49 protein-coding genes (1 of these 49 running past the window's edge) are annotated in these 57671 nt (G+C 67.7%); 27 read left to right on the forward strand and 22 right to left on the reverse strand.

Annotated features, from left to right (window positions below):
• Positions 1-508: 508 nt before the first annotated feature.
• The gene (tyrS, locus tag OC534_RS09495; RefSeq protein ID WP_166472516.1) at positions 509-1720 is read right to left on the reverse strand and encodes a tyrosine--tRNA ligase; all 1212 of its coding nucleotides are present in this window, start codon (positions 1718-1720) and stop codon (positions 509-511) included.
• A 168-nt stretch (positions 1721-1888) separates the two neighbouring features.
• Between tyrS and OC534_RS09500 the strand changes: the two genes are divergently transcribed.
• A complete protein-coding gene (locus OC534_RS09500; RefSeq protein WP_262071705.1) occupies positions 1889-3352 on the forward strand; it encodes a peptidoglycan DD-metalloendopeptidase family protein in 1464 nt (487 codons plus the stop codon).
• 96 nt (positions 3353-3448) lie between these two features.
• Positions 3449-4573 (forward strand): anhydro-N-acetylmuramic acid kinase, encoded by a 1125-nt coding sequence (locus OC534_RS09505; RefSeq protein WP_136006815.1) that lies wholly within the window; start codon positions 3449-3451, stop codon positions 4571-4573.
• Between the two features lie 127 nt (positions 4574-4700).
• Here OC534_RS09505 and OC534_RS09510 read toward each other — a convergent pair whose 3' ends face one another.
• The 3 genes from OC534_RS09510 to OC534_RS09520 form a co-directional block, all read right to left on the reverse strand.
• Complete coding sequence (locus OC534_RS09510) at positions 4701-4925, reverse strand: hypothetical protein (RefSeq protein ID WP_017355713.1); 225 nt, start codon at positions 4923-4925, stop codon at positions 4701-4703.
• 102 nt (positions 4926-5027) lie between these two features.
• The gene (locus OC534_RS09515) at positions 5028-6560 is read right to left on the reverse strand and encodes an MFS transporter (RefSeq protein ID WP_017355712.1); all 1533 of its coding nucleotides are present in this window, start codon (positions 6558-6560) and stop codon (positions 5028-5030) included.
• Positions 6557-7357, reverse strand: coding sequence for an exodeoxyribonuclease III (locus OC534_RS09520; protein WP_017355711.1), 801 nt, complete (start codon positions 7355-7357; stop codon positions 6557-6559). The genes OC534_RS09515 and OC534_RS09520 overlap by 4 nt, the downstream gene beginning before the upstream one ends.
• A 162-nt stretch (positions 7358-7519) precedes the next feature.
• On the opposite strand from OC534_RS09520, the gene pyrE reads away from it, so the two are divergent.
• The 8 genes from pyrE (at position 7520) to OC534_RS09560 (ending at position 17088) form a co-directional block, all read left to right on the forward strand.
• Complete coding sequence (pyrE, locus tag OC534_RS09525) at positions 7520-8179, forward strand: orotate phosphoribosyltransferase (RefSeq protein WP_017355710.1); 660 nt, start codon at positions 7520-7522, stop codon at positions 8177-8179.
• 19 nt (positions 8180-8198) lie between these two features.
• On the forward strand, positions 8199-8867 hold the full coding sequence (locus OC534_RS09530; RefSeq protein ID WP_017355709.1) for a hypothetical protein: 669 nt from the start codon (positions 8199-8201) through the stop codon (positions 8865-8867).
• Between the two features lie 289 nt (positions 8868-9156).
• On the forward strand, positions 9157-9249 hold the full coding sequence (locus OC534_RS09535) for a potassium-transporting ATPase subunit F (protein WP_017355708.1): 93 nt from the start codon (positions 9157-9159) through the stop codon (positions 9247-9249).
• A 12-nt stretch (positions 9250-9261) separates the two neighbouring features.
• Positions 9262-10980, forward strand: a complete 1719-nt coding sequence (kdpA, locus tag OC534_RS09540; RefSeq protein ID WP_017355707.1) for a potassium-transporting ATPase subunit KdpA — start codon at positions 9262-9264, stop codon at positions 10978-10980.
• A gap of 11 nt (positions 10981-10991) precedes the next feature.
• The gene (gene kdpB / locus OC534_RS09545; RefSeq protein WP_017355706.1) at positions 10992-13043 is read left to right on the forward strand and encodes a potassium-transporting ATPase subunit KdpB; all 2052 of its coding nucleotides are present in this window, start codon (positions 10992-10994) and stop codon (positions 13041-13043) included.
• Positions 13040-13690 (forward strand): potassium-transporting ATPase subunit KdpC, encoded by a 651-nt coding sequence (gene kdpC / locus OC534_RS09550; protein WP_017355705.1) that lies wholly within the window; start codon positions 13040-13042, stop codon positions 13688-13690. The genes kdpB and kdpC overlap by 4 nt, the downstream gene beginning before the upstream one ends.
• A gap of 37 nt (positions 13691-13727) precedes the next feature.
• Entirely contained in the window at positions 13728-16388 is a 2661-nt protein-coding gene (locus tag OC534_RS09555; RefSeq protein ID WP_136006808.1) for a sensor histidine kinase KdpD, read from the forward strand.
• Positions 16369-17088, forward strand: coding sequence for a response regulator transcription factor (locus tag OC534_RS09560; protein ID WP_262071706.1), 720 nt, complete (start codon positions 16369-16371; stop codon positions 17086-17088). The genes OC534_RS09555 and OC534_RS09560 overlap by 20 nt, the downstream gene beginning before the upstream one ends.
• A gap of 58 nt (positions 17089-17146) precedes the next feature.
• Here OC534_RS09560 and OC534_RS09565 read toward each other — a convergent pair whose 3' ends face one another.
• Genes OC534_RS09565 through coaBC form a run of 3 tightly spaced genes read right to left on the reverse strand, consistent with a single transcriptional unit; the run spans position 17147 to position 21231 of the window.
• Positions 17147-19489, reverse strand: a complete 2343-nt coding sequence (locus OC534_RS09565) for a phosphomannomutase/phosphoglucomutase (protein WP_153165409.1) — start codon at positions 19487-19489, stop codon at positions 17147-17149.
• Between the two features lie 15 nt (positions 19490-19504).
• Positions 19505-19978 (reverse strand): dUTP diphosphatase, encoded by a 474-nt coding sequence (gene dut / locus OC534_RS09570; protein WP_017357444.1) that lies wholly within the window; start codon positions 19976-19978, stop codon positions 19505-19507.
• Positions 19975-21231: a bifunctional phosphopantothenoylcysteine decarboxylase/phosphopantothenate--cysteine ligase CoaBC gene (gene coaBC / locus OC534_RS09575; protein ID WP_017357445.1), complete on the reverse strand. Its 1257-nt coding sequence runs from the start codon at positions 21229-21231 to the stop codon at positions 19975-19977. Before coaBC ends, dut begins: the two co-directional genes overlap by 4 nt.
• 342 nt (positions 21232-21573) lie before the next feature.
• Between coaBC and radC the strand changes: the two genes are divergently transcribed.
• From radC to OC534_RS09600, 5 genes are all read left to right on the forward strand, one after another.
• Positions 21574-22272 carry a DNA repair protein RadC gene (gene radC, locus OC534_RS09580; RefSeq protein WP_037591786.1) on the forward strand — a complete coding sequence of 233 codons (699 nt, stop codon included), beginning with the start codon at positions 21574-21576 and terminating at the stop codon, positions 22270-22272.
• 147 nt (positions 22273-22419) lie between these two features.
• A complete protein-coding gene (argS, locus tag OC534_RS09585; RefSeq protein WP_017357447.1) occupies positions 22420-24108 on the forward strand; it encodes an arginine--tRNA ligase in 1689 nt (562 codons plus the stop codon).
• Positions 24109-24126: 18 nt separating this feature from the next.
• Positions 24127-25008 carry an SPOR domain-containing protein gene (locus tag OC534_RS09590; RefSeq protein ID WP_262071707.1) on the forward strand — a complete coding sequence of 294 codons (882 nt, stop codon included), beginning with the start codon at positions 24127-24129 and terminating at the stop codon, positions 25006-25008.
• A 109-nt stretch (positions 25009-25117) separates the two neighbouring features.
• The gene (locus OC534_RS09595; protein WP_262071708.1) at positions 25118-25900 is read left to right on the forward strand and encodes a helix-turn-helix domain-containing protein; all 783 of its coding nucleotides are present in this window, start codon (positions 25118-25120) and stop codon (positions 25898-25900) included.
• 71 nt (positions 25901-25971) lie between these two features.
• Positions 25972-26328: a VOC family protein gene (locus OC534_RS09600; RefSeq protein WP_017357045.1), complete on the forward strand. Its 357-nt coding sequence runs from the start codon at positions 25972-25974 to the stop codon at positions 26326-26328.
• A gap of 72 nt (positions 26329-26400) precedes the next feature.
• Here the strand turns inward: OC534_RS09600 and OC534_RS09605 are convergent, their stop codons facing one another.
• Together OC534_RS09605 and OC534_RS09610 are read right to left on the reverse strand one after the other, a co-directional pair.
• The gene (locus tag OC534_RS09605) at positions 26401-27150 is read right to left on the reverse strand and encodes an SDR family NAD(P)-dependent oxidoreductase (RefSeq protein WP_017357044.1); all 750 of its coding nucleotides are present in this window, start codon (positions 27148-27150) and stop codon (positions 26401-26403) included.
• A 39-nt stretch (positions 27151-27189) separates the two neighbouring features.
• Positions 27190-27729 (reverse strand): hypothetical protein, encoded by a 540-nt coding sequence (locus OC534_RS09610; protein ID WP_243746307.1) that lies wholly within the window; start codon positions 27727-27729, stop codon positions 27190-27192.
• Between the two features lie 102 nt (positions 27730-27831).
• Here OC534_RS09610 and OC534_RS09615 point away from each other — a divergent pair, with 102 nt between their 5' ends.
• Positions 27832-28302 carry a DUF1456 family protein gene (locus OC534_RS09615; protein ID WP_017357042.1) on the forward strand — a complete coding sequence of 157 codons (471 nt, stop codon included), beginning with the start codon at positions 27832-27834 and terminating at the stop codon, positions 28300-28302.
• On the opposite strand, the gene OC534_RS09620 is transcribed toward OC534_RS09615, so the two are convergent.
• Positions 28268-29203, reverse strand: a complete 936-nt coding sequence (locus OC534_RS09620) for a LysR family transcriptional regulator (RefSeq protein ID WP_136006796.1) — start codon at positions 29201-29203, stop codon at positions 28268-28270. The genes OC534_RS09615 and OC534_RS09620 overlap by 35 nt on opposite strands.
• A gap of 112 nt (positions 29204-29315) precedes the next feature.
• On the opposite strand from OC534_RS09620, the gene OC534_RS09625 reads away from it, so the two are divergent.
• Positions 29316-30491 carry an MFS transporter gene (locus OC534_RS09625; RefSeq protein WP_017357040.1) on the forward strand — a complete coding sequence of 392 codons (1176 nt, stop codon included), beginning with the start codon at positions 29316-29318 and terminating at the stop codon, positions 30489-30491.
• A 46-nt stretch (positions 30492-30537) separates the two neighbouring features.
• Here OC534_RS09625 and OC534_RS09630 read toward each other — a convergent pair whose 3' ends face one another.
• Positions 30538-31212 (reverse strand): TorF family putative porin, encoded by a 675-nt coding sequence (locus OC534_RS09630; RefSeq protein WP_262071745.1) that lies wholly within the window; start codon positions 31210-31212, stop codon positions 30538-30540.
• Between the two features lie 204 nt (positions 31213-31416).
• Between OC534_RS09630 and OC534_RS09635 the strand changes: the two genes are divergently transcribed.
• Positions 31417-31806 carry a DUF6165 family protein gene (locus OC534_RS09635; protein WP_262071709.1) on the forward strand — a complete coding sequence of 130 codons (390 nt, stop codon included), beginning with the start codon at positions 31417-31419 and terminating at the stop codon, positions 31804-31806.
• Positions 31807-31827: 21 nt separating this feature from the next.
• On the opposite strand, the gene OC534_RS09640 is transcribed toward OC534_RS09635, so the two are convergent.
• Both OC534_RS09640 and OC534_RS09645 read right to left on the reverse strand, forming a co-directional pair.
• Positions 31828-32571 (reverse strand): FadR/GntR family transcriptional regulator, encoded by a 744-nt coding sequence (locus OC534_RS09640; RefSeq protein ID WP_136006792.1) that lies wholly within the window; start codon positions 32569-32571, stop codon positions 31828-31830.
• A 90-nt stretch (positions 32572-32661) separates the two neighbouring features.
• Entirely contained in the window at positions 32662-35553 is a 2892-nt protein-coding gene (locus OC534_RS09645; protein WP_262071710.1) for a TonB-dependent receptor, read from the reverse strand.
• 281 nt (positions 35554-35834) lie between these two features.
• Between OC534_RS09645 and OC534_RS09650 the strand changes: the two genes are divergently transcribed.
• Genes OC534_RS09650 through OC534_RS09675 form a run of 6 tightly spaced genes read left to right on the forward strand, consistent with a single transcriptional unit; the run spans position 35835 to position 44704 of the window.
• Positions 35835-38060: a polysaccharide lyase 6 family protein gene (locus tag OC534_RS09650; protein WP_262071711.1), complete on the forward strand. Its 2226-nt coding sequence runs from the start codon at positions 35835-35837 to the stop codon at positions 38058-38060.
• A complete protein-coding gene (locus tag OC534_RS09655; protein ID WP_262071712.1) occupies positions 38057-40297 on the forward strand; it encodes an oligoalginate lyase in 2241 nt (746 codons plus the stop codon). The genes OC534_RS09650 and OC534_RS09655 overlap by 4 nt, the downstream gene beginning before the upstream one ends.
• A complete protein-coding gene (locus tag OC534_RS09660; protein ID WP_017356892.1) occupies positions 40294-41586 on the forward strand; it encodes an MFS transporter in 1293 nt (430 codons plus the stop codon). The genes OC534_RS09655 and OC534_RS09660 overlap by 4 nt, the downstream gene beginning before the upstream one ends.
• A gap of 45 nt (positions 41587-41631) precedes the next feature.
• Complete coding sequence (locus tag OC534_RS09665; RefSeq protein WP_017356893.1) at positions 41632-42387, forward strand: glucose 1-dehydrogenase; 756 nt, start codon at positions 41632-41634, stop codon at positions 42385-42387.
• A gap of 35 nt (positions 42388-42422) precedes the next feature.
• Entirely contained in the window at positions 42423-43604 is a 1182-nt protein-coding gene (locus OC534_RS09670) for a GDSL-type esterase/lipase family protein (protein ID WP_262071713.1), read from the forward strand.
• Positions 43601-44704: a sugar kinase gene (locus OC534_RS09675; RefSeq protein WP_262071714.1), complete on the forward strand. Its 1104-nt coding sequence runs from the start codon at positions 43601-43603 to the stop codon at positions 44702-44704. Before OC534_RS09670 ends, OC534_RS09675 begins: the two co-directional genes overlap by 4 nt.
• 15 nt (positions 44705-44719) lie before the next feature.
• Here OC534_RS09675 and OC534_RS09680 read toward each other — a convergent pair whose 3' ends face one another.
• A complete protein-coding gene (locus tag OC534_RS09680; protein WP_136006780.1) occupies positions 44720-45316 on the reverse strand; it encodes a TetR/AcrR family transcriptional regulator in 597 nt (198 codons plus the stop codon).
• A 112-nt stretch (positions 45317-45428) separates the two neighbouring features.
• On the opposite strand from OC534_RS09680, the gene OC534_RS09685 reads away from it, so the two are divergent.
• The 3 genes from OC534_RS09685 to OC534_RS09695 are packed head-to-tail and all read left to right on the forward strand — an operon-like array spanning position 45429 to position 48306.
• Positions 45429-46484, forward strand: coding sequence for a sugar phosphate isomerase/epimerase family protein (locus tag OC534_RS09685; protein ID WP_017355196.1), 1056 nt, complete (start codon positions 45429-45431; stop codon positions 46482-46484).
• Positions 46484-47377 carry an alpha/beta hydrolase gene (locus OC534_RS09690; RefSeq protein WP_262071715.1) on the forward strand — a complete coding sequence of 298 codons (894 nt, stop codon included), beginning with the start codon at positions 46484-46486 and terminating at the stop codon, positions 47375-47377. Before OC534_RS09685 ends, OC534_RS09690 begins: the two co-directional genes overlap by 1 nt.
• Positions 47374-48306, forward strand: coding sequence for an alpha/beta hydrolase (locus OC534_RS09695; RefSeq protein ID WP_262071716.1), 933 nt, complete (start codon positions 47374-47376; stop codon positions 48304-48306). Before OC534_RS09690 ends, OC534_RS09695 begins: the two co-directional genes overlap by 4 nt.
• Positions 48307-48420: 114 nt before the next feature.
• On the opposite strand, the gene OC534_RS09700 is transcribed toward OC534_RS09695, so the two are convergent.
• From OC534_RS09700 to OC534_RS09735, 8 genes are all read right to left on the reverse strand, one after another.
• Positions 48421-48993 (reverse strand): Ax21 family protein, encoded by a 573-nt coding sequence (locus tag OC534_RS09700; RefSeq protein WP_262071717.1) that lies wholly within the window; start codon positions 48991-48993, stop codon positions 48421-48423.
• A 175-nt stretch (positions 48994-49168) separates the two neighbouring features.
• Positions 49169-49393 (reverse strand): hypothetical protein, encoded by a 225-nt coding sequence (locus OC534_RS09705; protein ID WP_262071718.1) that lies wholly within the window; start codon positions 49391-49393, stop codon positions 49169-49171.
• Between the two features lie 242 nt (positions 49394-49635).
• Positions 49636-50085 carry an SMI1/KNR4 family protein gene (locus OC534_RS09710; protein ID WP_168355662.1) on the reverse strand — a complete coding sequence of 150 codons (450 nt, stop codon included), beginning with the start codon at positions 50083-50085 and terminating at the stop codon, positions 49636-49638.
• Between the two features lie 363 nt (positions 50086-50448).
• Positions 50449-50889: an SMI1/KNR4 family protein gene (locus OC534_RS09715; RefSeq protein WP_262071719.1), complete on the reverse strand. Its 441-nt coding sequence runs from the start codon at positions 50887-50889 to the stop codon at positions 50449-50451.
• 366 nt (positions 50890-51255) lie between these two features.
• A complete protein-coding gene (locus tag OC534_RS09720) occupies positions 51256-51801 on the reverse strand; it encodes a DUF4303 domain-containing protein (protein ID WP_165699842.1) in 546 nt (181 codons plus the stop codon).
• A gap of 25 nt (positions 51802-51826) precedes the next feature.
• On the reverse strand, positions 51827-56512 hold the full coding sequence (locus OC534_RS09725; RefSeq protein ID WP_262071720.1) for an RHS repeat-associated core domain-containing protein: 4686 nt from the start codon (positions 56510-56512) through the stop codon (positions 51827-51829).
• An 18-nt stretch (positions 56513-56530) separates the two neighbouring features.
• Positions 56531-56659: a hypothetical protein gene (locus OC534_RS09730; RefSeq protein WP_017355205.1), complete on the reverse strand. Its 129-nt coding sequence runs from the start codon at positions 56657-56659 to the stop codon at positions 56531-56533.
• Positions 56656-57671 carry the 3' portion of a hypothetical protein gene (locus OC534_RS09735; protein ID WP_037590900.1) on the reverse strand. Its footprint extends 607 nt past the window's final position, so the window shows 1016 of its 1623 coding nt (coding positions 608-1623); its start codon lies beyond the right edge, outside the window — the gene reads right to left on this strand; its stop codon occupies positions 56656-56658. Before OC534_RS09735 ends, OC534_RS09730 begins: the two co-directional genes overlap by 4 nt.

Raw genomic sequence — 57671 nt, forward strand, 5'->3', positions numbered from 1 at the left:
CTTTAAAACAATTGATATGTTGCTTGATCAAACGTCTGCAAGATGGACAAATCATCCTTCCTGCAGGCGCCTTCACAAGATACCTGCGCATACTGTCAAAGAACCTTGGAGTCGGCCTCAGCGCCTTCCTCCGTGTGCCCCGACGTTTCCGTCGTTGCGAGCCGCCCATTATAGCCGGCTTTTCCGCCTCGTCAACACCTTTTTTCAAGGCCGCCTCACCGAAGTGGACGTTGTTGCCGATGCTGCTTCGCCGTGCGACCCGGAGGTCTTTTCGTCGAAGCGAGCCGCCTATTATGTCAGGCTTTTCGTTTCCGTCAACACCTTCTTTCGAAGTGGTTGCCGTCCTGTTCCGGTGCGGTTGCCGCCTTGCGGTGGCCCCTGCGTCGGGGGAGGGAAAGTATGTCCCTATCGGCGGCATTTGTGAAGGGGGATCGTCACTTTTTTTGACGTCTTCTTCTTCCGATTCAGGTCCGGCCGCGTCACCGCGGCCGGAAACGCCTTGTGACGCTTAGGCCGCGACGAGCAGAACGCGCGCGAACGTGCGCTTGCCGACCTGCAGCAGGCCTTCAAAACCGGGCGCGAACAGCGTCTGGGCGTCGTCCACGACCTCGCCATCCACCTTCACCGCCCGCTCCTTGAGCTTGCGGGACGCCTCGGAGTTGCTCGGGGTGAGCCCGGCGGCGGTCAGCAGTGCACCGATCCGCAGGCCTTCGGCCGGAATCGTCACTTCCTGCAGCGGCAGCAGGGTCACATCGCCCTGCCCGGTCACGGCCGCGTTCCAGCCGGCGATGGCCTGGTCGGCAGCGGCCGCGTCATGGAAGCGGGTGGTCAGCTCCCGGGCGAGACGCAGCTTCACCTCGCGCGGGTTCAAACCGCCCGCCTCGACCTGCGCACGCAGGTTCCTGGCCTCGGCTTCGCTGATATCGAAGGAGAGCAGCTCGATCCAGCGCCACATGAGGTCGTCACCGATCTTCATGGTCTTGGTGACGATGTCGATGGCCGGTTCACTGATACCAATGTAGTTGTTGAGCGACTTGGACATCTTGGCCACGCCGTCCAGGCCTTCCAGCAGCGGCATGGTCAAGACGATCTGCGGCTTCTGGCCGTAGTGCTCCTGCAGGCCCCGGCCCATCAGCAGGTTGAACTTCTGGTCGGTGCCGCCCAGTTCGACGTCGGCCTCCAGGGCCACCGAGTCGTAGCCCTGCACCAGCGGGTACAGGAATTCATGCAGGGCGATCGACTGCTGGGCGGCGTAGCGCTTGGCGAAGTCGTCGCGCTCGAGCATGCGGGCCACGGTGTGCTGGCCGGCCAGGCGGATCATGTCCGCCGCGCCCATCTTGCCGAACCACTCCGAGTTGAAGCGGACTTCGGTCCTGTCGCGGTCCAGTACCTTGAAGACCTGGTCCTCATAGGTACGTGCATTGGCCAGCACGTCGTCCTTGCTGAGCGGCTTGCGCGTGACGTTCTTGCCGGAGGGGTCGCCGATCATGCCGGTGAAGTCGCCGATCAGGAAGATGACCTGGTGGCCAAGGTCCTGGAACTGGCGCAGCTTGTTCAACAGCACGGTGTGGCCCAGGTGCAGATCCGGCGCGGTGGGGTCGAAGCCGGCCTTGATCCGCAGGGGACGGCCGCTTTCCAGACGCTGACGCAGCTCCTCGGACTTGAGGATCTCATCGGCGCCGCGACCGATCAGGGCAATGGCTTCTTCAATCGAGGACACGTGACAACTCCCGGCAATGCCTTATTTACATGAATGACGTTAATTACAAGTTAACCGCAAGCGCTTCACAAAAGCCAATAGGCACAAGGGTTTGACGCACTATTTATACCTGTCTATGTTACCGACGTTTGGGCCCGCGCTCCCGGGCCAGCCAGGAACAGACCCACGATGCTGAACTCCGATCAAGGCCGCGCGCGCAAGCAGCGCTTCAAGGAACGCCTTCACGTCCTTCACGACACCGCCCTCCATCGGAAGCTCAAGCAGCATCTGCCCGCAGCCTTCAACCAGCGCTGGACCCGCCGCCACTGGATGCATGCCAGTCTGTTCGCCACCATTGGCGCGCTGGTGGCCACCATCGTCCCCGGCTTCTCGCACACCATCGAATCCCCCTACTCCGAGGGCCATGCCACGCTGGCCCTGCCGTTGCCGCCGCTCTCGCAGGAACGCCGCCTGCAGACGCCGGGCGACAGCTGGCAGGTGCTGCGCGTGCAGCGCGGCCAGACCCTCAGCAACCTGTTCGACGAGGCCGGCATCCCGGCCACGGTGATGCACCAGGTGCTGGAGCATCCTGGCGCGCGGCAGGCCCTGACCAAGCTGCGTCCCGGCGCGGAGATCGCCTTCGACCTGCCCCTGTCCGGCGACCTGCGCACGATCCGCTTCGACCGCGATGCCGACAACCGCGTCGAACTGTCATTGAAGGACAACCAGATCACCGAGAAGGTGATCAAGCGCGAGTCCTCGACCCGGCGCGTGGTCGCCAGCGGGGAAATCACCAGTTCGCTGTACGCCGCGGCGCGCAAGGCCGGGCTGTCGCCGTCGGCGATCGCCACGATGACCGACGAGATCTTCAAGTACGACATCGACTTCTCCAAGGACCTGCAGCCGGGCGACCGCTTCAGCGTGGTGCTGGATGAGACCTGGCGCGAGGGCGAGAAGGTGGACACCAGCAAGATCCTGGCGGCGACCTTCACCTCGGGTGGCAAGACCTACAGCGGGTTCCGCTTCGACCGCAACGGCAAGTCCGAGTATTTCGATGCCAGCGGCCGGCCGCTGAAGAAGAGCTTCATCCGCATGCCGATCCCGTTCGCGCGGCTGAGCTCCAGTTTTGGCGCGCGCAAGCACCCGGTGCTGGGCAAGATGCGCATGCACAAGGGCGTGGACTACGCCGCGCGCACCGGCACGCCGATCATGGCCGCCGGCGATGCCCGCGTGCAGTTCGCCGGCACGCAGCGCGGCTACGGCAATGTGGTGATCCTGGACCACGGCCGCGGCCACACCACGCTGTACGGGCACATGTCGCGCTTCGGTGCGATCAAGACCGGCCAGCGCGTGGCGCAGGGCACGGTGATCGGCTATGTCGGCTCGACCGGCCGGGCCACCGGCCCGCACCTGCACTACGAATTCCGCGTCAACGGCGTGCATCGCAATCCGCTGTCGGTGACGATGCCGCCGCCGGAGCCGCTGCAGGGCAGCGAGTTGGCCGCGTTCCGCGCGCAGACCGCGCCGGCGCTGGCCCGCATCCAGGGCATGGAGAAGCTGATCTACGCCGACGCGTCGCCGGCACCGGTGGCGGACAAGGCCGCGACGGCCACCGCCAGCGCGGCCAAACCAGCCAAGCCCAGCCGCGGTTGACCGTCGCGCCGCCGGTTCGATGCGCGCGACCACGCGCGCATTGACGACGGCCGCTGCTTGCGCGGAAGCTGGCCGCACTCCGTTCAAGCGCCTGCCATGACTGCTGTCGATCCGCATACTCCGCTTTACCTGGGCCTGATGTCCGGCACCAGCGCCGATGGCATCGATGCCGCGCTGGTGCAGTTTCCCGCCGAGGGCGGCTGCCGCTTTGTGCACGGGCATACCCATCCCTGGGACCCGACGCTGCGTGCCGACCTGATCGCGTTGGGCGAAGGCGGCGACATCACCTCGCTGGATGCGCTGGGGCGGATCGACGCCGAGGTCGGCATCCAGTTCGCCGCCGCCGCCAATGCCCTGCTGCTCGCCAGCGGGGTACAGCGCGCGCAGGTCCGTGCGATCGGCTCGCACGGCCAGACGGTGCGCCACCGCCCGCTGGGCGATCCCGCCTTCACCTGGCAGCTGGGCGATGCCAACCGCATCGCCGAGCTGACCGGGATCACCACGGTGGCCGATTTCCGCCGCCGCGACGTGGCCGCCGGCGGGCATGGCGCGCCGCTGATGCCGGCGTTCCACCTGGCGATGCTCGGCACCACCGGCGAAGACCGGGCGATCCTCAACCTGGGTGGCATCGCCAACCTGACCCTGATTCCCCGTGAGGGCGTTCCGCGCGGCTTCGATACCGGGCCCGCCAACGCGCTGATGGATGCGTGGTGCCAGCGCCATCGCGGGGTGCCGTTCGATGCCGATGGTGCGTTCGCGGCCAGCGGGCAGGTGGACGAACCCTTGCTGGCGCACTGGCGGGCCGATCCCTGGTTCGCGCTGCCGCCGCCGAAGAGCACCGGACGCGAGCAGTTCCACCTGGCCTGGGCCGAGGCGGCGATGGACGGGGAGGCCCGGTCACCGGCCGATGTACAGGCCACGCTGCTGGAGCTGACCGCCGCCACCGTGGCCGACGCGCTGCTGGCCCACCTGCCGGGCGCGGCGCGGCTGCTGGTGTGCGGGGGCGGCGTGCGCAATCCGGCGCTGCTGCGGCGACTGGGGGCGCGCCTGCCGGGCGTGGTCATCGAATCCAGCGCGGTGCATGGGCTGGACCCGGATTACCTGGAGGCGATGGGGTTTGCGTGGCTGGCGCAGCGGACGCTGGACGGCCTGCCGGGCAATCTGCCGAGCGTAAGCGGCGCACGCGGGCCGCGGATACTGGGTGCGATCCATCCGGCGTAGTGCCGGGTTTCGGGTTGGCAGGTGGGTATTGCGCCTGGAGCAGCCGGGCAGAGCCCGGCTCTACGGGGGCGTGGTGCGGAGAACAGCCGGCGGCATGGCGCGGCGCGCAGCCGGGCAGAGCCCGGCTCTACGGGGGGGCGTCGGGGAGGGCCTGGAGGGCGGCGATGGCGTCTGCGAGGGCATTCACTTCGGGGTCGTGGAAGCCGCTGCGGACGTCCAGTTCGCTGGTGAACAGGCCCTGTTCGAGCAGCACCATGCAGGTGTGTTCACGGGTCCAGCCGCGCGCCACGGCGACGCGCCGGATACGCTCGTTCAACAGCGGGTCCAGATCCCGCAGCAGCAGATCGACCATTGTTCTCCCCGTCGGCAAGCACCGCCCCCACGGCACAACAGTCCCCATCATCCAACAGCACACTGCGGGTGGCAAACCGGGGCGGCCGGCCCCCGCCGGCGGTCAGCCGGTGGCGGCGGTCTGGGTGGTGGCATCCACTTCCCGGCGCAGCCACCAGGCCATCAGCAGGCCGGGAACGCCGACCAGCACCGAGACCAGGAAGAAGGTCTGCCAGCCATAGGCATCGGCCAGCACGCCAGCGAACGGCCCCACGAACACCCGCCCCAGCGTGGCGAACGCCGACAGCAGCGCGTAGTGGGTGGCCGAGAAGCGCGTGCCGCACAACCCGCTGAGCAGGGCCACGAAGGCTGCCGTGCCCATGCCGCCCGCGAAGTTGTCCAGGCTGAGGGCAAACAGCAGCAGGCTGTCCATCAGCGTGGCGTGCTCAAGGTGCACGATCAGCAGGTTGAAGGCCGGGACGGTGACCGAGCCCCATGCCCCGGCACCTTCGCGGGCCAGCGCGTAGAAGCCCAGGTTGGACACCAGCTGCAGTACGCCAAAGCCCAGCAGGGCCTGCGACAAGCGCAGGCGCAACAGGAAGAAGCCGCCCACGATGGCGCCCACGATGGTCATCAACAGACCGATGGTCTTGTTGGCCAGGCCCACTTCGGCCTGGCTGAAGCCCATGCCCTTCAGCAGGAACGGCGTGGACAGGCTGAGGGCGAATGCATCACCGATCTTGTACAGCACCACCAGCGCGAGGAACGCACCGGCCCCGCGCATGCCGAAATAGCTGCGCAGCGAGGCGTTGAGGGTCTGGAAGGGAATCCAGCGGGTCACGCCGAGGCCGACGGTCATTGCGCCGGCGATCTGGCTGACCACGAAGGTGAGCCGGGTCCAGCGGTCGCTGCTGTCCGGGTCCAGGCCGACCAGCACCAGCAGGTAGTGCACCACCCACGCGCCGACCGCGACACCGGCCACCAGGGCCACGAACCCGCGCAGCTCGCCACCGGCACGGGACACCGGCGCGGTGAAGCGCGCGGGCAGGCGCGGCATCAGCAGCAGGGCCAGCACCCCTACCCCGACCGCCAGCCCCGCCATCACCCGGTACACCTGCGGCCAACTCTGCCACTGCTCGGCCCAGATCAGGGTGATGCCACCGGACAGGACCATCGCCAGGCGGTAGCCCAGCACGGTGAACGAGCCGCCCAGGCCGCGTTCGGCCGGTTCCAGCAGGTCGGTGCGGTAGGCGTCGATCACCACGTCCAGGGTGGCCGACAGGCAGGCCACCAGTACCGCGACCCCGGCGAACAGGGGCAGGTTGCGCGACGGCGACAGACTGCTCATCAACACCAGAGCGGCGGCCAGCGCGAACAGCAGCAGGACGATCCAGCCGCGGCGACGGCCCAGCAGCGGGATGTCGAAACGGTCGATCAGCGGCGCCCACAGGAACTTGAAGGTGTACGGGATGCCGATCAGGGACAGGAAACCGAGCGTGACCAGGTCCAGCCCGTCCACGGTCAGCCAGGCCTGCATGGCCCCGCCGGTCAGCGCCAGCGGCAAGCCGGAGGCGAAGCCCAGCAGCAGGATCACGAACAGGCGTCGTGCCCGCTGCAGGGGGGTATGCGGCACCGACACCGCCGCCGCTTCATTCATGGGGCGTAGTCCACCGTGAACGGGGCATGGTCGGAGAAGCGCTCATCGCGGTAGATCGAGCAGCTGCGCAGGCGCTCGCGCAGGCCGGGGCTGACGAACTGGTAGTCGATACGCCAACCCACGTTGTTGGCGCGGGCCGCGCCGCGGTTGCTCCACCAGGTGTAGTCCTCGCCGTCGGGGTGGAGCAGGCGGTAGGCATCGGTCCAGCCCTGGCCGGCGGCGATGTCCAGCGCCTGGCCGGCGTCCACGCACTGGCCGTTGAGCCAGTCGCGCTCGGGCGGCAGGCAGCCGGAGTTCTTCTGGTTGGACTTCCAGTTCTTGATGTCCAGCGCCGAGCGCACGATGTTCCAGTCGCCGCACAGGACGTAGTCGCGGCCGCTGGCCAGCCATTCGGCCAGGATCGGGCGCAGCCACTCCATCACCTCGAACTTGAAGCCTTGGCGCAGGTCGCCCGAGCTGCCGGAGGGGATATAGAACGAGACCACGCTGAGGTTGCCATAGCGGGCCTCGATGTAGCGGCCTTCATCGTCAAACGGCGCCCAGCCCAGCGAGGTGATCACCTGGTCGGGCTCGCGCCTGCTGTAGATGGCCACGCCGCTGTAGCCCTTCTTGGTGATGGCGTCGCGGTAGAAACAGTGGTGGCCGTCCGGGCGGAACATCGGGTCGGTCAGCTGGTCTTCCTGGGCCTTGGTCTCCTGGATGCACAGCACGTCGGCGTCCTGGGCGCGGAACCAGTCGAGGAAGCCCTTGGTGGCAGCGGAACGGATGCCGTTGGCGTTGAAGCTGATGATGCGCATGCTGACCCGGGTCTGGAGCGGTAACCGGCAAAGCATACCGGGTTGACCCCCGGCCCGGCTGGCCGGATCCGGCCGCTGCAGGCCCCGCGACCGTCTGCCGCGAGCCTGAATTGCCGCCCATGCATTAGGATTTGCGCTCCAAATGAATTGAATAGAGTCTAGATGAGCGACCATCGCCACCGTTTTCTGCAACTTGCCCTGACCGCCGATGCCCTGCGCTTCGGCCAGTTCACCCTGAAGTCCGGCCGCCTGAGCCCCTACTTCTTCAACGCCGGCCGTTTCGATTCCGGCGCCCGCATGGTCCAGCTGGCGGCCTGCTATGCCGACGCGGTGGAAGCCACCGGGCTGAAATTCGACGTGGTCTTCGGGCCGGCCTACAAGGGCATCCCGCTGGCCACCGCGACCGCCTGCGAGTTCGCCCAGCGCGGGCGCGACCTCCCGCTGAGCTTCAACCGCAAGGAAGCCAAGGCCCACGGCGAGGGCGGCAACCTGATCGGCGCGGACATGAACGGCAAGCGCGTGCTGATCGTCGATGACGTGATCACTGCCGGTACCGCGATCCGCGAGGCCCTGGCCATCATCAAGGGCGCCGGCGGCACCCCGGCCGGGATCGTGGTGGCGCTGGACCGCCAGGAGATCGCGTCGGAGACCGACCAGCGATCGGCCGCCCAGGCCGTGGCCGAGGAAGCCGGCATTCCGGTAGTGGCCGTGGCCACGCTGGCAGACCTGCTTGATTTTGCCTCCGGAAATCCGGAACTTGTCGGCTACAGGCAGCCGCTGGAGGACTATCGGTCCCGCTACGGCAGCCGTCCTACGCGCTGACAGCAGGGGGCTGTCCACCATGTCCAGGGTTTCCGCCATTGTCGTGACCGGCCTGCTGCTGGCATTGCCAGCGTCGTGGGCGCAGGCCCAGAAGGCGCGCAGCGATGTGTCCGTCAAGCCGAAGAAGCTGTTCTGCTGGAACCAGGGCAACGAGCGGATCTGCAGCGATGCGCTGCCCCAGGACGCGGTGAACGCCGCACGCGAGGAGTTCAGCGTCAACAGCGGCCTGCGTCGCGGTGAGGTGCAGCGCGCGATGACCGAAGAGGAACGCGCCGGCGCCGCGGTGGAGGCCGCCCAGCGCCGGCTGGACCTGGCCGCCGAGCAGACCCGCCAGCGCACCGAGCAGGCGATGCTGTCCACGTATGAGAACGAGGCGGACCTGCGCCGGGTGTTCGTCGAACGCACCGGCATCCTGGACAACAACATCCAGACCGCCCACTACAACGTGGCCAGCCTGCGCGATGCGCTGGTGACGCTGCTGTCGACGGCGGGCAACCGCGAGCTGGCCGGATCGCCGGTGGCCGACAAGCAGGCCGCGGAGATCCGCCAGCGCCACACCGAACTGCTGGCGCAGAAGCGAATGCAGGCCTCGTTCGAACAGCAGCGCATCGCGCTGGATGCGGAGATCGAGGAAACGCTGCAGCGGTACCGGTTGTTGAAGGGTGCGGCGAGCGATCCTCGCGGGTAGGCGACCGGGTCGCGCCCGGCGCTGAGGCCAGGACAAAAGGGGCGGATGCGACGGCATCCGCCCTTTTTTTATGCACTCTTTACGCGCTGCCCGCCTGGGGGGCGTGGAGCGTTTACGCCTTGGAGGACCACCATGCTCGCCTGACGTGGAGTGGTTCCACCTGGACGTCCCATGAGCCTGTATCCGATTGTATTCCCCGCCGCGAGCGCCGACCGGCGCCGATCGCGTGCGCGTGCTGCCGGTGCACCCCGCACCGCGCCCTCCCTTTCCCCCCTCTGAGGCCACGACCATGCCTGCCTGGCTTTCCCTGGTGTGCGGCGTGCTGGTGCTCGTCGCCGCCGCCTACCTGCTGTATGTCGTGCTTCGGCCCGAAGCGTTCTGACCGGAGCCGATCATGACCGAGATCCTGTTGATCCTGCTGGCCAGCATCGCGCTGGCCTTCCCGCTCGGGCTGTACCTGGCCCGGGTGATGCGTGGCGCGCCGATGCGCGGCGACGCCGTATTCGCGTGGGTGGAGAAACCGCTGTACCGGCTGCTCGGGGTGAACCCCGCGCGCGGCATGTCCTGGCGCGGGTACGTGGGCGCGTTCCTGCTGAGCAACGTGGTCATCGCCGCGCTGGTGCAGACCGTGTTCATGACCCAGGCCTGGCTGCCGTTCAATCCCGACCAGATTCCCAACATGCGCTGGGACACGGCGCTGCACACGATGGTGTCGTTCCTGACCAACACCAACCAGCAGCACTATTCGGGCCAGGCGCAGCTGTCCTACTTCGCGCAGATGACCGCGATCACCGGCCTGCAGGTAGTGACCCCGATGATGGGGCTGGCCCTGGCGGTGGCCACCCTGCGTGCGCTGTTCGGCGCCCGCCCGGACGAGGTGGATGCGCAACAGGCGGCCCAGCTCAGTGGCGACCGCCGCGTGGACGTGGGCAACTACTACGCCGACGTGGTGCGTGCATGCGTGCGCTTCATGCTGCCGCTGTGCCTGCTTTGGGCGGTGCTGCTGACCAGCCAGGGCGTACCGTCCACGCTGGCCGGCGGCCCACAGGCCACGCCGATCGATGCAGCGTCGGGCATGGACTCGCAGAAGCTGCCGCTGGGCCCGGTCGCGGCGATGGTTGCGGCCAAACAGCTCGGTGCCAATGGCGGTGGCTGGTATGGTCCCAACAGCAGCATGCCGTATGAAAACCCGACCCCGCTGTCCAATGCGCTCGAACTGATCGGCATCCTGCTGATCCCGATCAGCGTGATTTTCATGCTGGGCGCGTTCACCGGGCGCCGGCGCCTGGCCGGGCTGGTGTTCGGTTGCATGCTGGCGATGTCCAGCCTGTCGGTGGCGGCCACGGTGTGGCTGGAAGGCCATTCGGCGACCGCCGCCAGCCCGCTGCTGATGGAAGGCAAAGAAGTGCGCTTCGGCGCTGATGGAACCGCCTTGTGGGCCGCAGTGACCACCCAGGTCTCCAACGGCTCGGTCAACGGCATGCACGACTCGCTCAGCCCGCTGGCCGGCGCCGTGCCGATGGTCAACATGCTGATCAGCGCCATCTGGGGCGGCATCGGCTGCGGCCTGCAGCAGTTCCTGGTGTACCTGCTGCTGGGCGTGTTCCTGGCCGGCCTGATGACCGGGCGCACCCCGGAACTGTTCGGACGCAAGCTGGAAACGCCGCAGATCCGCCTGCTCGCCCTGCTGGTGCTGCTGCAGCCGATCACGCTGCTGACCCTGACCGCGGTGACGCTGGCGATCCCTTCGATCACCGGCACCTCCAATCCAGGCTTCCACGGCATCAGCCAGGTGTTCTATGAGTACACCTCGGCATATGCCAACAACGGTTCGGGCTTCGAGGGGCTGGGCGATGCGACGGTGTGGTGGAACCTGAGCTGCACGCTGGTGCTGCTGCTGGGCCGCTACCCGGTGCTGGTGATTCCGCTGATCGTGGCCGCGCAGCTGGCCGCCAAGCGCCGTGCTCCCGAATCGGCCGGCACGTTGCAGATCGAAACCCCGACGTTCGCGCTGACCCTGATCGCGCTGATCGCCATCCTGACCGTACTGCAGTTCATGCCGGCGCTGGTCCTTGGCCCGGTGGCCGACCACCTGTCGCTGACGCTGCACTGAGACATGACCCCATGAGTACCTATCCGTTGAATGCTTCCACCCACCGCCACCCGCGCCTGCTCGACGGCGCCGGCTGGCGGCGCGCCCTGCGCGATGCGGTCATCAAGCTCTCGCCCCGGCACCTGCTGCACAGCCCGGTGATGGCCGTGGTGATGGTCGGCACCGTGGTCAGCCTGCTGGTGACCCTGACCGGCAACGCGCCGCTGGGCTTCGGCCTGGCGGTCACCGGCATCCTGCTGCTGACCGTGCTGTTCGGCAACTTCGCCGAGGCCGTCGCCGAGGCGCGCGGCCGTGGCCAGGCCGCATCGCTGCGCCGTGCCCGCCAGGACCTGACCGCGCGGCGCCTGGCCGCCGCGCATGCCGGTGCGGCCGAAACGCATGTGCCGGCCGCCGAGCTGCGTCCCGGCGACCATGTGATCGTCAGCTCTGGTGAACTGGTGCCGGCCGATGGCGAGATCGTGCAGGGGCTGGCCACCATCAACGAAGCGGCCGTGACCGGCGAATCGGCGCCGGTGCTGCGCGAGGCCGGCACCGACCGCAGCGGCGTGATCGGCGGCACCAAGGTGCTGTCCGACCAGATCGTGGTGCGCATCACCGCCGAGCCCGGCCACAGCTTCCTGGACCGCATGATCGCGCTGGTCGAAGGCGCCAACCGCCAGAAGACCCCCAACGAGATCGCGCTGACCCTGCTGCTGGCGGCGATGACGCTGACGTTCCTGGTGGTGGTGGCGACCCTGCCGGCGATCGGTGCGTTCGTTGGCGTGAAGGTCGACCCGCTGCTGCTGATCGCGCTGCTGGTGTGCCTGATCCCCACCACCATCGGCGGGCTGCTGCCGGCCATCGGCATCGCCGGCATGAACCGTGCGCTGGCGGCCAATGTGCTGGCCAAGTCGGGCAAGGCGGTCGAAGTGGCCGGTGACGTGGACGTGCTGCTGCTGGACAAGACCGGCACCATCACCCACGGCGACCGCCAGGCCACCCACTTCCATGCGCTGGCCGGCATCGATGCGCCCCAACTGCGCGAGGCCGCGTTGCTGTCCTCGCTGGCCGACCCGACCCCGGAAGGCAAATCGGTCGTGCGCCTGGCACGCGAACAGGGCTGCACCACGGCCGAGCCGGCCCAGGCGCAGTACCTGGCCTTCACCGCGCAGACCCGCATGTCCGGCGTGGACCTGGACGGCGGCCGGCGTATCCGCAAGGGCGCTGCCGATGCGATCACCGCCTACGTGCGCGAGCTTGGCGGCACGGTGCCGGCTGAACTGCCCGGACGCGTGGAACAGGTGGCGCGCAACGGCGCCACCCCGCTGGTGGTGTGCGAAGGGCGGCACGTGCTGGGCGTGATCGAGCTGTCGGACGTGGTCAAGCACGGCATGCGCGAAAAATTCGCCCAACTGCGTGCGATGGGCATCCGCACGGTGATGATCACCGGTGACAACCCGCTCACCGCCGCAGCGATTGCGGCCGAAGCCGGCGTCGACGACTACATCGCCGAGGCCCGCCCCGAGGACAAGCTGGCGCGCATCCGTGCCGAGCAGGCCGGCGGACGGCTGGTGGCGATGGTCGGCGATGGCACCAACGACGCCCCCGCGCTGGCCCAGGCCGACATCGGCCTGGCGATGAACTCGGGCACGCAGGCCGCCAAAGAGGCCGGCAACATGGTCGACCTGGATTCGGACCCGGCCAAGCTGCTGGCGGTGGTGGAAGTGGGCAAGCAGCAGCTGATCACGCGCGGCGCGCTGACCACCTTCTCGCTGGCCAACGATGTGTCCAAGTACTTCGCGATCCTGCCGGCGCTGTTCGCCGCAACGCTGCCGGCAATGGCCACGTTGAACGTGATGCACCTGTCCAGCCCGCGCAACGCGGTGCTGGCGGCGCTGATCTTCAACGCGCTGGTGATCCCCGCGCTGATTCCGCTGGCCCTGCGCGGCGTGCGCTTCCGCCCGGCCACGGCGACCACGCTGCTGCGCCGGAACATGCTGGTGTATGGGCTGGGCGGCGTGCTGCTGCCGTTCGCGGCCATCAAGTTGATCGACCTCCTCCTCGTCTCGGTATTCGGCGTATGAACCGCTCGCTCGCTTCGTCCCTCTCTCCCGCGTCGCCGTCCCGCGCGACCGCCACCTCCACCCTGCAGCAGGACGGCGCGTGGCGTCCGGCGATCGTGCTGGGCCTGGGCAGCCTGCTGCTGCTCGGGCTGGCCTACGCGGTGGCCGCCACCAGCGCCAGCCGGCTGCTGTTCCCGGCGCAGGCCGATGGCAGCCTGCTGCTTCGCGATGGCCAGGTGCGCGGCTCGCAGCTGATCGCCCAGCCGTTCGTGGGCGACGGCTACTTCCAGGCGCGCCCCTCGGCAGCCAATTACGACCCGATGGCCGCCGCGGGCAGCAACCTGGCGCGCAGCAACCCGGCCCTGGAGGAACGCGTGCACGAGGCGACCCAGGCGGTCGCCCTGCGCGAAGGCATCACCGTGGCCCAGGTGCCAGGCGATCTGGTGACCCAGTCCGGCGCGGGCATGGACCCGGAGCTGTCGCCGGCGGCTGCCGCCGTACAGGTGGCACGCGTGGCACGCAGCCGCGGCCTGCCCCTCGACCAGGTGCAGGCGCTGGTGAAGGCCCATACCCAAGGCCCGCAGTGGGGCGTGTTCGGGCAGCCGCGGGTCAACGTGATGACCTTGAACGCAGCGCTGGATGCGCAGCCGCCGCGCGGCACGCCTTGATGCGCTGCGTACCGTTGCAGGCGCACAATCGCCACCCATGAGCGACTCCCGTACCCGCCAGGCCGATGCCCTGGTCGAAGGCCTGCAACGCGAAGCCGGCGGCAAACTCACCGTGTTCCTGGGTGCCGCGCCCGGCGTGGGCAAGACGTTCAGCATGCTCAGCCGCGCGCACGAACAGTTGCGTCGCGGCGTGGACGTGGTGATCGGGCTGGTGGAAACCCACGGGCGCGCCGAGACCTCGGCGCTGCTGGACGGGCTGCCGCAGGTGCCGCTGAGGCAGTGCGAATACCAGCACGTCGCGCTGCTGGAGATGGACCTGGATGCGATCCTCGCGCGCCGTCCGGCGCTGGTGCTGGTGGACGAGCTTGCCCACCGCAACGCGCCGGGCAGCCGCCACGAACGGCGCTGGCAGGACGTGATGGAACTGCTGGAAGCGGGCATCGACGTCTGGACCACGGTCAACATCCAGCATCTGGAAAGCCTCAACGACGTGGTCATGCGCATCACCGGCGTGCGGGTCGGCGAGACCGTTCCCGATGCGGTGCTGGACCGCCTGCATGACATCGTGCTGGTGGACCTGCCGCCGCGCGAGCTGATCGAGCGCCTGCAGCAGGGCAAGGTGTACGTGCCCGAACAGGCGGCGCAGGCACTGCAGGCTTTCTTCTCTCCGGCCAACCTGACCGCATTGCGCGAGCTGGCCATGCAGGAGGCGGCCGACCGGGTCGACAGCAGCCTGCGCGAGACCCGCGCCGCGCGCGGCGAAGGCAACCTGCCGCTGCGTCGCCGCGTGCTGGTGGCAATCGATGGCGGCGGCCAGAGCGAGTACCTGGTGCGGGTCGGGCGACGCATCGCCGAGCGCCGCGATGCGCCCTGGACGGTGGTGACCGTACAGGGCCGCCGCCAGGATGAGGAGACGCGGCGCGAAATCGATGCCGCGTTCGCGCTCGCGCGCCGGCTGGGAGGCGAGGCCGAGCTGCTGCACGGCAACAGCATTGCCGATGCGCTGCTCGACCATGCCGCGCACAACAGCGTGTCCACTCTGGTGCTGGGCCGCACCCGCGAGCGGCCGGTGGCACGGATGCTCAACCGCACCCTCACCCAGCAGTTGATCCAGCGCGGCGCGCATTACGAGATCACCATCATCGGCACGCCGCAGGCCCGTGCCCGCGCACGCCGCTCCGGGCTGGCCATCGCCAACCGCAGCGCCGGCCAGGACATGCTGCTGGCGGTGGGCGCCACCACGCTGGCGTGCCTGGTGGCGCTGTTCGCCGAGCGCTGGGTGGGCCTGTATGACCTGTCGATGGTGTTCATCGTGGCGGTGGTGATGGTGGCCGCGCGCAGCCGCACCAGTGCAGCAGTGATCGCCGCGGCGCTGTGTTTCCTGGCGTACAACTTCTTCTTCATCGCCCCGCGCTTCACGTTCGCCATCAGCGCGCGACAGGGCGTGATCACCGTCTTCCTGTTCCTTGCCGCCGCGCTGGTCGCCGGCCGCCTGGCCTCGCGCCTGCGCATGCAGGTCGTGGCGTTGCGCGCGGCCAACCGGCATGCCCATGCGCGGCAGGCGCTGGGACGCGAGCTGACCCGCGCACCGAGCAACGAGCAGGTTGCCCAGGCCGGCCGGGAAGCGCTGGAGCAGGCCCTGGATGCGCCGGCGTGGCTGCGCATCGGCCAGGACACCAGCACCAGTGGCAGCGCCGCGCCCGGTGACACCGACCTGGCCGCCGCGGACTGGGCTTTCCGCCACGGACAGCCCAGCGGCCGCTTCACCAATACCCTGGCCGGCGCGGAGTGGTGGTTCCTGCCGCTGCTGGATGGCGAGGACCGCGCGATTGGCGTGGCCGGCATGCGCTTTCCGCGCACCACCGCGCGGCTGGCGCCCGAGCAACGCCAACTGGCGGCGGCGATGGTGGACGACATCGCCCAGGCCGCGCTGCGCACGCAGCTGGTGGCCGACCTGGAAACCGCGCATGTCAGCAACGAGACCGAGCGCCTGCGCTCGGCGCTGCTGTCGTCGGTATCCCACGACCTGCGCTCGCCACTGGCCGCGATGATCGGCTCGGCCGACAGTCTCTCCAGCTATGCCGACGCGATGGACGCCACCGACCGCCGCGCGCTGCTGGACACCATCCTGATCGAAGGCGAGCGGCTGGACCGGTACATCCAGAACCTGCTGGACATGACCCGGCTCGGCCACGATGGCCTGAAGATCAATCGCGACTGGATCGGCGTGGATGAACTGGTCGGCTCGGCCGCACGCCGCCTGCAGCGCTACCAGCCCGAGGTGCAGCTGAAACTGGACATTCCCGCCACGCTCGCGCCGATCTGGGTACATCCGGCGCTGGTTGAGCAGGCGGTGTTCAACGTGATGGAAAACGCGGCCAAGTTCTCCCCGCCCGGTGCGGCGGTGGAGGTGCAGGCACGGCTGGTGGAGGGCGAGCTGCGCATCGATGTGCTCGATGCCGGCCCGGGCATTCCCGACGAGGAACGCGCGCGCATCTTCGACATGTTCTACAGCGTGGAACGCGGCGACCGGGGGCGCCACGGCACCGGGCTGGGCCTGACCATCTGCCAGGGCATGATCGGCGCGCATGGTGGGAGCGTGCAGGCGCTGCCGGGGCGCGATGGACGCGGTACCCTGATCCGCATCACGCTGCCGCTGCTGCAACCTCACCCTGCCGATGACAACGACGACTCCTGACCCCTCTTCCGGCGTGCCGCCCGCACGTGTGCTGGTGATCGACGACGAAGCGCAGATCCGCCGCTTCCTCGACATCAGCCTGCGCGCTCAAGGGTATGTGGTCCAGCAGGCCGCGACCGGCCAGGATGGGCTGGCGTTGCTGGCCACCGGCGGCAGCGACCTGGTGATCCTGGACATCGGCCTGCCGGACATGGAAGGCCACGAGGTGCTGGCCGAGCTGCGCCAGTGGAGCCAGGTGCCGGTGATCATGCTGACCGTGCGCGCCGGTGAGGCGGAGAAGGTGCGGGCGCTGGACAACGGCGCCAATGACTACGTGACCAAGCCGTTCGGCACCCAGGAGCTGATGGCCCGCGTGCGGGCACTGCTGCGTTCGCGCACGGTATCCGGCGACGGCGCCCTCCCGCATTTCGACGACGGGCACCTGCACATCGACCTGGCGCGCCGGGAGGTGCACCTGGACCGCGTGCCGGTGGCGCTGACGCGCAAGGAATACGCGCTGCTGTCGCTGCTGCTGCGCAATGCCGGACGCGTGGTGACCCAGCCCCAGATCCTGGCGGAGATCTGGGGACCCACCCACCAGCACGACACGCACTACCTGCGCATTCTGGTCGGCAAGCTGCGCCACAAGCTGGGCGATTCCGCACTGGACTCGCGCTATCTGTTTACCGAACCGGGCGTGGGTCTGCGGTTCAAAGGGTGATGGCCAACCACAGGTCGGGCATCACCCGGCAGGTACCGACCGCTGGCCGGTACACCGTCTAGAAACCCAGCTCCACACCCGGCAGCAGCGGCTGCAGCTGGGCGCGGAACAAGGCCTTGATCCGCTCCAGCGCCGCCTCGTCGTCGGCCTCGAAACGCAGCACCAGCACCGGCGTGGTGTTGGATGCGCGCACCAGGCCCCACCCGTCCGGGAAGTCTGCGCGCAGGCCATCGATGGTGGACAGGCGCGCACCGATGAACGGCGACTCCTCCCCCTGCGCGGCCGATACGAACAGCGACACCAGCGCATGCGGCGTGCCCGATTCGACCGGCACCTTCAGTTCCGGCGTGGACACGCTGTCGGGCAGTTCCTCGAATACCTCCGACGGCGACTCATCGCGCTGGGCCAGGATTTCCAGCAGACGCGCGGCCGCATACAGGCCGTCATCGAAGCCGAACCAGCGTTCCTTGAAGAAGAAGTGCCCGCTCATCTCGCCGGCCAGTTCGGCGTCGGTCTCGCGCATCTTGGCCTTCATCAGCGAATGGCCGGTCTTCCACATCAGCGGGCTGCCGCCATTGCGCAGCACGTAGTCGGACAGCTTGCCGCTGCACTTCACGTCGTAGATCACCAGCGCACCCGGGTTGCGCATCAGCACATCGGCGGCGAACAGCATCAGCAGGCGATCTGCGTAGATGATCTTTCCTTCACGGGTGACCACGCCCAGGCGGTCGCCATCGCCATCGAAGGCCAGGCCGATGTCCGCGTCAAACCGCTTCACGGTCTGGATCAGGTCATCCAGATTGCGCGGGTCGCTCGGATCAGGGTGATGATTCGGGAAGGTGCCATCCACATCGCAGTACAGGGGAATGACGTCGGCACCGATCGCCTCCAGCAGCGGCTGGGCCAGCTCACCGGCCACACCGTTGCCGGCATCGGCCACGACTTTGAGCGGGCGGTCCAGCTGCACATCGTCGGCGATGCGCTGGATATAGTCGGCATTGACCTCGCGGGTCTGGAAACTGCCCGGCTCGGCGGCAACATGCAGCTGGCCCTCGCGGATGCGCTGGTACAGCTCGGTGATCGCATCGCCGGACAGCGTTTCGCCGCCCACCACGATCTTGAACCCGTTGTAGTCCGGCGGGTTGTGGCTGCCGGTAACCGCCACGCAGCTGCCGGCGCGCAGGTGGTAGCTGGCGAAATACACCACCGGCGTGGGCGCCAGGCCGATGTCGATGACATCGCAACCGGCGCGGCGCAGGCCTTCGATCAGCCCGGCGGTCAGATCCGGTCCGGACAGACGGCCATCGCGGCCGACCACGATCTCGCGCAGCCCCTGTACCTGCAGCACCGAGCCGATCGCCTGGCCGATCAGCGCCGCCACCTTCGGTGTCAGGTCGCGGCCGACCACGCCACGGATGTCGTAGGCGCGGAAGATCTCCGCGGCAATGTCCTCGGCCGGTACCTGCGGCACCGGCGGCGGCGGCGTTCCGCTGCCGGCAGCCGGGACGAGCGGCGCCTGTTCCAGGCTCTCGCGCAGCGTGGGGCCCTCGCCCTGCTCATCGGTGCCGGCAACGCGGCGTCGCGGCAGCTGCACCTTGCCCTTGCCGAGCAGCAGCAGGCCGGCCATCGCCAGCAACAGCAGCGCCACCACCCCGCTCGGGATCGGGCCCAGGCCCATCGGGCCCGGCTCCACATCCGGCACGGCGGCGGCCAGGCGGAACCCGCTTGCGCCGATCGGCCGTGCCAACGCTTCGGCACCGCCCGCCATCTCGCTGGCGCCCTGCTCGATCACGTTGAAGGTGCCCTGGCGCAGCGCCAGGTAGCCGGCCGACGGCACCTGCACGGCATCGAAGGCGCTGGTCAGGCGCAGCAGCGGCTGGCGCACGTACACCACCGCCGGCGTCTGCTGGCCCAGCGTGACCCTGCTGGCCAGGCCCAGCCGCTGGCCGCCGGCATCGCGCACCACGCGCAGCACGGTCTTGCCATCATCGTCGGCAAGGGCCGCTTCAAGCAGCGCCAGGCGCGAGTAGCCAAAGGCCTTCGGGTCGGCGTAGGCCGCATCCAGGCCGGCGTCCAGCACCTGCACCTCTTCCACGCCCGGCCAGCCTTCGCGGATGGCCACGGCGCTGGCCTCGGCATCGCCGCTGGCCAGGGCCGCACCCACGCGCTCGCTCTTGAGCACCTTCTGCAGCTGCGCCGCCTGCGAGGTCAGTGCTGCCTGCAGGCCCTGCACCACGGCATCGCGCGATGCCTCCAGCGTCTGGCCCACCGAGGCCTGCCGCCACTGCCGCACACCGCTGTAGCCGAACCAGATCGCCAGCAGCACCAGCGCACCGGCCAGCAACGGTGCCGAGCGTCCGATCGCCAACGGTGACTGTCCTTCCGCCTTCGCCTTGCTCATGGATGCTTTCCCCTGTCAGCGCACCCCGGTATGGCCGAATCCACCCGTTCCCCTGGCGCTGTCGCTGAAAGTATCCACTACCTGCAGGCCCACGCGTGCAATCGGCAGCACCACCAGCTGCGCGATGCGATCGCCCGGCTGCAGGGTGAAGGGTTCGCGCCCCCGGTTCCAGGCGCTGATCAGCAGCGGGCCCTGGTAATCGGCATCGATCAGCCCGGTACCGTTGCCCAGCACGATGCCGTGGCGATGGCCCAGCCCGGAGCGCGGCAGCACCACGGCGGCCAGGTTCGGATCGGCGATGTGGATGGCGATGCCGCTGGGAATCAGCGCCGTGTCGCCCGGTTGCAGGGTCAGCTCGGTTTCCAGCGCCGCACGCAGATCCAGGCCGGCGCTGTGTTCGGTGGCGTAGGCCGGCAGCGGCCAGGTATCGCCGAAGCGCGGGTCGAGCAACTTCACCTGCAGCGGCTGCAGGGTGGAATCGATGGTCATGCGTGCAACCTCTGGGCAATCAGGGACAACAGTTGTTCGGCCAGCCGGGCCTTGGAGGTACCGGGGAACGCCTGCTCCCCACCCTGCCAGTACGCGGTGGCGGCGTTTTCATCGCTTTCAAAGCCACCGTTGCTGATGCCCACCTGGTTGGCGATCACCAGGTCCAGGCGCTTGTCCACGAGCTTGCCGCGCGCGTACTTCTCCACGTCGTGGGTTTCGGCGGCAAAGCCGACCACCAGCTTGAGTGCATTGGTCTGCGCGGCCACCTCGGCCAGGATGTCCGGCGTGCGCACCAGCTCCAGCGTCAACGTCTGGGTACCGGCGGTCTTCTTCAGTTTCTGCGGGGCCACCTGGCGCGGGGTGTAATCGGACACCGCCGCCGCACCGATATAGATGTCGGCCGGCAGCGCGCCCAGCACGGCCTCGCGCATCTGCGCGGCCGAGCGTACGTCCACGCGCTGCACGCCCGGCGGCGTGGCCAGGTGCACCGGGCCGCTGACCAGCACCACCTGCGCGCCGAGGCGCGCGGCGGCGGCGGCAAGCGCATAGCCCATCTTGCCGCTGCTGCGGTTGCCCACGTAGCGCACCGGGTCCAGATCTTCATAGGTCGGGCCGGCGCTGATCAGCACACGCAGGCCCTTCAATCCGGCGGTTTCCGGATCGGCGGCGGCAGGCGCCTGCACCTGCGCCAACGCGGCCACAATGGCGTGCGCTTCGCTCAGCCGTCCCGGGCCGGATTCGCCTTCCGCCAGCGGGCCGTCTTCCGGGCCGATCACCTGGGCGCCGCGCTCGCGCAGCAGGCCGATGTTGGCCTGGGTGGCCGGGTGCTGCCACATCCGGTGGTTCATCGCCGGGCACACCGTCAGTGGCGCGGTGGTGGCCAGGCACAGCGTGGTGACCAGATCGTCGGCATGGCCGTGCGCCAGGCGTGCCAGCAGGTCGGCGGTGGCCGGGGCGACCACGACGCGATCGGCCCAGCGGGCCAGCTCGATGTGGCCCATCGCCTGCTCGGCCGCGCTGTCCCACAGCGTGGTGCGGGTGGGTTGGCCGGACAGCGCCTGGAAGCTCAGCGGCGTCACGAACTGCTGGGCACCGGCGGTCATTGCCACCTGCACCAGGGCACCGGCATCGCGCAGGCGTCTCACCAGCTCAAGCGACTTGTAGGCAGCGATGCCGCCACCCACGCACAACAACAGCTTCTGGCCTTGCAGCGGGCGCGCGGACGCCGGAGAAGCCTGGGGGGAGTCAGCCACCTGCGGATTTCCTGTCGAACTGAGGCGTTTAGCTTACCCGATGGGGTGTGGGGGGCTCATGCCCCAGGGGCATGAGAGGGGTGTTTATGGTCATGAGGGAAGGACGTTGACGTGGTGGTCAGCTGGCTGGCCTTCCTTGGCTGGGGGCGCGTGGCCAAGGCGCACGGTGATGAAGGACGCCATGCGCGGGATGCGCGCCTGCGGATGGAACAGACCGGGGCCCAAGCGGGCGAGTACACGGGCAGTGACGCAGTGCTGCGGCAGCGGATTGCCGGCATTTCCTACGCGAGCGCGGGGCCGCCGCTTATGGGCTCCCGCCGTGTTCGGGCGGACACTGCCCACATGGCAATCAAAGATTGGCTCGAACAGGATCGGCCCCGTGAAAAGCTGCTGACGCGTGGCCCGGCGGCGCTGTCGGATTCGGAGCTCCTGGCACTGTTCATCGGCAAGGGCCCGAAGGGCTCGAACGCGGTCGAGAGCGCCCGTCTGCTGCTGGACGTACACGGCCCCTTGCGGCGCCTGATGGACCTGGATGCCAACACGCTCAAGAAGCTGCCGGCCCTCGGCCCCGCCAGCGCCTGCAGACTGATCGCCGCGCTTGAGCTGGCGAGCCGCCATCTTCTTGCCCAGCTCGAGCGGGGCGACAGTCTGTGCGACCCGGCGTCGGCGGGGCGCTACTTTCAGCACCGGCTGCGCTCACGTCCGCACGAAGTGTTCGCCGTCCTGTTCCTGGACACGCGCAACCGGACGGTGGCGTACGAAGAGCTGTTCTCCGGCACCATCGATGCAGCAGCCGTCTACCCCCGTGAAGTGGTCCGCCGTGCCCTGCTTCACAACGCCGCGGCCGTGATCGTGGCGCACAACCACCCGTCCGGGCATGCCGAGCCCTCCTCGGCCGACCAGCTCATCACTGCCGAACTGCAGCAGGCATTGGGCGTGGTGGGGGTGCGGCTGCTGGACCATGTGGTGGTGGGGGACGGGCCGCCGGTGTCGATGGCCGAGCGCGGCTGGATCACGTCGGGCCGGCGCCGGGGGAGCTGAACGGACCGCTGCGCGGGGCCGCCCTGCCAAGCGGTCGAACCGGTTGCGTGGGACGTTCCCCGCCCTGCTCTGTCCCCGTTCAATGGATCGGGGCGGCTTCTGGGCTAAAATTACCGATTCCGCCGCTCCAGTCTCAAAGCAGGCCTTGTGAAAAATCTCCTCCGCGCCCTGATCAGCCAAGGCATCGAAGCCTTGCGCGCCAACGGCACTCTGCCGGCCGATACCCTGACCCCGGAATTCGTGGTGGAACGCCCGAAGACCCGTGAGCACGGCGATTTCGCCACCAATGCCGCGATGCTGCTGGCCAAGCCGGCGCGCAGCAACCCGCGCGCCCTGGCCCAGGCGCTGCTCGATGCGCTGCCCCAGAGCGCCGATGTGCTGCGCGTTGAGATCGCCGGCCCGGGCTTCATCAATTTCCACCTCGCCCCCAGCGCCTACCAGCGCGAAGCGGCCAGCGTGCTGAAGGAAGGGGCCGATTACGGCCACAACCTGAGCGGCAACGGCCGCACCGTGGGCGTGGAATACGTCTCGGCCAACCCGACCGGCCCGCTGCATGTGGGCCACGGCCGCGCGGCGGCGATCGGCGACTGCCTGGCCCGCCTGCTGGAAGTGAACGGCTGGAACGCCAAGCGCGAGTTCTACTACAACGACGCCGGTGTGCAGATCGAGAACCTGGCGCTGTCGACCCAGGCCCGCGCCAAGGGGCTGAAGCCCGATGACGCCGGCTGGCCGGAAGCGGGCTACCGCGGCGACTACATCGAAGACGTGGCCAAGGCCTATCTGGCCGGCGCCACGGTGGAGCTGGAAGGCCATTCGGTGGTGGGCGAGCGCGACCCGGACAACCTGGACGCGATCCGCCGCTTCGCGGTGGCCTACCTGCGCAACGAGCAGAACCAGGACCTGGCCGCGTTCGGGGTGGATTTCGACATCTACTTCCTGGAAAGCTCGCTGTACAAGGATGGCAAGGTCGAAGAGACCGTGGCCCGGCTCAATGCCGCCGGACACACGTATGAGGAAGGCGGCGCGCTGTGGCTTCGCTCCACCGACTTCGGTGACGACAAGGACCGCGTGATGCGCAAGTCCGACGGCACCTACACCTACTTCCTGCCGGACGTGGCCTACCACCTGAGCAAGTGGCAGCGCGGCTACGAGCGCGCGATCACCGAGCTGGGCGCAGACCACCACGGTTCGCTGGCGCGCGTGCGCGCGGGCCTGCAGGCGCTGGACGTGGGCATTCCCAAGGGCTGGCCGGAGTACGTGCTGCACCAGATGGTGACGGTGATGCGCGGCGGCGAGGAAGTGAAACTGTCCAAGCGTGCCGGCAGCTACCTGACCCTGCGCGACCTGATCGAGGAAGCCGGGCGCGACGCGACCCGCTGGTTCCTGATCGCGCGCAAGCCCGATTCGCAGCTGACCTTCGATATCGACCTGGCGCGCCAGCAGAGCAACGACAACCCGGTGTTCTATGTGCAGTACGCGCATGCCCGCGTCTGCAGCCTGCTGCGCCAGGCGCAGGAAAAGGGTCTGGCCTACACGGCGAGCGAGGGACTGGCCGGGCTGACCACGCTCAACGACGACGCGTCGCTGTGGCTGATGATCGAAATGTCGCGCTTCGCGGAAGTGGTGGAAGCGGCCGGTCTGGCACTGGAACCGCACTTGATCGCGCAGTATCTGCGTGAATTGGCGCACGCGTTCCACACGTGGTATCACGGCACGCAGGTATTGGTAGCCGACGATGCCGAGCGCAATGCCAAGCTGACGCTGGCCTGCGCCGCGCGCCAGGTCCTGGCCAATGGCCTGAACATCCTGGGCGTTTCCGCCCCGGAAAAAATGTAAGCAGTGGAGAAGCAGTAAATGGCAGCACGACGCGGCAAGAGCCAGGCACGACGCAACAGCAATCAGGGCACGCCGGGATGGGTGTGGCTGGTCGCCGGTGTGGCGATTGCGGCCGTGGTGTTCCTGGCGGCACCGAACCTGTTCAAGAGCGACGGCGACGGCTTCCTGCGGGTGGGCCCGCAGCCCAACCCGGCGGCGCAGCCGGCGCCGGTGAGCGATGCCGAGACCGACGTGGGCAGCGAACTGCCCAAGCCGGGTGCGGCCAAGCCTGCGGAACCGGCCAAGCCGCCGGCCACGCAGTACGACTTCTACACCCTGCTGCCCGGCAAGGAAGTGGAAATGTCCGATGCGGAGCTGGCTGCCAGCGCGCGCGCCGAAGACCAGCGCCGCGCGAAGGCTGAAGCGCAGCGCGCACAGGCGGCGCTGGAAGGCCGTCCGGTGCCAGCTGCGCCGGCGACCACGACGGCGTCTCCTGCAGCGGCTGCCGTGGCCACCACCGCACCGGCCACGACCAGCCCGGCCCCGCTGCCGGCGCCGGTCAGCGAGCGTCCAGCGGCCAGCACCGCGCCGGCCACCGCGCCCGCACCAGTGGCAAGCACGACCCCGGCCGCACCGAAACCGACGACCACCGCCCCGGCGACGGCCGCCGCCGAACCGGCCAACAGCAACGTGCGCTACATCCTGCAGGCGGGCGCGTTCGGGGCCTCCGGCGATGCCGAGGCGACGAAGGCCAAGCTGGCGATGATCGGATTGGCGGCACGCGTGGAATCGGCGCAGATCAACGGCAAAACCGTCTATCGCGTGCGCATGGGGCCGTATGGCAGCGCCGGCGAGTTGGCCGAGGCCAAGCAGAAGCTGGATGGCACCGGGCTGCAGGCGATGGCGATCAAGGCGCAGTAACCGCGCGCGGGTGTTCCCACGAGCATTCGAAACGCCGGCCGCAGGTCGGCGTTTCTTTTTGTGCGAGGCGAACGATGGCCCGCACGCGCCGCTGCGCTATCGTCGGCACATGCCATTTACTTCTGACCCTGCTGACCCTCCCGGCATTGCCGGCGCCACTGGCCGCTACCGTGAATGGACGCCGCCGGCCGGGCTGCAGGGCGACTTCGGCCAACTGTGGCGCAGCGATCTGCCGGTGGATCACGGCGGTGACGTGGCGGTGCTGCCCGACGGCTGCGTGGACGTGCTGTGGCGCGATGGCCGGCTGTACGTGGTGGGGCCGGATGTGGTGGCCGCCCACCCGCAGCTGCCGCCCGGTGCGCAGGTGCTGGGCGCACGCTTCCGGCCGGGCGCCGCATGTGCCTGGCTGGGGCTGCCGTTGTCGGAGATCGTGGGAACGGCGGTGGAACTGGATGCCGTGCTGGGCGTACGGGCACGGCGGATGGCGGCGCGGTTGAATGCGGTCGGCGACGCCGACGCCCGCCAGCCCCTGTTTGCACGGGAACTGGCGCTGCTGCCGCGCAGCGCGCGCGCTCCCCATCCAACGGCGGCGGCGGTATTCGCGCAGGTGCGGGGCGGTGGCACGGATCTGTCCGCCTTGGCGACGACGCTGCAGCTGAGCACGCGCAGCCTGCGCCGTCTGTGCCACGCGCAGTTCGGCTATGGGCCGAAGATGCTGGAACGCATCCTGCGCCTGCAGCGGCTGCTGGCCCTGGCACGCGCGCGACCACGCGATGGACTGGCGATGCTGGCGCTGGAGGGCGGCTACGCCGACCAGTCGCACTTGAGCCGGGAGGTACGCGCCCTGACCGGGATCGGGGCGGCCGCGCTCTGCGCCCAGTGGCGTGACTGACTGGCCGTTTTGTTCAATACCGCTACGCTGCGACCGACGATGCTGGACCTTCCTTCACCACGAGACCCTCCATGAGCAATACACACGGCAACGACCGCCGCATCGACAACATCGAATTCAACGTCGGCGATATCGCCCGCAGCAAGGCGTTTTACGGCACCGTATTCGGCTGGACATTCACCGACTACGGCCCGGCCTACACCGAGTTCAACGATGGGCGCCTGTGCGGTGGTTTCACCACCGGCGAGCCGGTGGTGCCCGGTGGCCCGCTGGTGATTCTGTACGCCGACGATCTGGCAGCCACCCAGCAGCGCCTGGAAGCGGCCGGCGCCATCATCAGCAAACCGGTATTCGCCTTCCCCGGCGGGCGACGCTTCCATTTCCGCGACCCGGACGGCTACGAGCTGGCGGTGTGGACGGCAGCATGACGCCAGCCCGCCACGGGAAGAGCCGACCGTTGGTCGGCTCTCCCGGAGGAGCGCGCAGGCGCCCTGGCGTCCTCAGTCGCGCGCGACCTGGAAGCCGGCGAACGACTGGCTGACCGGCATCACCTCGAGGCGGTTGATGTTGAGGTGTGCCGGCAGGTTGGCAACCCACAGGATCTGCTCGGCGATATCGTCGGCGGTCATGGGGTTTGCCCCGGTGTAGAGCGTGTCCGAGGCGGCCTGGTTGCCGTGGGTGCGCACCAGGGTGAACTCGGTTTCGGCCATGCCCGGTTCGATGGTGGTCACACGCACGCCGGTGCCGTGCAGGTCCGAACGCAGACCCAGCGAGAACTGGCTGACGAACGCCTTGGTGCCGCCGTAGGCATTGCCGCCGGGGTACGGATACACCCCCGCCACCGAGCTGATGTTGATGATCGCGCCCTTGCGCGCCACCAGCTGCGGCAGCAGGCGGTGGGTCAGGGTGACCAGGGCGGTGACATTGGTGTCGATCATGGTGCGCCAGTCGTCCAGCGAGGCGCTCTGTGCCGGAGCGGTGCCCTGGGCCAGGCCGGCATTGTTGACCAGCAGGTCGATGGCGGCGAAGTCCGCCGGCAGGGCGGCCAGCGCGGCCTCCATCGCGGCGGTGTCGCGCACGTCGAAGACGGCGGCATGTACGCGCTCGGCACCATAGGCGTCAACCAGCGGCTGCAGCCGTTCGGCACGTCGCCCGGTGGCGATGACGCGCCAACCGGCCTGGGCGAAGCGATGGACGGCGGCAGCGCCAAAGCCGGAGGTGGCGCCGGTAATCAGAGCGGTACGGGTCATCGGGGTACTCCGTGGGAATCCCCTGCATTTTCGCACCGATCAGCGGATGCGGAACACGCGCGCCTTGGGCAGGTCTTCATCCACCTGCAGGAACCAGCGCCCGGCGATGCCAGGCACCACCACGATGTCGGGGTTGCTGCGACTGGCCTTGAGTGTGATCTCGCCCTTGAGCACCTGCCACTGCTGGCCGTTGTCCAGGGTGAACACGGTACCGGGCGCCCAGCCATCCACCTGGCCGGTGACCTTGGCCTTGATCGGCCCGTCATCCAGGCCGGGGAACATCGCACCCGGTGCCGGACCTCCCGCGGCAGCCATCGGCGCCGCAGCCACCGGCACCGCCGGGGTGCGGGCATCGGCCTCGCGCAGCAGGCGGTTCAGGGCCTGCAGCTGAGCCGGGCTGAGCCCCACCTGCGCCAGTTCCTGCGGGTCCACGCGCGCTTCAATTGCCACATACGGGACCTGGGCGGCGGCCGTTCCGGCCAGCCACAGCATCCCCACACCCGCCACCGACTGCCACCTGCGCATTGCCTGCTCCACTGCCTGTACGGGCTCGATGGCGGCACTGTGCTTCACTTTCATGGCAGCCAGATGACAGCCACGCCGGTCGCGCCGGGCACTGAGGCCGGCAGGGGGTAAAATGGCGGCCAGCCGCGCAGCCGCGCCGGCGGTATTGGACGTCACATGATCAACAACGATGTACTGCGCAGCATCCGCTACATGCTCGACCTCAGCGACGGCATGATCGTCGACACCTGTGCCCTTGCCGATCCGGCCTTCGTGGTCGACAAGGCCGACGTGGCCGGGTGGCTGCGCAAGGAAGACGAGGAAGGCTTCGTGGCCTGCGACGACCGCACACTGGCGCACTTCCTGGACGGACTGATCGTGCACTTCCGTGGCCGCGACGAGAGCCAGCCGCTGCGCCCCGTGGAAAAGCGCATCACCAACAACCTGGTGCTGAAGAAGCTGCGCGTGGCCTTCCAGCTGAAGGACGTGGACATGCACGAGATCTTCCAGCAGGCCGGTTTCCCGGTGTCCAAGCCGGAGCTGTCGGCGCTGTTCCGCCAGCCGGACCACAAGAACTACCGTGCCTGCGGCGACCAGCTGCTGCGCAACTTCCTCAAGGGCCTGACCCTGCGCGTGCGCGGCGCCTGAGCCCCACGCCGGTACGTGGCTCCGCCTGCGGGGCCACGTGCTGCAGCAGTTCGTCCATGAACGCCCGCGCCGCCGGTGTGGGCAGTTTCGACCACACCGCATGCACGCGCCGCACCGGCGCATCCTGGATGGCGACACAGGCCACGCCGGTAAAGCCGGCGGCGATCTGCGCGGGCACGATGCCCACCGCCAGGCCCTGCTGCACGAAGCGCTCGATCAGCGACATGTGGTTGATCTCGAACGGCACCCGGTGTGGCAACCCGGCCGCGGCAAAGGCTTCGTCGGTCTGCCGGCGCGCGCCGCTGCCGTACTGGAAATCCACCAGCGGCAGCTCGGCCAGCGCGGCCAGCGACAGCCGTCTGCGGTTGGCCAGCGGGTGCGCGGGCGGCAGCACGGCCACCATCGATTCCTCGGCCAGCAGGCGATGGCAGGCGCCGTCGATGGCGGTGCCCGGCGACAGGCCGACCAGGGCGACATCCACGCGACGCTCGCGTACGTCGTCCATCAGCACTTCGCTCCTGTCCATGCGCAGACGGAATTCCACCTGCGGGTAGCGCGTGTGGAAGGCCGCGAGGCAGGCGACCAGGTCCACGGCGGTGAGCGAGGTGATCTGGCCGATGGTGAGCGTGCCGCGCACCTGGCCCGCCACGGCCGCGACGTCTTCGCGCAAATGGCGCAGCGCGTCGAGCACCTGGCGCGCGTGAGTGAGCAGGACCTCACCGGCCGGGGTGACCCGTACCTGGCGCGGCAGGCGTTCGAACAGGGTCGCCTGCAGCTCTTCTTCGAGGTGCGCGATCTGGTGGCTGAGGGCGGACTGCACCACATGGCAACGCGCGGCGGCCCGGGTGAAGCTGCGCTCTTCGGCCAGGGCCACGCAGAATTCGAGCTGTTTGAGGTTCACGCCGGCATCTCCACTACCCATCTCATTTTCAGATGCGTTGGATGATAACTATTCATTTCCATCATCACGCAGGGAGGCGGACACTGGCGTCCCCCTGAAGTCTGGAAGCCGCATGACCGCCGATGTCCACACCCCCCTGAGCCGCTGGCAGGTGCTGCTGATGGCCTTTGCCACGGGCGTGGCGGTGGCCAGCAACTACTACGCCCAGCCACTGCTGCACACCATCGCCAGTGAGTTCGGGGTGTCGTTCGGGCGCGCCGGGATGCTGGTGACGGCCGCGCAGTTGAGCTATGGCCTGGGCGTGGTGCTGCTGGTGCCGCTGGGCGACATGTTCGAGCGGCGGCGGTTGATCGTGGTGATGTCGCTGTTGTCGGCGGCCGGGCTGGTGGTGAGCGCAGTGAGCCATACGTTCGTCTGGCTGGTGGTGGGTACGGCGATCACCGGCCTGTTCTCGGTGGTGGCGCAGGTGCTGGTACCGTTCGCGGCAACGCTGGCGCGGCCGGAAGAGCGTGGCCGGGTGGTGGGCACGGTGATGAGCGGGCTGCTGCTGGGCATCCTGCTGGCACGCACGGTGGCCGGCGCACTGTCGTCGCTGGGCGACTGGCGCTGGGTGTACTGGATGGCGGCGGGCACGCTGGTGCTCACCACGTGGGTGCTGTATCGCGTGCTGCCGCGCTTCCATCAGCACGCGGGCCTGGGCTATGGCGCGCTGCTGCGCTCGATCGGCACGCTGTTCGTGGAGGAGCCGGTGTTCCGCCTGCGCACACTGCTCGGCGCGCTGAGCTTTGCGATGTTCGCGATGTTCTGGACACCACTGGCCTTCCTGCTGGCGGGTGCGCCGTACCACTACAGCGATGCGACGATCGGGCTGTTCGGCCTGGTGGGCGCGGCGGGTACGTTGGCGGCAGGCGTGGCAGGCCGGATGGCCGACCGTGGCAAGGCGGCCCTGGCGACGACGCTGGCGCTGGTGCTGCTGGCCGCGTCGTGGCTGCCGCTGGGCTTCTCGACGCAGTCGCTGGTGGCGCTGGTGGTGGGCGTGCTGCTGCTGGACCTGGCGGCGCAGCTGCTGCACGTGAGCAACCAGAACGTGGTGTTCGCGTTGCGCCCGGAGGCGCGCAACCGGCTCAACGCGGGCTACATGACCGGGTACTTCATCGGCGGTTCGGTGGGCTCGCTGGTGTCGGCGCAGGTATACGGCGCATACGGGTGGACCGGCGTGTGCGTGACCGGCGCCGGTGTGGCGGCGATGGCGATGGCGGTATGGGCGATGGCCCGCGGGCGCGGGTAGCACCCGAGGGCAGCAGCCGACCAACGGTCGGCGCTGCCTGTTGGTGTCAGAAGGTGGTCTGCAGCGCGAACTCGACGCGGGAGCCGGCGTTGCCGGGGAACAGGCGTTGGGCGGCGCGGTCGGTGTCGTGCGCGGTCAGGCGCAGCTCCCACGGGCCGTGGACGCGCCAGACGGCGCTGAGCTGGCCATGCAGGTAGTCATCGCTCTGTGCGCTGTCGAGCCAATAGTGGCCGATGGCACCTTCAAGCCGCCACGCCTCGCCCAGCGGCAGGCGTGCGCCGAGCTGGGCATACGTGCCCCCGTGGCCGCCGGCCAATGCGTTGTCCGATACGCCCACCTGCAGCCAGTAGCGCTGCTGCCAGGTCAGCGTGCCGTTGAGCTCGGTCCAGTCCAGGTCCACGTTGGCCGACGGGTACAGGTAGCGGGTCAGGTTGACGTCCACCGCCCAGTCGTTGGCCACGGCACCGCTCCACCCGGCCACCAGATCGAATTCGCTGCGTGCACCGTTGTCGGGCTGGAACGACACGCCCGAGCCCCAGGCCGAGGCATACCAGCCGCGCGAACTGGTCAGCTTCACGCCGGCCTGCGCCGCCGGATCGCCATCGCTCTGCGAACTGCCGCGCCAGACGTAATCGGAGGTCAGGCTGGCGTTGCCCTCCACTGCGGCCGCCGCCGCACCACTCATCGCCAGGCCCACCAGCAGGCCGCTGCAGCAGCGCACCAGGCGCCCTTTCACTTGTTCAACCACCACGTTTCCACTCCAGGGACGGCGGCGCCGTCGAGGCGTGCAGTGTTCCCGGGGCGGCCGTAAAGCCGCTATGGCGCACCGGCCGGATCGGCGCAAAATCGCTGTAAATCCTCTGTTTCGGGATGGCGCGAGGAGCGCGCGGTATCATGACCGCTCCGACCTGCTGCGAGTAATCACGTGGACGCGATCCTGACCCCGGTATCGATTGGCGAGCTGATCGACAAGATCACCATCCTGGAAATCAAGGCCGAGCGCATCACCGATGCGGCCAAGAACGCCAACGTGCGCCTGGAACTGGAGGGGCTGTTGCCGCTGTGGCAGGAACTGCTGGCCGCTCAGCCGGGCCTGGAGGCGCTGAAGTCGGGGCTGAAAGTGATCAATGCCCGCATGTGGGACATCCAGGACCAGCTCCGCGACAAGGAAGCGGCCCAGGACTTCGATGCGGTGTTCATCCAGCTCGCGCGCGGTGTTTACGGCACCAATGGTGAACGCGTCAAAGTGAAGAACGAGATCAACCGCATCGCCGGCTCGCAGCTGGTCGAGGAAAAGCAGTACCAGGGCGAGTAGACCCTCGGCCCGACGCCGGGCCTACAGCCCGGTGGCGGCCATGAAGCGTTCGCGATCCTGCTGGGTACGCCGCCGGATCTCGGCGAGCGCCTCGTTCTCGGTGGCTTCCAGCATCGACTCGAACAGCCGCTGGAAGTGGTTGCGCATGGCCAGCCGGGCCGCAGCCGGGTCGCGCTGGCGCAGGGCGTCGAGAATGGCGGTGTGTTCTTCGTCGCGGGTGTCGTCGTCGTTGTGGCAGACGTTGGCATAGACCTGCTTGACGCGCGGCAGCTCGTTGCGCATCCGCCAGATCAACTGCACGCAATGCTCCACCACCGGGTTGCCGGCGATGCGGGCGATGGACAGGTGGAACTGCCGGTCGGCCTCGCTGGCGGCGGCCTCGCCCGAAGCCGGGTCGACCATCGCGGCGATCAGGCCGGCCAGATCCTGCAGTTCCTCATCGGTGATGCGGCTGGCCGCCATCGCCGCCGCTTCGGCCTCGATCACCGCGCGGGCGGCGGTGAGGTCGAAGGCCGAGACATCCGGCAATGCGCCCGGTGCCTGCGACGGACGGGCCTTCACATAGACGCCCGAGCCGGTCTTGATGGTGATCAGCCCCTGCGCTTCCAGCGCGATTTCCGCCTCGCGCACCGTCACCCGGCTGACGCCCAGGCGTTCGGCCAGGTCGCGTTCGCCGGGCAGGCGCGAGCCCGGCGGGAATTCGCCTTTCTCGATCAGCGCGACGATTTCGGCGGCAATGGACTGGTACAGACGGGGTTCGGACATCATCAAAGGCCTGGCTGACAGGTGGCTGGGGACCGACACGCGGGCCGCGCCCTCAGAGAGCGGCGCGGTCCTGGAACCGCGCCACTGACCTCAGAAGCGGTAGCGCACCCCCAGATAATAGCGCCGCCCGTAGGTGGTGTACTCGCGGAAGCTGCCGAGGATGGGCATATCCGACACCCGCGGCTCGTCGGTGAGGTTGCTGGCCGACAGCGATACCGACAGGTGCTTGTTCACCTTGTAGGTGGCGCGGAAGTCCAGCGCGCCATTGTCCCGCACGTAGCGGTTCTGCGACGGGTCGCCGACGAACTGCTGGTAGTAGTCCGAGCGGTACTTGTAGATCGCCTGCAGATCCAGCTTGCCCAGACCCCAGTAAACCTGCGCCGACGCCACATGCCTGGACAGGCCGAAGATGTTGGCCGGCTCGACGATACCCGGGGTGACCACCCCGGTGGCGGGGTTGGTGGACTCGCCCAGTCGCAGGTCTTCGGTCTTGAAGTTGGAATCGGCGTAGTTGTAGCTGGCCTTCACACCCAGCCCGGAGAAGATGCCCGGAAGGTAGGAGAAGCTGTGCGAGGCGGTGAACTCCACGCCGAACAGATCGCTCTTCTGGTCGCTGGTGGCCAGCTGTTCCACCGGCACGGTCACGCGCTGGCCGTCGATGTCGAAGGTCTCATCGACGATCACCGGCATCGAGCCGCCGTTGAACTGCTTGTAGTACACCGCCGTGGACACCATCGTGTCCGCATTGGCGTACCACTCCAGCGACACGTCGGCATTCCACGACATCAGCGGCGTGGCGCGCGGGTTGCCGGTGGCGGTGATGCTGCGCAGCGCGTCGGCGACGCTGCTGAACTCGGCATCCACCTCGCCCAGGTTGAACGTGCGGCCGAAGCCTTCGGCGGCCAGGTCCGGGCGCGACATCGCCCGGTAGGCACCCACGCGCAGCAGCAGGTCCGGGTGCAGTTCGAAGGCGGCATTGAAGCTGGGCAACCACTCGGTATTGCTGGACTTGAGCACCTGCGAGGTGAAATCGCCGGTGGGCTGCAGGGTCACGGTGCCATCGGGGTTGTTGACCACGTCCAGGCCGCTGCGCAGTCCCACCGAACGCACCTCGGTACGCACCCCGCGCACGCCGATGTTGCCGGTGACCGGCAGGCCGAACCACTCGGCGCTGTAGTCGCCCATCAGGTACAGCGCGCTGGTTTTCTCGGTCACATCGTTGTTGGCCGGGTTGCGCAGGTCGGCGCTCAGGCCGGTGTCGTCCTGGCCGGTGAAGGCCTTGAACAGGCAGCGGCTGTCGAAGCTGGCCCAGCGGTCGATGGTGTTGCCGCTGGCATTGGCCAGGAAGTCGTCCTGCGGGAAGTCCTGGCGGCAGGCGAGGTTCGCGGCGCGGATCGCGGCGACATTGGTGGTGGTCACGTCCACCGTGTCGGTGTAGTCGGTGTAGGTCGCCTCGGAGCGGCGCAGGCCACCCTTGATCGCGGTGAAGAAGCCGCTTTCCGGGGTGAACGCGGCATCGAAGCGGCCGGCGCGGATGGTGTGTTCGCGATGCTGCTGGCGGCGGCGCACCAGGGCCGAGTCGGTGAAGTTGTCCGGGTTGTTCACATCGAACGCCGGGTCCAGGGTGATGCTCGGCACATCACCGCTGTAGTCGTAGGTGTAGTCGACGTAGCGGGTGTTCTTGATGCCGCCCACCGGTCTGCCGTTGACGTCGGTGCGGCCGGCGCGCAGGCGGGTGGAGCGTTCGATCTGGTCGCGGCGCGTGTTGGAGTAGGACAGGTCGGTGGAGAGCGTCCACGCCGGGGTCGGCCGGAAGATCACGTTGAGGCCGCCGCCGGTGTACTCCTCTTTGCGCTCCAGGAAGTTGCCGGTGGAATCGACCGTGGTGCTGCCGGTGTGGTGCAGCAGCGCGCCGTCGTCACTGACCACGCGGTTGTTGAGGTTGCGCATCATCGAGGACAGCGACAGGTCCGAGCGGTCTTCGGTGTAGTCGCGCTTGGAGAACTGGTAGTCCAGGTTCACCTCGACCGCATCGTTGGGCCGCCACTGCAGCGCGGCGAACTGCGAGTCGCGCTTGTCGTGCTCGATGAACTGGCGGTAGATGCGGCTGCCGGGCACCAGGTAGTACGGCACGCCGTTGGCCACCTGGTTGCCGTTGACCTGGGTGCAGTTGCGGGTAGCGCCCACCACTTCGCGGCCATCGCAGGCCACCCAGGTGGAACTGCTGGAGAGCATTTCTTCCGGGTTGCTGCCTTCCAGCGCCTGCACGCCGATGGACACCCCGAGCTTGCCCGCTGCGCCCATGTCGAACTGGTCGATGTAGCTGGCCGTGCCGCGCCAGCCCACACCGTCCTTGTCCTTGAGCCGGTCGTCGTACTCCTGCCATGTGCCGCGGCCATCCACCTGGAAGGTGCGCTTGCCGTACTCCAGCGGTTTGACCGTTTCCATGTTGACCGTACCGGCCACGCCGCCTTCGACGAAGTCGGCGCGCTGGGTCTTGTAGATGGCCACGGTGTTGATCAGTTCGGACGGGAACTGGTTGAAGTTCACCGAGCGGTCGCCGCTGCCGTTGGTCGCCTCGCGGCCATTGAAGGTGGACGAGCCGAGGAACGGCCCCAGACCGCGGATCGAAATTTCCGACGCGCCGCCCTTCTCGCGGTGCGTGGAGGCGCCGGTGATGGTTTCGATGGCCTCACCGATCGACAGCGCGGGCAGGTCGCCGATGTCCTCGGCCGCCAGCACATCGGAGACCACGGTCTCCTCGCGCTTCTTGTCGATCGAGGTCTGGATCGTGCCGCGGATGCCCGTCACCTGGACCTGGTCCAGGGTGGTGGCCTGCGCCGGCGGGGTCGCCGGGGCATCGGCATCCTGTGCGCGGGCCAGCGGCAGGGCCGCGGTGGCGCAAAGGGCGTAGAGCAGTGCGCCATGCAGCGCGGTGTGGCGAAGGCCTCGTGGCGAGGCCGTACGGCGGTCATGCAACATCGTGATCTCCCTCCCAGGATGGATCGTCCGACTACACGGATTCGATCCGGACAATTCACGGTTGCTGGACCAATGTCAATGAATTGGTACTAAAGTCTACCCAGGTTATCCACCCAGACCACTTTGGCGACATTTAATGTGCGGATGCAGCAGAAATATGCGCAACCGGCCAACCACATGCGCCTAAAGTGGTATGCAACTGTGGTTGACGCGCGCCGCGCACAACCTGTTACGATCCGGACTCGCGTTGGACGCCACGGTTGATCTGGGAGGGTAAGCCTGTGACTTTGCACCATTCGCATGCGCCACCGGCGCTGCGCCCGCTTGCGGCGGCATTGGCCGCAGGCCTGCTGCTCGGCACCCTGCCGGCGTTGGCGGCAGATCATCTGGTCCACGACGCCGCCGGCTATGCGCAGGTGGCCGGCCGGCTGCAGCCGGGTGATACCGTGATCCTGGCCAACGGCGTCTGGCGTGATATTGACCTGCTGCTGCGCGGAACCGGCAAAATTGGTCAACCAATTAGATTGACGGCACAGACGCCGGGCCAGGTGATCCTCAGCGGCCAGTCGCAGCTCCGGCTTGCCGGCGCGTACCTGGAGGTGTCCAACCTGGTGTTCCGCGATGGCTGGGCGCCGGGTGGCGAGGTGGTCTCCTTCCGCGCCTCGTCGAAGGAGTGGGCCAACCACAGCCGGGTGACCGGGGTGGTGATCGACCGCTACAACAAGCCGGACCGTCAGCAGTCGGACAACTGGGTGGGGATGTACGGCCAGCACAACCGCTTCGACCACAACCAGCTGGTGGGCAAGACCAATGCCGGCACCACCCTCGTGGTGGTGCGCAACGCCACCAGCGGCCTCGACAACCGCCACCGCATCGACCACAACTGGTTCGGCCCGCGCCCCAACCTGGGCAGCAACGGCGGAGAAACGCTGCGCGTGGGCACCAGCCACGATTCGCAGTCCGATTCGCACACGGTGGTGGAGAACAACTGGTTCGACCACTGCGACGGCGAGGTGGAGATCGTCTCCAACAAGTCCGGCGGCAACCTGTACCGCGGCAACGTGTTCTTCGCGTCGCGCGGCTCGATGGTGCTGCGCCACGGCCACGGCAACGTGGTGGAGCGCAATGTGTTCCTGGGCAACAACAAGGCGCATACCGGCGGCGTGCGGGTGATCAACCGCGGCCAGATCGTGCGCGACAACTATTTCGAAAACCTGGCCGGCGACAACTTCGCCGCCGCGCTGGCAGTGATGGCCGGCACCCGCGACGCGCCGCTGAACCGCTACGAGCAGGTGGCCGATGCGGTGATCGAGCGCAACAGCTTCATCAACGTGCGCCAGCTGTTCCTGGGTGCCGGGCTGGATGACGAGCGCAACGCGATGCCGGTCAACAGCCGCATGACGGCCAACCTGTTCATTGGAGACGGCAAGCAGCCCCTGCTGCGCGGCCAAGGCGACCTGTCGGGCATCGCCTTCAGCGCCAACGTGCAGAGCCCCGCCGTTTCGGTCGGCTTCCCGGGCGGGGTGAGCGCGGCCAAGGTGACCCTGCAGCGCGCGGCCAACGGCCTGCAGTACCCGGTGGACCCCATCGCTGCCGGTGCGCCGCGCGACCTGGCACCGATCGCCCGCGACCAGGTCGGGGTGGCGTGGTACCCGAAGGCGCTGGACACCACCGCACTGGACAGCGGCAGCCTGCGCCAGGTGGCGCCGGGCGAGGACACCCTTACCCGCGCCATCGCGGCCAGCGCCCCGGGCGACCGCCTGCAGCTGCAGCGCGGCCAGTACCGGGTGGACCAGGTGCTGGGCGTGAACCACCCGCTGAGCGTGATCGGACCGGCACGCGGCCAGGCGCGCCTGCAGTTCACCCGCCCTTCCCTGTTCGAGATCCGTGCCGGTGGCTCGCTGAAGCTGTCGCGACTGGACATCGACGGCGCACTCGCCCCGGACACCGCCGGCAATGCGGTGGTCCGCATCGCTCCGGGCAGCCAGGCGTTCAACTACACCCTGCTGATCGAGGACAGCCGCATCCACGGGCTCACCGCCAACAAGGCGTTCGATGTGGTCAATGCCGGCAAAGGCAGCCTCGCCGCGCGCATCGGCATCAGCAACACCACGGTGGACGACATCAGCGGCAGCGTGATCGCCGCCGCCGCCGAAACCGATGACCTGGGCACATACAACGCCGAACAGGTGGACATCGTCGATTCGCGCTTCACCCGCATCGGCGGGCCGCTGCTGGACCTGTATCGCGGCGGCACCGACGAGAGCACCTTCGGCCCCTCCCTGCGTGTGCAGGGCAACCAGCTGCAGGCCGTAGGCGTGGCCGACGACACCAGCCTGCGCCTGCATGGCGTGCAGCAGGCCACCCTGGTGGACAACCAGTTCGCGCACAGCGGCCGCGTGCGCTTCAGCCACCGCGTGGGCGAACCCCGCCTGCGCGTGCGCAACAACGTGCTTACCGCCACGGCGGCAATGCAGTCCGATACTCCTGCCGAGACCCTGCCATGACGCGTTCCACGCCCCTGTTGTTGCTGCTGGCCGCTTCCCTTGGTGCGGCGGTGCTGCCCCCCGCGCACGCCGCACCGGCCCGCGCCCAGCAACCGGCGGCCGATGCCACCACCCCGGTGCTGGTGACGCCCGCCCAATGGACACAGATGCGCCAGGACGGCGCGCGCTTCCCCCTGTTCGCGCGGGAACAGCAGCGTGCCGAACAGCGCGTGCGCGCGATGATGAAGGCGGGCATCGACGTACCCGCTCCCAAGGACAAGGGCGGCGGCTACACCCATGAGCAGCACAAGCGCAATTACCAGGCCATCCAGGCTGCCGGGGCGCTGTACCGGCTGACCGGCGACACGGCCTATGCCGACTACGCGCGCGACCTGCTGCTGGGCTACGCCGCGCTCTATCCCGGGCTGGGCGCGCACCCGCAGGGACGCGGCCAGATCCCCGGCCGGCTGTTCTGGCAGACCCTCAACGATTCGGTGTGGCTGGTCAGCGCGGTGCAGGGCTACGACGCGATCCGCGACACCCTCAGCGCTGCCGACCGCGCCACCATCGACAACAACGTGTTCCGCCCGATGGCCGACTTCCTGAGCGGTACGCCGGAGAACTTCGACAAGATCCACAACCACGCCACCTGGGCAGTTGCCGCGGTGGGCATGACCGGCTACGTGCTGCGCGACCCCAGCTACGTGGACAAGGCGCTGAAGGGCAGCCGGCGCGATGGCAACGCCGGTTTCCTCAAACAGGTGGACCAGCTGTTCTCGCCGGACGGCTATTACGAAGAAGGCCCCTACTACCAGCGCTATGCGCTCGCACCGTTCATCCTGTTCGCCAACGCCATCGAGCGCAACGCGCCGCAGCAGGGCATTTTCAAGCGGCGCGACGGGGTGCTGCTGAAGGCGGTGGATGCACTGGTGCAGACCAGCTACGGCGGCTACTTCTTCCCGATCAACGACGCCATCCTGGACAAGGGCTTGGACACCGAGGAACTGGTGGCCGGCATCGACATCGCCTACGCGCAGACCGCCGATGCGCGCCTGCTCTCGGTGGCCAAGGCACAGAAGCGCGTACTGCTCTCGCCCGAGGGCCTGCAGGTGGCCCAGGCGCTGGCGCAGGACAAGGCCACGCCGTTCGACTTCGTCCCCACCCTGCTGCGCGACGGACCGGAGGGTACTGAAGGCGCGCTGGCGATCCTGCGCATGGGCGGTGCCGATGGCCAGGCGCTGGTGATGAAGAACACCAAGCAGGGCATGGGCCACGGCCACTTCGACAAGCTCAACTGGCTGTTCTACGACAACGGCCAGCGCGTGGTCACCGATTACGGCGCGGCGCGCTTCCTCAACATCGAGGCCAAGTCCGGCGGCATCTACCTGCCGGAGAACACCAGTTGGGCACGCCAGACCATCGCCCACAGCACGCTGGTGGTGAACGAGCAGAGCCATTTCGGCGGCGACTGGAAGAAGGGCCAGGCGCTGGCACCGACGCCGCTGCTGTTCGCCACCGGCCACGATACGCAGATCGCCTCGGCGCGCATGGTGGGTGCCTACGACGGCGTCGCCTTCACCCGCACACAAGCGCTGCTGTCGCACCCGGCACTGGGCGAACCGGTGGTGCTGGACCTGCTGCGTGTCACCGGCAGCAAGGCGGCACGCTACGACCTGCCGCTGCATTTCAATGGCCACATCATGGAGGTCGGGTTCAAGACCCAGTCCGCAGTGACGGCGCGGCCGGTGCTGGGCAAGGCCAACGGTTACCAGCATGTGTGGATCGATGCGGCCAGCGAGCCCACGAGCGAGGCGCGCAGCCTCACCTGGCTGCTTGGCGGCCGCTTCTACACCTACCGCTTCGCCAGCACCGCGCCCTCGCGTGCGCTGATCGGCGAGAGCGGCGCCAACGACCCCGCGTTCAACCTGCGCCGCGAACCGATGCTGCTGCAGCGCGTGGACGGCCAGGCCGCCACCACCTTCTACGGCGTGCTGGAACCGCACGGCAGGTACGACGGCACCGCCGAAACCGTGCGCGGCGCCAACAGCCGCATCGACCGTATCGCCCACTACCGCGGCAAGGATGCCGACGTGCTGGTGCTCGACCTGGCCGGCGGCCAGCGCATCGCGCTGGGCATCGCCGACGAACCGGGCAAGGCCGGCAGCCATGAGGTCAGCGGCGACGGACAGCGCTGGCGCTGGGAGGGCGGCTGGAAGCGCTTCGACACCGGCACCGCTACCGGCAAGGACAGCAAATGAAGGTCACCACGCAGGCCCGTACCTACGTCCGCTGGCTGATCGTGGGTTTGATCGCCGTGGCCACGGTGATCAACTACATCGACCGCAATGCCCTGGCCGTGATGTGGCCGCAGATATCCAAGGACGTCGGCGCGACCAAGGAAGACTACGCGCTGCTGGTCACCGTGTTCATGCTGTTCTACGCGGCCGGGCAGTTCGTGTTCGGGCGGCTGTTCGACATCATCGGTACCCGGCTGGGCTTCGCCCTGTCGATCGCGGTGTGGTCGATCTCCATCGCCCTGCATTCGGTCACCCATTCGATCCTGTCCTTCAGCCTGGTCCGCGCCCTGCTCGGCATCAGCGAAGCCGGCGCATGGCCGGGTGCGGTGAAAGCCAACGCAGAGTGGTTCCCGGCACGTGAGCGGGCGCTGGCGCAGGGCGTGTTCAATGCCGGCGCGTCGATCGGCGCAATCGTGTCGGCACCGCTGATTGCCGTGCTGTTCCTGTGGCTGGGCTGGCGCGGCACCTTCATCCTGATCGGCGCGATCGGCTTTGTGTGGCTGCTGCCCTGGCTGATCATCTACCGCGCCGGCCCCGACAAGCACCCGTGGGTGAGCGCGGCCGAGCGTGCGCTGATCCTGGATGCCCCCACCGAAACGCCGGCCGTGCCCAAGGCGGAGTACGTTCCCAACGTGCGCCAGCTGCTGGGCCATCGGCAGACCTGGGGCATCCTGATCTCGCGGTTCTTCCTGGACCCGATCTGGTGGCTGTTCGTATCGTGGCTGCCGATCTACCTGGCCGACACCTTCGGCTTCGACATCAAGCAGATCGGCATCTTCGCCTGGGTGCCCTATGTGGGCGCGATGATCGGCAGCCTGGGTGGCGGCTGGTTGTCCGGCCGCCTGATCGGCGCCGGCTGGAGCGTGGACAAGGCGCGCAAAGTGGTCATCACCCTGGGGGGCGCGATCATGGCCCCGGCGCTTCTCGGCGCCGTGCTCGCCACCGACCCGGTGTGGGCCGTCATCACCATCGCCTTCGTGCTGTTCGGCTTCCAGATCGCCATCGGCAACATCCAGACCCTGCCCGGCGACATCTTCAGCGGCAAATCCGTCGGCTCGGTGGCCGGCCTGGGCGGCATGGCCGCGGTGGCCGGCACGCTGATCACCACCTGGCTGGTACCGGCCATGACCCACCAGTCCTATGCCCCCATTTTCATCCTGGTGGCGGCGCTGGTGCCGGCCTCGCTGCTGGCGCTGTGGCTGGTCACCGGCCGCGTCGAAAAACTCGATGGGCCGGCCACGCCGCGCTGAGCCCCACCCCTTCCTTTTCCCCCAACGCACTACTGGAGCTTTTCCATGACCCAATTCAACGACAAGGTGGCCATCGTCACCGGTGGCGGCCGCGACATCGGCCGCGAGATCTCGCTCAAGCTGGCCGCTGCCGGCGCCAAGGTCTGCATCAACTACGCCAACGACGAAGCCAGCGCGCAGGACACCCTGGCGCAGATCCAGGCCGCTGGCGGCACCGCGATCGTGCACCGCGCCGACGTTACCGACGCCGCCGCCGTTGCCGGCATGGTCGCGGCCACCCAGGCCGCGTTCGGCGAGCGCATCGACGTGCTGGTCAACGTTGCCGGCGGCATGGTGCAGCGCCGCCCGCTGGCCGAGATCGACGAAGCGTTCTTCCACAAGGTGATGGACCTCAACATGAGCTCGGTCTTCCTCACCACCCACGCCGTGGTGCCGCACATGCCCGAGGGCGGCGCGATCGTGAACTTCGCGTCGCAAGCCGGCCGTGATGGCGGTGGTCCGGGTGCGTCGATCTACGCCACGGCCAAGGCAGCCGTAATGACCTTCACCCGCGCGATGGCCAAGGAACTCGGCCCCCGCGGCATCCGCGTCAACGCGCTGTGCTGCGGCATGATCGCCACCCGCTTCCACGACGAATTCACCAAGCCGGAAGTGCGTACCGCCGTGGCCGGCAACACCCCGCTGCGCCGCCAGGGTCGCCCGCAGGAAGCGGCCGATACCGCCGTGTACCTGGCCTCGGACGCCGCCGGCTTCATCACCGGTGCCAACGTCGACGTCAACGGCGGCACCTACTTCTCCTGATAGACACGTTCCGCTGACCGCCTGGGAGGGCTGCCATGCTGCGCTGGATCACTGCATTGTCGATTGCACTTGCCACCAGCGCCGCTGCGCTGCCCGCCCATGCCCAGGTCTGGGTGCCGGCGTGGACCGCCTCACCGGCACCCGACCGCAAGGACGGTACGCCCGACGCACCCGTACAGTTCGCCAACCAGACCGTACGCCAGGACATGCGCCTGGCCAGCTCGGCCACCGCACTGCGCTTCCGCATCAGCAACGAACTCGGCGATGCGCCGCTGGCCATCGGCGGGGTCACCGCGCACCGTACCGGCACGGCCACGCCGGCCAAACTGGTCACCTTCAACGGTCGCAACGCAGTGGTGGTGCCGGTGGGTGCCGCGCTGCTCAGTGACCCGGTCGCGATGACGGTGCCGGCCTTGGCCGATGTATCGCTGACCGTGTACTTCCCCGAGCCGACCCGGCCTGCGGTGCGGCGCACCGCGCTGCGCATCGCCGACGGCCGCCAGGCCGAGGTGGGCGACAAGGTGAAACTGGCCTACCGGCAGAACGTCGTATCGGCGGTGCTGGCCGAGCGCGCCACCAGGCCGGTGGTGGTGGTCGCCCTGGGCGATTCGATCACCGAAGGCGCCACCGCCACGCGCGGCAGCAACGGCGACTGGCCGGCGCTGCTGGCCAGCCGCCTGCAGCAGGCCTGCCCGGACCAGGTGGTGGTGGTCAACGCCGGCATCAGCGGCAACAAGGTCATGGACCACGGCCGCAGCCACAGCGCGCTGGCGCGTCTGGACCGCGATGTGATCGCCCTGCCCAACGTGAGCAAGGTGATCGTGTTCGAAGGCATCAACGACATCCGCCACGATGGCGGCACCCCGCCCAAGGCCGGCCGCAACGCCGAGGACATGGTGCTGGGCTACCGCCAGATCGCCGAGCGCCTGCACGGCAACGGCATCGGCGCGATCGCCGCCACCATCACCCCGTTCGGCGGCTCGGACCGCTACGAACCGCTGTCGGCGGCGACCCGCACCACGCTCAACACCTGGATGCGCGGCGGCCGCAGCGGCTACGACGCGCTGATCGACTTCGACGCGATCCTGCGCGATCCGTCCACCCCGGAGAACCTGCCCGAGGACATCACCCGAGATCACCTGCACCCCAACGACGAGGGCTACCGGCGCATGGCTGCCGGCATCGACCTGGGCCTGCTCGGGTGCAAGGCACGATGAGCGCGCAGCAGTTCGCGGTGGCGGCATCGACCGGCCAGCGCTGGGATGCCCTGGCACTGGGCGAGGTGATGCTGCGCTTCGATCCGGGCGAAGGCCGCGTGCGCAACGCGCGCCAGTTCAGCGTGTGGGAAGGCGGCGGCGAGTACAACGTGGCGCGCGGCCTGTGCAGCACCTTCGGCCATCGCAGTGCGGTCCTGACCGCGTTGCCGCGCAACGAGCTGGGCGAACTGGCCCGGCAGTTGATCCAGGCCGGTGGCGTGGATGCCAGCCAGATCCTCTGGCGCGATTACGACGGCATCGGCCGCAACACGCGCATGGGGCTCAACTTCACCGAACGCGGCTTCGGCGTGCGCGCGCCGCTGGGGGTATCCGACCGCGCGGGTTCGGCTGCCGCGCAGCTGCAGCCGCACGAGATCGACTGGGAGACGGTGTTCGGTCGCGATGGCGCACGTTGGCTGCATACCGGCGGCATCTTCGCGGCCCTCTCCGAACACAGCGCGCAGACCGCGATCACCGCCGTGCGGGCCGCGCGCCGGCACGGGGTAGCAGTGTCCTACGACCTCAACTACCGCGCCAGCCTGTGGGAAAGCCATCCCGATCCGGACGCGGCGCGCCATGCCAACTGCGCGATCGCCGCCGAGTGCGACCTGCTGGTGGGCGACGAGTATTCCTTTGCCGCGTGCCTGGGCATGGACCTGGACGACCTGGGCAAGCGGACCACACCGATGGACGTGGGCCCGGCCGATGCCGCCGCGCTGCGGGCGCTGACGCGCTTCCCGGATCTGCAGGCGGTGGCGTTCACCCTGCGCGATGCCGCCACGGCCGCGCGCCACGGCTGGGCCGGTGCGCTGCGCACCCGCGAGCGGCTGTTCCTCTCGCGCACGCGCGAGGTGGACCTGTTGGACCGGGTGGGCGGCGGCGATGCATTCGTGGCCGGCGTGGTCCACGCCCTGCTCAGCGGCAAGGGCGAACAGGCCGCCGTGGACCTGGGCGCGGCGCATGGCGCACTGGCCATGTCCACGCCGGGTGACACCGCGTGCGCCAGCCTGCAGGAAGTGGAGGCGGTGGCCCGCGGCGACGGCGCGGCGGCGCGGCGCTGAGCCGCGCCGGGTTCATCAGGCCGTTGGCCGCACCGGCAACGCCTGCATCGCCACGCTCACGGCGGCCAGCAGGCGCGCGCGGCTGGCGCCATCGCGTGCCTGGGTGGAAATGCCGTGCAGTACGGTGGCGTAGTAGTCACCCAGCGCCTGTACGTCGCTGCCGTCGGGCAGTTCGCCGGCGCTGGCCGCCTGCCGCAGGCGCGTGATGATCTGCGCGGTGCGCTGGCGGCGGTGCTCGGCCAGCCAGTCCATCACAGCCTCGTTCTCCGGTGCGGTGCTGGTGGCCGCCGACACCACCAGGCAGCCCTGCGCGCGGCCGCGCCGCGTGTAGGTCAGCACGGCATCGTGCAGCATGCGCTCGATCGCCGGGCGCACCGCCTGCTCGCGCAGTGCCCGGTCGGCAAAGCCGCCATCGCCCGCTTCGTAAAGCGCCACCGCCTCGCGGAACAACTGCTCCTTGCTGCCGAAGGCCGCATAGATACGCGCCGAGGCGATACCCAGCGCCTCCACCAGCGCCGACATCGAGGTGCCCTCATACCCGCGCTCCCAGAACAGCAGCATCGCCTGCTTGAGGGCGTGGTCCTTGTCGAATTCGCGGGGGCGGCCGGCCATGAGCATCACTACGGATTGAAGCGGTGCGGCGATTCTATCCAAACCGGGCGTTGACCGGAACGAATCTGCGGCCTATTCTTTGTCGATCGACAAATAATAAGGCAACACCTACATGCGTACCCTTAAAGGCCCCAGCCTGCATCTGGCCCAGTTCAGCGCCGATCAGGCTCCCTTCAATGACCTGCCTTCCATCGCCGCGTGGGCCGCCGGCCAGGGCTTCAAGGCCCTGCAGATTCCGGCGTGGGACGAACGTCTGTTCGATGTGGAACAGGCCGCGCACAGCCAGCAGTACTGCGACGACCTGATCGCGATGCTGGCCAGCCACGGGCTGGTGATCAGCGAACTCACCACCCACATCTTCGGCCAGCTGGTGGCGGTGCACCCTGCCTATGACGCGCTCTGCGACAGCTTCGCGCCGGCCGCCCTGCACGGCGACCCGGCCGCACGCACCGCGTGGGCGGTGGAACGGCTCAAACTGGCCGCGAAAGCCTCGCAGCGGCTGGGCCTGGACCGGATGGGCACCTTCTCCGGCGCCTTCGCCTGGCCGTACCTGTTCCCGTTCCCGCAGCGGCCGGAAGGGCTCATCGATGCCGCGTTCGAGGAACTGGCGCGGCGCTGGTTGCCGATCCTGGATGTCTGCGACGCGCACGGCATCGACCTCTGCTACGAGATCCATCCCAGCGAAGACCTGCACGACGGCACCAGCTTCGAGCGCTTCCATGCCGCCGTGGGCATGCACCGTCGCTGCCGTATCCTGTTCGATCCCAGCCACTTCGTCCTGCAGCAGCTGGACTACCTGAGCTTCCTGGACATCTACCGCGATTTCATCGGCATGGTCCACATCAAGGATGCCGAATTCAATCCGAGCGGGCGCCAGGGCATCTACGGCGGCTACAGCGGCTGGACCGAACGCGCCGGACGTTTCCGCTCCCTCGGCGACGGCCAGGTGGACTTCAAGGGCATCTTCTCCAAGCTGGCCCAGTACGACTACGACGGCTGGGCCACGCTGGAATGGGAGTGCTGCCTGAAAAACCAGGAGGACGGCGCGCGCGAGGGCGTGGCGTTCATCAATGCACACATCATCAAGGTCACCGATCGCATCTTCGACGACTTCGCCGGTGCCCCGGTCAGCCGTGCGCAGATCCACGGCATGCTGGGGATCCACTGATGAAAACCGTACACGACCATTCCACCTCCGCCGCGCTGGACGGCGTGGTGCACCGCCATGTCCGCATCGAGGGGCGCAGCGTGCACTGCGCGATCCTCGGCCAGGGGCGGCCGGTGCTGCTGATCCCCGGCTGGCCGCAGACCTGGTATGCCTGGCGGCACATCATGCAGGCGCTCGCCGCACAAGGGTTCCAGGCGATTGCCGTGGACCCGCCTGGCACCGGCGATTCGGACACGCCGGCGCACGGCTACGACACCGGCGCCACCGCCGCCACCCTGCACGTGCTGATGCAGCAGCTCGGCCACGCGCGCTACCAGGTGGTGGGCCACGATGTAGGCATGTGGGTGGCCTATGCGCTGGCCAGCGACCAGCCCGACGCCGTGCAGCGGCTGGCGATCACCGAAGCGGTGATTCCCGGCCTGGCCGAGGCGCCGCCGGTGTTCGTGGCACCGGAAGACAACATCTTCCTGTGGCACTTCATGTTCAACCAGGTACGCGACCTGCCCGAGGCGCTGATCGCCGGGCGCGAGCGTGCCTACCTGACCTTCATGTTCGACCGCTGGGCGCATCGCCGCGAAGCGGTGGCCTGCGAGGTGTACATCCGCGCGTACTCGGCACCGGGCGGGCTCAGCGGTGGCTTCGGCTACTACCGCGCCATTCCCGAAACGATCCGCCAGAACCGTCAACGTGCGCTCACCCCGCTGGCGATGCCGGTCCTGGCGATCGGGGCCGAGCACGCCACCGCCGACATGCCGATGGACACCATGCGCGCCCATGCCAGCGACCTGCGCGGGGCGATGATTGCCGACTGCGGCCACTTCGTCATGGAAGAAGCGCCCGAGGCCTTCCTGGCCCAGCTGCTGCCGTTCCTGCTGCCGGCGTGCCAGGCATGAGCCTGGACCCGGATATCGCGCGCTTCCTGGCTGCACTGCCACCGCCGTCGGCAGTGGCCGAGGCATCGCTGCTGGACCTCCGCGCGGCCAGCGAGACGGCACTGCCGGCACTGCAGGGCCCACTCGAGGACGTCGCGGCAGTCCGCGATGTCCTCGTGGCCGCCACCGATGGCCACGCCATCGGCGTACGGGTGTACTGGCCCGCCGGACACACGCCTGGCCACGCGCGGCCAGGCCTGGTGTTCGCGCATGGCGGCGGCTGGTTCCAGGGCTCGCTGGCGGTGTACGACAACCCGTGCCGTGCCCTGGCCAATGCAAGCGGCTGCGTGGTGATCGCGATGGCCTACCGGTTGGCACCGGAGCACCCCTTCCCGGTGCCGCTGGAAGACGTGTATGCGGTGCTGGACTGGAGCCACCGCACCGCCGCCGCCCTAGATGTCGATCCTTCCCGCCTGCTGGTCGGCGGTGACAGCGCCGGCGGCAACCTCGCCGCCGGCGTGGCGCTGCTGGCGCGCGACCGCGGCGGCCCGCCCATCCATCACCAGCTGCTGCTGTACCCGGCACTGGATACGGCGGTGGACACCGACAGCCACCGCCGCTACGGCGAAGGCCACTTTCTCACCACCGCACTGATGCAGCGCTGCTGGGAGGCCTATGTGGGCGCCCACAGCCTGGCCAGCCCGTACGCGGTGCCTGCACGCGCGCAGGACCTGACCGGGCTGCCCGCCGCCAGCATCCTGGTCTGCGACCACGACCCGCTGCGCGATGAGGGCGAGCACTACGCGCGCCGCCTGCAGCTGGCCGGGGTACCGGTACGGTGCGAGCGGTTGCCGGGCATGGTGCATGCGTGCCTGCACCTGCTGGGCGCCGCACCGGCATCGCGCATCCTGCTGGACCGCAGTGCGGCCCTGCTGGCCGAGGTGATGTAGGCGGTCCTGCGGCGTGCGCACAGGCGTGGTGGTAGCGCCCACGAAAAAGGCCCGGCAGTGCCGGGCCTTTTCTGCCACACCACTACGGCGCGTGGCGATGCCGTCAGACAGCGCTTACCAGCTGAAGCGCGGGCCGACCGACCATTCCTTGTAACCGTGGCGATCCATCTTGATATCGCCGTTGATGCCCCAGTTCTGGTTCAGCTTCACCTGGCCACCCAGGCGGCCGTAGAACTGGCCATCCGGATTGATGCCGTGCTTCTTGCTGTAGTCCTCGTAGCCCGCCATTGCGTAGACTTCGGCGTGCTGGCCGAACGCGGTACGGATACCGGCTTCAGCGCTGTAGCCGTTGAAGTCCAGGCCTTCCTTCGGGTCGAACTTGTTGTAGGCCACGCGGCCCACGAAGTCGGTGCTGTTGCCGATTTCCTGGTTGTAGCCCACGCCCACGCGCCACTGATCAACCTTGAAGTTGCCGATGTCGGTCTTCTGCTGGTTGTACTCGCCAAAGGCGTGGAAGTTCGGCAGGAACCCGTAGGAACCCTTCACGCCCCAACCGTCGGCCTTGCCGCCGTCGGCGTCGGTCTTGACGTAATCGCCTTCAGCGTAGTTGTAGGACAGGCCTTCGGCAGCGGACGCGGCGAACGGCAGGGCGGCGGCGAGCGCCAGAGCAATCAGGGAAGTCTTCATGGGGGTACACCTCTGTTCTTGCAGCGGCGCACTGCGTGCCGCCTTGGAAATGTAAATTCTCCGTTATTCGCCCGAACCCGCCCTGAAAGCGGCCGCTGCGCGAACCGTGAATTTTCTGCGGCGGTTCAGGCGCGCTCTGGCATACGCGCGCCTGCGCAGGTGCGTTGCTGGCGCCCTAGAACTGGGTGAAGCCCGCTGCCACCTCCACCACCTCACCGCCGATGCCGCGCTTCCCATACACGCATAGAGCGCCATAACCGAATGGATAGTCGCCAAGCACGAACCCCTCCGGAAATCCGTTCTCGTCCACCTGAAGGAGGAACTCGCAGCCATCGCGAATCAAGGTGCGTACGTAGTAATCCTCTTCCTGGATCAGTCGGCGCCCACTGCCAACCTTCACGAACCATGCCCCGTCGATGTCACCGCCCCCGGTTGCGGGAAGTCGGACCCCGCGAGGCACACGAAGAACCGTGCACCGGGACGTGCCTGCCCGGACTTCACCAGCGCATCCGGCGAACATCCGCCTACCCTGGAACTGCCCGCACCCCCGGGAACAAGATCAAAGTATCTGTCGCTTCCCATCATCGGCTCCTGCCGGACTGAGAAGTGCACAGGATAGCGGGCAAGGCGCCGCGCAAGACCCTATCGGTACACGTGCACCAACGTGATCATGAACTCGAGGAAGGACGGAGAGAAAAAGTGAAACACACCTTCATCATGATCAAACCTGACGACAGGGTACTCCCCCTCCTTCAACCCTCCCCTTGTATCAAAATAGAACGCTTCATCTGACCCCGGAATAAAAACTGGGAGAAGACCAAGCGGAGGAAATCCATTTTCCACGGCAAGGCGGGTGTTGTACACCAGATCATCATCGGCGATATCCCGGTCCTCTATGGGCGCAAGTGTGAACACCTGCGTGTCGCCAACACTCAGATTCCCGTACCTGAGCAGCCACGCCTTATACGTATCGGGCAACGGGATGCCGAGCTCACGCTCCGCATCCTCAATCAGGGCGTGGGGCACGCCCTGCCCTGGGAACACTTTCAACCGGGCAGACTTAGCTACCACGTCATCAATGACATCGAACATTGCCACGCTCCCGAACATCAATGGACACGCCACGCGTCAGAACGCAGCACGCACCTTCCTCAATACGCAACGCAACTATGTTGCGAACTGGCATCACTTCACCGCAATCCTGACAGGGATTTTCCCTGCGACAAACCACGCACTCGTGTGGCTGGTCAGATACGCACCATCGCTACCGCTGTAGTTCATGGCATCAAGCCATCGACACGACACTCCATGAGCTCTCCCGATCAAGCCGTCCAATGTTGTCCGGAATCATAGACACGTCACCAGCCGAAAACTTGATCTTCTTCGCCACCTCAGCCGCTGGCATCCAGCGCTAGACGTCGATGCCCGGCAAAAATCACCCATGAATTTAAACAATCACAAGCCTTCAAACGTAGGAAGCAGAGGAGCGTACCCGGACCTCATCACATCCTTGATGGATCCACTGCATAGTTTCTCAAGCAGTTCGCCCAGTGACTCTGCCGCATACCGAAGACCCGCCATTCGAGCACCAATACAGTAGATCGAATACTCACCCGCGCGCTTTTCGTTGATATCCCAGGCAAAGCACTCACCGTTCTCGCTGGCTGCAAAGGGATACAGGCGAGCGGCGATTTCATTATCCCCGTCCGGCTCGAACTCGAAGTAGTCATCGGCGACAGCATCATTTATGAACCCTTTGGCGCGTGCGCCCTGAACTAGAATTGAATCTTGGTGTTCGGGCACGCCCGAATAGATGATGGCCAAGCCGCCAAAGCGGCCATAACCGAGCGTCGCTGCAAATTCGCAGTAGGATCCCGGGAGCCTGAAACCTTCCACGCGAATTAGGTCAAGTGAGCTTCTAGCAGCCACTGAACTTGAAGGATCAATTGTTTGAGTATTCTTTCGTCCATCTCAGACCCCAAATCCTGAAGCTTTGCTTGACGTGTCGAGACCCATTCGTAGCAGTCGCATCCACAAGAACATTTTCCCAAGCATCTATGACGTACATAGTTACTGACCTTGGAACTAGTTCATCACCCTAGCAATCAGTGATCACTTCCATCAGCACGGCATTTCCTTTGTTCATGTGTCGACGCACAACGCCCTTTTCCTGGTGAGGTCGCCGGTAGCGCCGTCGAAGTGGCGGGTTCCTTAGAGCCTCTTCATGCGCACTCCAAAGCAAGAAGGAATATGCAAACGAACTCAATCGTCCACTTCTGCAGCCTCCTCCAACCACTGCTTGAAGATTTGCGAGTCAGTGTCGTTCAGCCGCGCCACGCGGTCTACGTTGGAAGGCACTGGAGGCATGATCTCCACTGCGACAAGTAGCTTGCTGCGACGCTGCCCTGTGCCGAATGTACCCTCTTCATCCAACTGGCGTGCGGCCTGCTCTACAGCAGCCATGCGGAACTCAATCTCCCTTTCCCACTCATCGATACTGAGGTCTTGTAGGTTCGGCCTGGCGAGGAAGGGCGCGCGAAGCTCTTCAGTGTGTTCGCTTCCAAAGTCAACGTATGGAGAATCTGCATACGACCATTTCAGTTCCGCAGCTACTTCCGGGCCTTCGCCGCTTTCGTCCACTGCCCTTGCAAGTGCCTCTTCAGACCACGCCGAAAGAAATGGCGCGTGGCCTTCCTCCGTCATGACGAAGGTGCAGTAGTAGAAGTTCTCACCACTTCTAAACAAGTGGAGTAACGCAGGCCGAAATGCCTTGACGACCAAGTTCACCAAAATATTGACATCTTCCATTCTCAAATCTCCGCGAATCGTCTTGCTAACCTCGGCACGAAGCCGTGAACTCTCTACCAATTTGCCGCAACTCTCTTCGGAGGGCACTCCTCGTCGCACGATGACCATATCCAGCTGCAGACATCCTGTCGACGACCGCAGTCAGTCGCGCCTTCACATCCATGTGGAATTTCCTCGTGTGCATTTTATTGTGCGGCCGCGGATGATCCACTGGAACACCATTAGCGGCATCATTGATCTCAATGTCATATGCCGAAAGGATATCTCTCGAGTCTGCGGCTGCAGCCCAGTGTCCCTTGGATCCTGTTGACGCAACGATGTGACCTGCGGCTTGCCCAGGAGCGACCGCTCTCCCTTCTCGGTTCATGTTTCGGCGAAGGATGTCGGCGTTTTCCCCGGTCGTTCGGCCGCCAGTCAGACCCAAAGGATCTGTCCAATTTATGTAATTGAGTCCGTAAGCGTAAAGATTTGTTCCTCCACTGAGCCCAATCGGATCGGCCGAACAGAACTGACTCGACTCCCGGTCAAAGTAGCGCGCAAGGTTGTAAACCAATCCGGTTTCCACATCGTGATACTGACCGAGCGAACGAACGCAGCTCAGTTCGTCATCGCAACCGTCATCACGCGTGTCTTCAGACGGAGCAACCCAAGCTACCCTGCCTTGAGCTGTAAAAATTCGATTGGGGCACCCATTGGGATCACACTGGTACAGGAAAAATCTATTGCTCGCTCCGTTTAGCGTCTCCGTAGATGCATGGACCGCGTCTAGTAGTCGCCCATCTGATTCGGTATGCACCAACTCATCGGGTGCCGTGCCGCTTTCGGACAATGGACGAGCCGGATTACGGTGCGTCGTAGGAGTCTGCTGCCCAAGAGGCTTAACCGCATCTTTGGGGTTCGATGCCACCGTTCTATCGAGTCCAAGACCAGTAGCCCCCAGCCTGGTACCCCAAGCACTCTCGGGCTGCAAACTGGCTTGCCCAGCTCTTTCGACAGGCAAGCCAATCGCCGCGTCTTGATTCGCAAGCGAGAGGTTGCCAAGCGTACCCAATCCGTTTGCGCTGTAGTCCGCTGAGCGTAGTCTTCCAGGCGGAGAGCTGTCACGTTCTGGACGCTGACCGGAGCCGTCGGCTGTCGTTACGACGCTAGAAAGCGAAACAGACGGGGACTGCGCGTCACGCCCAACAGTGTCAACTCGATAGTAAGGTTCTGACTCCAGTTCACTACCAGTGCCGGCAGATGAATCACCTCGCCTCTCCAGCATCGCCAACGGCACAAAGCTTCGCGGGTAGTACACATACTCCCGCACCCCCTCATGCAACTTCTCCAACCGTCGTTGCCGCCGCTTCACTTCGATCAGGCTGGCCACGTTGTCCACCCACACCGGTGCAGCGTCCTCGGCGTCGTTGGCCTGCTTCACCTCGCCCAGCAGTGCATCGCCGTCCCAGAAGAACCACGTGGTCTCCGTCGGGTTGCGCTTGAACACACGGCGGCCCAGCGGGTCGTAGCCGTAGTACGTGCTCTTGCCGTCCCGCCGGCTCTCGGCCAAACGATGGTTGGCATCCCAGATCAGCTCCAGGTCGCTCGCATCCCCGCCCCCCGGGCTGCCCTTGCGTACCATGTCGCCGGCGCGGTCGAACACGTAGTGCACGCCCTGGTAGGTGCCCTCGCGCGTCCACAGCACCTCGGCCTGGTCATCGCCGCCAGCCACCTTGCGCATACGCACTTCGCGGATGTCGGTGCGCAGGCGATCGCCGGCCGGGTCGTTGTAGTACGGGTGCAGCACGCCCTTCGGATCGGTATGCGCGAGCAGTCGCCCTATGGCGTCGTAGCGGTACTCGTCCACGCCTTGCGCACTGTCCTGGCGGCGGGTGAGGTTGCCGGTGCGATCGTAGTCGTAGCGGGTGTCGAACAGCGGGGCGGCGTCACGCAGTACGGTCTGCGCGGTGAGCAGGTTGCGCGCGTCGTAGTCGAAGCGTCGCTCAAGGTGCGGGCTCAGCTGCTCGCGCGTGGTGCGTCCCAGCGCGTCGCGCTCGAGGGTGATCGGCACTTCGTCGTTGATGCCGATCTCGCTGACCTGGTCGCACAGATCGTAGGCGAACGCGATGGCATTGCCGGCGCTGGTCTGTCGCTGGGTGCGGTTGCCGGCCTCGTCGTAGGCGTAGCCGACACGGAAGCCATCCTGGATCTCCTCCAGCAACTGGCCCAGCGGGTCGAAGCGGCGGGTGACGTGGCGGTGCGCGTTGCGCAGGTCGACAAGCTGGCCGCGCGCGTCGTACTGGAAGGTTTCCTTGACCTGGCGACCCGGCTGGCGGATGTCCGGCAGGGTCTTGGCGGTGATGCGCCCGAGCTTGTCGGTGGCGAAGACGATGCGTTGGCCAAGCGGGTCCACGGTGGTGGTGAGGCGTCCAGCGGCATCGTAGCTGTAATGGCGCGACTGGCCCCAGTAGTCGATTTCCTCGACGATCCGGCCGAGCGGATCGCGGTTGAGCAGGTAGTGCTCGCCGCGCTGGTTGACCACGCCGATCAGCTGCTCTTCGGTGTCGTAGCGGTACTCGACCACGTGCCCATCGGCCTGCACGCGCTTGCCGATCTGGCCGATGCCCACGTACTGCAGGCGGGTGCGCGCGCCCGCTTCGTCCAGGTAGGTGATGAGCTGGTCTTCGGCGTCGTACTCACAGCGCACGCCGCTGCTGTCGGGCGCCTGCACGCCCAGCAGGCGGCCCTTGGCGTCGTACTCGTAGGCCGTGGTCTGGCCAAGCGGGTCGGTCTGGTACAGCAGACGCCCCAGCGGGTCGTGCTGGTACCGGCTTTGGTGGCCAAGCGGGTCCAGCACACTGGTCACCAGGCCGTGGCGGTCGTAGCCGACGGCGGTGACGGCGCCGCGGGGGCTGGTCTGGGCCTGCAGCAGGCCGTAGGCATCGTACGTGTAGCGGGTGGCGGCCTGCAGTGGGTCGGTCTGCTCGATGAGCAGGCCGCGGGTGTCGTAGTGCTGCTGCCAGGTGTTGCCCTCCGGATCGGTGACGGCGAGCAGCTGGTCCTGGTCATCGAACTGCTGCTGCAGCGTGGTTCCATCCGCCCGCACCAGCACCACCAGGTTCCCGCGTTCGTCGTACTCGAAGCCGGTGCGCAGTCCCTCCGGGTCGGTCACCGCCACGGTGCGGCCAACATCGTCGTACTCGAAGATGGTCACCCCATCCAGCGGGTCGATCTCGCACAGCGGCAGACGGTTTTCATCGAACTTGACCAGCGACACGTTGCCCAGCGAGTCGGTGATGCGGGTTTCGCGCAGAAGCGCGTCGTAGTCGAAGTGGTAGTCGTACAGACCGCCGTCGCCCCAGGAGTGCACCACGCGCCACTGTGCGTCGAACGCGTAGTAGAAGGACAGGCCGACGCGGTCGGTGTGGCGCACCATGTGGTGCTGGGTGTAGCCGAAGGTACGCGGGGCGCCGAGCGGGTCCACGGCGGCGATCAGGTCGCCGTCGGTGTAGCGGTAGCTCGCAAGCGGGTGGTTCAGGCCGGTGGCGGGATCGTGCAGCTGCAGGTCGTCGATCCGCCCGTGGCGCGCGGTGACGGCGATGTAGCGGCCCTGCTGGTCGTCCACGCCGCGTTCGACGATGCGCACCAGATGGCCGTCGCGGCGCTCGAAGCGCCAGAAGTTGCCGCAGCTGTCTTCGATGCGCTCGATCGGCAGGTGCTGCTCCTGCGGCAGCTGGGCCACGCCGGGCGCGGCAGCGCCGTCGAAGCGGTAGTGCAGGCCGCCCTTGAACCGCACGATCCACTGGCCCTGCTGCCGCCACAGGCGCGCGCCATCGACGAAGTCCAGGACCGCCACGTCGGCGCCGTCGCGGCGCGGCAGCTCGGGGAAGAAGGCCACCTGGTCCGGGCCGGACAGCCAGGCGCTGCCATCCGGGGCCAGTGCCAGCGCGATGTCGGCCGGGGTCTGCCAGCCGAAGCCGCAGGCGCCTTGGCGCTGTGCGTGGCGCGAGGCGTACACGCGGCGCCAGGCCAGCGGCAGGCGGCCGGGGATGCTGAAGTCTTCGTGGGTGACCGAGACGCTGCCGTCGCGGATGTCCACCGGCTCGGCGCGCAGCACCTTGCACTTGAGCGTGCCCGACGGCAGGTGCCCCCAGCGGGCGCGGCGCCATTCGGCGAAGGCGTCCATCTTCTTGCGGAAGAAATCGCTTTTGCGCAGCTTGCCGAGCCCGGCAAAGGCGGCGCGGAAGGCCAGCGCGGTCCACGACACGGTGGGCGGGCCGCCGATCTTGACGCTGGTGGGAATGGCCACGTTCAAGCCGGTGGGCAGCGACATCGCGCGCAGCGGCTTCTTCGGCTTCTTGGCCCGGAACGGGTTGATCATGCCGGCCAGGTTGCAGTCCAGCACGGGCATGGCCAGGCGCGAGAACGGCTCGCCATCGGCCGACACGGTGCGGCTGCCCATGAAGATCTCCTCGCCGTCGAACTGCGGGCCCATCGGCGCGGCCAGCGGCGGGCCCCACACGCCCAGCGGGATGTGGATGTCCAGGCCACCGGTCCCGGCGGTGCCGCGGTGAACGCCGTTGACCTTGACCGTGGAGCCGATGAAGGGGATGTAGTCGAACGGGTCCAGCACCAGGCCGATGTGCGGGGTGGGCAGCGGGCACGGCGGCACCGCGTACATATGGATGTCGATGCCCAGCTGCGGATCGAAATGTTTGGCGGCGATGCTCATGGCGGCCCTCCGTGGCCTTTACAGCGCGCGCAGCAGCGCGCGCAGGAACGCCTTGACCTCGTCGCGGTACTCCACGCCGAGCCAGACCACGATGGCCATGCCCAGCAGCACAGCGACGGTCATCAGCAGGGTCTTGTTGGCATTCATGCGGCGACAACTCCGTTGGGTGCCGCAGCGGAAGCGACGGTGGGAGCATGCTGGGGATCCAGCAGCGGGGCGGGATCGGGAAGAGGCTGCATGGCCGGCGGTTCGCTCCATACCGGGATGTCGTGGTCCAGCGGGTGCTGGATCGCCGGCAGGCCGTTCCAGCCCGGGTCGAGGAAGTCGCGGCCGACCGCGACGATGCGGCGGAAGAACTCGTCGCCGCCCTGGATCAGGCGCTCGCGCTCATGCTGCACGCGGTGGAAGGTCTGCTCCAGCGCGCTGTGCAGCTGGGCCTGGATGACGTCCAATGGCGGTCGCGCCGGCTGCGTGCCGAGGTGGGCCGCGGCATCCTCGGCCTGCCCGTGCAGCGCGGTGGTCTGTTCCAGGTAGGTGCGCGCGGTGTCCTGCAGCCGCTCGCAGCGGCGTGGGTCCTGCAGCTGCAGCAGGTCCCACAGGGCCTGCGGCAGGGTGGTGGCGTGGCGGTCCTGCGGCGAGAGCGGCGTGGCAATGCGGATGGCCTCCAGCAGCTGGGTGCGGGCTTCCTCGCGCTTGCCCTGCTGGAGCAGGCAGTAGCCGGCCATGCGCTGGCCTTCAAGCTGGAACATGGGGTGCGGAATGCTGGCCGCGGCCGTGGCGGCCTGCAGGTAGCCCTGCGTGGCCTGGCCCGGATTGTTGGCGGCGAGCCAGCAGCCGGCTTCGCCGAACCAGCTCTGCATCACCAGCTCTGGTGCGGCCGCGTGGCCCTGGCTGCGCGCGGTCTGGGCGGCGCTGCGTGCCTGGCGGTACGCGTTGATCGCCTGCCCGTGGTCGCCGCCTTTGAGCCAGGCTCCAGCCACCATCATCTGCACGACCGCCTGCTGGTCCTGCCAGCCGTGGCGGTGGGCCAGCCCCAGCGCGCGCTCGGCACGGGCGGCCACCTGCTGCGGGCTGCCGCGCTCGAGCAGCAGCATCAGGTCGGCAAGCAGTTGGCGGTACAGCACCTCCGGGCCGGTGCCGGCGGACTGGGCTGCGGTGT

This window comes from Stenotrophomonas sp. Marseille-Q5258 (assembly GCF_946900935.1).
Classification (GTDB): Bacteria; Pseudomonadota; Gammaproteobacteria; order Xanthomonadales; family Xanthomonadaceae; genus Stenotrophomonas; species Stenotrophomonas nematodicola.

Coding starts and splice junctions, on each gene's coding strand:
- OC534_RS09520 (WP_017355711.1), bottom strand. CDS start 7,357: ATGCGCATCATCAGCTTCAACGCCAACGGCATCCGTTCCGCTGCCACC.
- OC534_RS09690 (WP_262071715.1), top strand. CDS start 46,484: ATGAAAACCGTACACGACCATTCCACCTCCGCCGCGCTGGACGGCGTG.
- OC534_RS09615 (WP_017357042.1), top strand. CDS start 27,832: ATGATCAACAACGATGTACTGCGCAGCATCCGCTACATGCTCGACCTC.
- OC534_RS09560 (WP_262071706.1), top strand. CDS start 16,369: ATGACAACGACGACTCCTGACCCCTCTTCCGGCGTGCCGCCCGCACGT.
- OC534_RS09720 (WP_165699842.1), bottom strand. CDS start 51,801: ATGGAAGATGTCAATATTTTGGTGAACTTGGTCGTCAAGGCATTTCGG.
- OC534_RS09515 (WP_017355712.1), bottom strand. CDS start 6,560: ATGAATGAAGCGGCGGCGGTGTCGGTGCCGCATACCCCCCTGCAGCGG.
- OC534_RS09665 (WP_017356893.1), top strand. CDS start 41,632: ATGACCCAATTCAACGACAAGGTGGCCATCGTCACCGGTGGCGGCCGC.
- OC534_RS09640 (WP_136006792.1), bottom strand. CDS start 32,571: ATGTCCGAACCCCGTCTGTACCAGTCCATTGCCGCCGAAATCGTCGCG.
- kdpB (WP_017355706.1), top strand. CDS start 10,992: ATGAGTACCTATCCGTTGAATGCTTCCACCCACCGCCACCCGCGCCTG.
- OC534_RS09710 (WP_168355662.1), bottom strand. CDS start 50,085: ATGTTCGATGTCATTGATGACGTGGTAGCTAAGTCTGCCCGGTTGAAA.
- OC534_RS09660 (WP_017356892.1), top strand. CDS start 40,294: ATGAAGGTCACCACGCAGGCCCGTACCTACGTCCGCTGGCTGATCGTG.
- kdpC (WP_017355705.1), top strand. CDS start 13,040: ATGAACCGCTCGCTCGCTTCGTCCCTCTCTCCCGCGTCGCCGTCCCGC.
- pyrE (WP_017355710.1), top strand. CDS start 7,520: ATGAGCGACCATCGCCACCGTTTTCTGCAACTTGCCCTGACCGCCGAT.
- kdpA (WP_017355707.1), top strand. CDS start 9,262: ATGACCGAGATCCTGTTGATCCTGCTGGCCAGCATCGCGCTGGCCTTC.
- OC534_RS09610 (WP_243746307.1), bottom strand. CDS start 27,729: ATGAAAGTGAAGCACAGTGCCGCCATCGAGCCCGTACAGGCAGTGGAG.
- OC534_RS09510 (WP_017355713.1), bottom strand. CDS start 4,925: ATGGTCGATCTGCTGCTGCGGGATCTGGACCCGCTGTTGAACGAGCGT.
- OC534_RS09505 (WP_136006815.1), top strand. CDS start 3,449: ATGACTGCTGTCGATCCGCATACTCCGCTTTACCTGGGCCTGATGTCC.
- OC534_RS09590 (WP_262071707.1), top strand. CDS start 24,127: ATGGCAGCACGACGCGGCAAGAGCCAGGCACGACGCAACAGCAATCAG.
- OC534_RS09680 (WP_136006780.1), bottom strand. CDS start 45,316: ATGGCCGGCCGCCCCCGCGAATTCGACAAGGACCACGCCCTCAAGCAG.
- OC534_RS09655 (WP_262071712.1), top strand. CDS start 38,057: ATGACGCGTTCCACGCCCCTGTTGTTGCTGCTGGCCGCTTCCCTTGGT.
- OC534_RS09595 (WP_262071708.1), top strand. CDS start 25,118: ATGCCATTTACTTCTGACCCTGCTGACCCTCCCGGCATTGCCGGCGCC.
- OC534_RS09700 (WP_262071717.1), bottom strand. CDS start 48,993: ATGAAGACTTCCCTGATTGCTCTGGCGCTCGCCGCCGCCCTGCCGTTC.
- OC534_RS09675 (WP_262071714.1), top strand. CDS start 43,601: ATGAGCGCGCAGCAGTTCGCGGTGGCGGCATCGACCGGCCAGCGCTGG.
- OC534_RS09670 (WP_262071713.1), top strand. CDS start 42,423: ATGCTGCGCTGGATCACTGCATTGTCGATTGCACTTGCCACCAGCGCC.
- OC534_RS09555 (WP_136006808.1), top strand. CDS start 13,728: ATGAGCGACTCCCGTACCCGCCAGGCCGATGCCCTGGTCGAAGGCCTG.
- OC534_RS09625 (WP_017357040.1), top strand. CDS start 29,316: ATGACCGCCGATGTCCACACCCCCCTGAGCCGCTGGCAGGTGCTGCTG.
- OC534_RS09730 (WP_017355205.1), bottom strand. CDS start 56,659: ATGAATGCCAACAAGACCCTGCTGATGACCGTCGCTGTGCTGCTGGGC.
- OC534_RS09725 (WP_262071720.1), bottom strand. CDS start 56,512: ATGAGCATCGCCGCCAAACATTTCGATCCGCAGCTGGGCATCGACATC.
- OC534_RS09695 (WP_262071716.1), top strand. CDS start 47,374: ATGAGCCTGGACCCGGATATCGCGCGCTTCCTGGCTGCACTGCCACCG.
- OC534_RS09600 (WP_017357045.1), top strand. CDS start 25,972: ATGAGCAATACACACGGCAACGACCGCCGCATCGACAACATCGAATTC.
- OC534_RS09645 (WP_262071710.1), bottom strand. CDS start 35,553: ATGTTGCATGACCGCCGTACGGCCTCGCCACGAGGCCTTCGCCACACC.
- OC534_RS09535 (WP_017355708.1), top strand. CDS start 9,157: ATGCCTGCCTGGCTTTCCCTGGTGTGCGGCGTGCTGGTGCTCGTCGCC.
- OC534_RS09500 (WP_262071705.1), top strand. CDS start 1,889: ATGCTGAACTCCGATCAAGGCCGCGCGCGCAAGCAGCGCTTCAAGGAA.
- OC534_RS09565 (WP_153165409.1), bottom strand. CDS start 19,489: ATGAGCAAGGCGAAGGCGGAAGGACAGTCACCGTTGGCGATCGGACGC.
- OC534_RS09605 (WP_017357044.1), bottom strand. CDS start 27,150: ATGACCCGTACCGCTCTGATTACCGGCGCCACCTCCGGCTTTGGCGCT.
- OC534_RS09530 (WP_017355709.1), top strand. CDS start 8,199: ATGTCCAGGGTTTCCGCCATTGTCGTGACCGGCCTGCTGCTGGCATTG.
- radC (WP_037591786.1), top strand. CDS start 21,574: ATGGCAATCAAAGATTGGCTCGAACAGGATCGGCCCCGTGAAAAGCTG.
- dut (WP_017357444.1), bottom strand. CDS start 19,978: ATGACCATCGATTCCACCCTGCAGCCGCTGCAGGTGAAGTTGCTCGAC.
- OC534_RS09685 (WP_017355196.1), top strand. CDS start 45,429: ATGCGTACCCTTAAAGGCCCCAGCCTGCATCTGGCCCAGTTCAGCGCC.